Source organism: Hungatella sp. (assembly GCF_046966825.1).
Genome location: NZ_JBKVCZ010000005.1, coordinates 1 through 46596, shown reverse-complemented (window position 1 = coordinate 46596; position 46596 = coordinate 1). Strand labels below are relative to the sequence as shown.

Here is a 46596-nt window from a genome sequence, read left to right as displayed (position 1 = left end):
ATCGCTTCCATGGCTCACTGGACCGGATTTTTATTCGATATCTCAACATTCCTTGGAACACCGATTATCGCTCTGGCTGTAGGTACCGTATTTGGCGTCATTCAGATGGCACAGGCCGGTAAGATGGATAAATTCTACGGAGTAACCAATGATACCTTAAAGACAGTAGGACCGATCCTGTTTGTAACAGCGGCGGGCGGCGTGCTCGGAAAAGTGATTTCCTCTACCAGTATGGTTGATTATATCACCTCCAACGCGTCTGTACTGGAAAGCATCGGCATCTTCTTCCCATTCATCCTTGCGGCTATCTTAAAATCCGCACAGGGTTCCTCGACCGTGGCCATCACGACTACGGCTGGTATCCTTGCACCGCTCATGGGTGTTCTGGGACTCGCGTCACCGGTACGTGCGGCGCTGGCGGTTATGGCAATCGGTGCTGGCGCAATGACGGTTTCCCATGCGAATGACTCTTACTTCTGGGTAGTTACCAACTTCGGTGAGATGGAGCCGGAACAGGGTTATAAGACACAGACGTTATGTACACTCGTACTTGGCATCGCATCCATGGTTTGGATCTTCTTATTATCCGTAGTATTCAGATAATGGAGGCGGGTTGAAGTATTTTACTAATTACATGACAGGAGAGGTGACAATGAAATTTTTATTTGCATCGGACTCATTTAAAGGGACACTGTCTTCTGAACAGATTATTACGCTTCTGGACGCGGCTGCGAGGAAGGTGTTCCCGGACTGCGAGACCATGGGGATTCCTGTGGCCGACGGCGGGGAAGGTACGATCGACGCTGTCATATCCGTACTTCACGGATCGATCCACGAAGTAGACGTACACGGTCCTCTGATGGAAGAGGTGGTCAGCCGTTACGGCGAGACGGGGAACGGTGCGGCTGTCATCGAGATGGCGGCGGCATCCGGACTGCCGATGGTGCCTGTCGATAAAAGAGATCCAAGGGTTACAACGACTTACGGAACGGGTGAACTGATTAAAACTGCTCTTGACCGCGGATGCCGGGATATTACGATTGCGATCGGCGGCAGTGCGACCAACGACGGAGGCATGGGAGCCATGCGTGCGCTGGGAATTCGTTTCCTTGACGAGAACGGAGAGGAGCTTCCCGGATGCGGAAACGATCTGGCACGGGTGGCGGACATTGATATCAGCGGACTTCACAGTGCAGTAAAGGATGCGAAGTTTACCATTATGTGTGACGTAAACAATCCCCTGACGGGTCCTGACGGAGCGACCTATACGTTTGGAAAGCAAAAAGGCGGCTCTCCGGAGATATTAGATGAACTGGAGCAGGGAATGATTCACTACGCGGCCCTGATCCGGGAGAAAATGGGTACCGATGTGGACCAGATTCCGGGTTCCGGCGCTGCCGGCGGTCTGGGAGCGGCATTCTGTGTATTCCTTAAGGCGGAGATGAAGTCGGGAATCGAGACGGTGCTGGATCTGATTCATTTTGATGAACTTCTGGAAGGTGTGGATCTGGTCATAACCGGTGAGGGAAGAATCGACTGGCAGTCTGCCTTTGGAAAGGTTCCCAGCGGAATCGGCAATCGCTGCCGGAAGAAGGGAATCCCGGCGATCGCCATCGTCGGCGGTATGGGCGATAAGGCGGAGATGATATTCGATCACGGGATTGACAGCATTATCACCACCATCAACGGGGCCATGGGGATCGATGAGGCGCTGGAACGGGCGGAAGAGCTGTACGCCGGAGCGGCGGAGCGGGCATTCCGTATGGTAAAGGCGGGAATGAAGATTTCTGTTCGATAAAGCTTTTATAGATAAGTGTTATGACAGGATGAATTTTATGGCAGGGCTTTCGCAATCATTTGCGCAGTCCTGCCATTTTTTGTGTAAATAGAGGAAATGTAAGATGAATAAATGATATTAATTATCATTATTACTATTGTGGTGTATGGTAAACTCTGCTATACTGTAATCAGATGGAAATGGCTGGAAATATCACGGCCGGTACCATTGAGTAAATTATGCAAAGGCACCCTGTTTTCCGGTTCATGAGGCGGCGCAGTCATGCCGTGCCGGACAGCAGCATAAAATAAACCTGGTTAAAGGAGGAGTTCATCATGATAAATATTCAGAAGGCGGCCATTATCGGCTGTGGATTTGTAGGAACATCTATTGCGTTTTCCCTTGTACAGAAGGGGATTTTTTCGGAACTGATTCTGATTGATGCCAATGAAAAGAAGGCGGAAGGGGAGGCGATGGATTTAAGCCATGGTCTGCCGTTTACGAAGCCTATGGAAATCAAGGCCGGAGGCTATGAGGATATCGCGGATTGTGCCATGATCATTATCACAGCGGGAGCAAATCAGAAGCCTGGAGAGACACGGCTCGATCTGGTCCATAAAAATGTGGAGATTTACAAGAGTATTATACCGAAGATCGTGGAGAAGAATCAGGAGGCGACGCTGCTCATCGTGTCCAATCCGGTAGATATCATGACGTATGTGGCGCTTAAGCTTTCCGGTTATCCCAGTCACAAAGTCATCGGTTCCGGGACTGTTCTGGATACGGCCAGGCTGAAATACTTATTGAGCCGCCATCTCGACGTGGACAGCAGAAGCATTCATGCATTTATCATCGGGGAGCACGGCGACAGTGAGCTGGCTGTGTGGAGCGCGGCAAACGTATCGGGGATCCCGTTGAATCATTTTTGTGAACTGAGGGGATATTTCGATCATATGGAGTCCATGGACCGCATTTACCAGAGCGTCCGGGACAGCGCGTACGAGATTATAGAGAAAAAAGGTGCCACCTACTACGGTGTGGCCATGGCGGTCTGCAGAATCGCTGAGTCTGTGATCCGGAATGAACATTCCATCATGCCGATATCGGTTTACTTAGACGGGCTCTATGGACTTCACGATATCTGCTTAAGCATCCCGACGGTAGTCGGCCAGGAAGGCGCGGAAAAGGTGCTGGATATCCCCCTGGACTTAATGGAGATGGGAAAACTGGTGTATTCGGCCGAGGAGCTGAAGAAAATTATTGGAGAGCTGAAGCTGTAAAGCTGGCCTGTGATTAATTTTCAAACACGAGTCACAGTCCACGGGTGCGGCGCTTAACACCCTGGCAGTGAATTTCTATAAGGAGGGTTCTGAGGTTCCGTTCTTCCTGGTGATTGGCCTGATTACCTGCGCGGCAGGACTGATCGTCCTGATCTTTGGAAAGAAGATTGCTGCGGGAATGGGAATGCTGGAGAAAACGGAATAACTGACAGTTTAATTAAAAATAACAGAGGCGGCATCCCAGATTATATTCGGGTGCCACCTCTGTTTTTGGTGCCAGATGGAGGGGGGGCATTTTAGCATGGTGGTCTTTCCGACTTGTCTTTTACAAACACCTTTCGGTATTCACTGGGGGTAATCCCCTGGTTTAATTTAAAACGCCTTGTAAAGCTGGAGATATTGTAGTAGCCTACGGCTTCGGAAATCTCTTTCAGCGGAAGCGCGGTGGTACGTAAAAGTTCTTTTGCCCGTTCCATCCGCAGGTGAATGGTGTAATCCATAACATTCTGACCGGTCTGCTCTTTAAAGTATTTACTGAAGGCCGGAAGCGTCATCTCGAAGTGGCCGGCTGCCTCATAAGCGGAAAAATCGCAGCGGAGGCAGTTGGCCTCTAAGTATTTCATAACCTCATCCAGAACGACCCGTTTGGCCGCGGAGGCGGTGAGCCCACTCAAATGCTCACTCCAGGCCCGGAGCATCTGTATAATCTCCTGCGCGGTCTCCATACCCGACAGTTCGATCGGAGAGTTGGAGGCCGCATTTTTCTGACCGCGGCAGTGTTCATTTACGAGATGGATTAAGTCAAAACAGATACTTCTGGCCAGATAGAGAGGAAGCTGGCTCTGCTCCATAAAATGAATGATATTCTGAATGGCATCCCTGATGTTCTGCTCATTTTGGGAAAAAAGTGCATTTCTAAGACTCTCAAATTCCTTGTGAGGGTAAACAACCGTTGCGTGCGCCGGCCCCAGGACCTCCCGAAACTCAATGACGGTGCCGTTGCCCTTTACGAAACGGTAGTCCAGGGCGCTGACTGCCTCCATATAGGACTGGGCGATGCGCTCCGTACTGTTCACGCAGGTGCCGATTCCGACGGTGGTCATCAGCCCGTACTGCCTGGTTAAATATTTCTGCACATCCCCGAAAAATCTTGCCGAGACCGGCATATGATCCGGCTGGTTCATGAGCAGCACGATCTGGTTGGGATGGAAATTATGCAGGTAATAGTAAATATAAGGAACGGAAAACTGCTTCTTAATCTCCTGCGCCAGCCCGTCCAAACTGTCAAACTGCTTATGCAGCATCACGATACTGACGGTGAAGTGTTCATTTGGCAGGGAGAGGTCCAGCTCCGAACAATCCAGATTGAAGTCTTCTCTGGAAGCGTAGGCGCCGTTTAAGAGGCGGTATAAGCGTTCATTTTTAACGGCTGTGAGGCTGTTGGCCAGCTGAGTGGACAGTGAACTGTTCTGAGTAGATAAGTAATCCAGCGCTCCGGCAATGGTTTCCAGTTCGTTGTAGGAAGCAGCGTCCGGGGAGATCAGCTTTGCCCTGTCCCGCAGACGGCGGACGGGCGCGTAATTCACCTTCTGCAAAAAGAAGATGGTGAAGCTGGCGATAAGCAGAATAATCACGATAGCCAGCAGGAATTCCTTCATAATAGAAGAAACCTGGGAAAATGTGGTCTGCCTGTCCGGAATAAAAGCCAGATACGTCCACCCATTTTTCTCGGACCGGTGCGTGCGGACGACGTATTCTTCCCCATCTATACTGGTCGTGGACGACAGTTCTATGGAATCTCCCAGATAAGTGCTTAAAATGCCGCGCATCCGATCGTGTTCCCCTGAGGTGGTTACGACGGCCCCGTTCTGGTCCAGGATATAGGTCTGCGCCTGATAGCTCTGAAGCTTTTGGCTTAAAAGTGCCTCGATGGAGCTGTTGTTTACATAAAAGAGAGCTGTGCCCTCGTGTTTCTGATAATCGGTAAAGACCGGGTAGGAAAAAAGCACGACGTTTGCCTCGGCAGGGCCTAAGTCCAGGTTGAGAAGCTTCTGCCTGGGAAGACAGAAGGAGGCCTTGCTGTTCAGAAGCAGATCCTGGAATTCCCTGGAGCTCATGCCGGGAACGCGGAAAATGCGGCTGAAGTAATAATCCTTCCGGCAGGTCGTGGAACTGGTGGCCACGTATTCTTTCCCATCCAGAATCAGAACGATATCCTGGATAAAAGGGTTCGCAGAGGTTAAGGCCGACAGATAGGTGATGGTCGGGCTCAGGGCCAGTGGATTTTCCGCCTCGGAGGCATCGTGTATCGTTCCGGTCAGCGTCAGCTGCCCTACGATGTTTAACATGGACTCCAGCTCATTGTCGAGCTGAGTGCTGATCTGCAGCAGCTCTAAGTCTACGGTTTCGTAGATCTCATCATAAAATTTCTTCATAAATCGGGAGGAATAGAAGAAGGTCAGGATGACGAGAGGGATTAAGAGCACGGTCATATAGGAGATCAGATAGCGGATATAGTGCCTCCCGAATTTTCGCTTTTTCCCTGTTTTCAGCATAAGATCTCACCGCCCCCGTTTCTGATATTTAACAATATTTATTATATGGTAAATGCACAACACTTTCAAGCAAAGTACCGCGAAAGAAAATAAGGACAAGGAAAAGATAAATAAAAAATGGCCGAAAGCCCCATGGAATCTAGTGCAAATTCTGCAAAGAAGCAAAAAATGGCAAATGTAGAAAGCAAAAACAGTATGCGGTTATAACCGCTGGAAAAATGGCTGGAAGGCCTGCAAAAAATGTGAATTGAAACGAGGCGGGTACTGCCGCTATACTGGTGTCAGACAAAAAAATATGGAGGAGGTTTCAGGGAATGAGGGGGAGTACTGACACGAAACACGCGGTCGGGCCTGCACCCGGAAAGCCGGGGATTTACAGAGTGAAAAGGGCGCTGAGGCGCGACTGGCAGCTTCTGTTATTATGTGCAGTTCCTATTTTGTATTTTATTCTGTTCCATTATGTACCCATGTATGGAGTGCAGATCGCCTTTAAGGATTTTCGGGCGGTGGACGGAATCTGGGGGAGTCAGTGGTGCGGCTTCAAACATTTTGATCGCTTTTTTTCATCTTCCCAGTTTTGGCCATTAATTAAGAACACGCTGGGACTCAGCTTTCTACAGATTCTGCTGGGGTTCCCGATTCCGGTTCTTCTGGCAATTATGCTGAATCAGGTGAAGCACCAGAGGTTCCGGAAATTTGTGCAGTCGATCGTGTACTGCCCGCACTTTATATCGATCGTCGTCCTGACCGGTATGCTGTACATATTCTTATCACCGAGAAATGGTCTGATCAACCAGGTGATTCAGCTGTTCGGAGGTGAGCCCATCTTCTTTCTGGGAGATGCGAAGTATTTTAAGCTGACATTTGTACTCTCGGGTATCTGGCAGAACGCGGGGTGGAGCGCAATCATCTATATCGCGGCGCTGGCGGGAATCAGCCCCGACTTATATGAAGCGGCACAGGTGGATGGAGCCAATAAGTGGCAGAGGATCTGGCACATCGATATTCCGGGTATCCTGCCTACGGTTGTGATGATGCTGATTCTGGAGGTGGGAAAGGTGATGAATCTGGGATTCCAGAAGGCATATTTAATGCAGAATGCCCAGAATCTGGCAGCCAGTGAAATTATATCGACCTATATCTATAAAGTTGGTATGATAGATGCACAGTACAGCTATTCAGCGGCCATCAACCTGTTTAACAATCTGGTCAATATCATACTTCTGGTCACTGTCAATCACATTGCGAAGAAGACGACTGACAACAGTTTGTGGTAACGAGCCGCCAAGTGCTCATAACAAGGAGGACAAAATGGCACAGAAAAAAACGAAGCTGCACAGAAGCTTTGGGACGCAGGCGCCGGCCGACCGCCTGTTTGATATCTTTAATTATCTCGTACTCGGCCTGGTGGCAGTCTGTGTACTGTATCCACTATATTTTATCGTAATCGCGTCGGTTTCCGATCCGGTGGCGATCAACAATGGCCAGGTGGCATTTTGGCCCGTCGGGTTTAACACGACCGGCTATGAGAAAATATTTGAAAATACGAAGATCTGGCGATCCTACAGCAATACCATTTTTTATACCGTGGTGGGAACCACCATCAACGTGATTCTTACCATGATGCTGGCGTATCCGTTAAGCAGAAAGAACTTTTTTGCCAGGAAGCCGCTCACGCTGTTCGTCATGTTTACCATGTACTTTCAGGGGGGACTGATTCCTACTTACTTATGGATGAACGACCTTCATCTGTACAATACGCCGTGGGTTATGGTTCTGCTTCCGGCTATCAACGTGTTTAACCTGATTATCGCCATTAATTATATCAGCAACAGCATACCGGAGGAACTGTACGAGGCGGCTTCCATCGATGGCTGCAGTCATATCCGGTACTTTTTCAGCATTGTGCTTCCGCTGTCGAAGACGATTGTGGTGGTGCTCGTCCTCTATTACGGCGTCGCGCACTGGAATGAATTCATGAACGGCCTGATCTATTTAAGGGATGAGGGGCTGTATCCGCTGCAGCTGACACTGAGAAATATTCTGCTTCAGAATCAGGCTTCCGGCCTGGGCGATGTGGACAGCATCATTGAACAGCAGAAGGCTGCCGAGCTGATCAAGTACGGCGTCATTATCGTATCGACTCTGCCGGTTCTGGTGATCTATCCGTTCCTGCAGAAGCATTTCGCAAAGGGTGTTATGGTTGGCTCCGTCAAGGGCTGACCTGGAAGGAAAATTACATAAAACTATATTTTTTCAGGAGGGAAACAATGAAAAAGAGATTGATGAGTACACTGCTTACAGTTACGGTTATGGCATCGGCCCTGACGGCCTGTGTGCCAAAGGCTGTCAACGAGACGGCAGCGCCGGCAGCCACCAAAGCCGCGGAAGCCGGAGAGACGCAGGCTGCGTTTGAAGTAAATAAGGAAGGTCTGCCCATCGTCAACCAGCCGATTACGTATGAGATCGCGGCCAGCACACAGAAAAATAAAAATTTTAAGGAGCTGGAATTCTTTCAGAAGCTGGAGACGGATACGAATGTAATCGTCAACTGGAATATGTCCTCTGATGACGGATGGAATGAGAAAAAGAGCCTGCTGTTTGCAAGTAATACGCTGCCGGATGCATTTTACGGACAGGATATCTTAAAAGATGTGGATATCATCAAGTATGCGTCCCAGGGAATGCTGATCCCGTTAAATGATATGATAGACGAGTATGCGCCCAACTTAAAGGCGATTCTTGACGCGAACCCGCAGTACAGGAAGCAGATTACGGCGCCGGATGGCAATATCTACTCGCTGCCAACCATCAATGAGTTAAATCCGACCACGCATGACAAGCTGTTCATCAACAAGACCTGGCTCGATAATCTGGGACTTAAGGTGCCGGAGACCAGGGAAGAGCTGGAAACCGTTCTTCAGGCCTTCAAGGACGGAGATCCCAATGGAAACGGCAATACAAACGATGAAATCCCATTTTCGTTCCGTATGAGCTCCAGCGACCCTTACAACAGGCAGCAGGGAATCCAGTCTTTATTCGGAACCTTCGGACAGCTGGATGATATCTATCATTTCGTGATCAACGACGGAGATGTTGTATATACGCCGATGACAGAACCGTATAAAGAGGCCATTTCCTGGTTCCATTCCCTGTACGAAAAGGGGCTGGTGGACAAGGAAGCATTCACACATGACTTTAACGTCTATGTGGCCAAAATTCAGGATCCCAACAAGATTGTCGGCATGTTTTTAGGCTGGAGCGGCAATGCCACAGCGGCGGCCAACAAGGATGACTACGTAGCCATGGCGCCGCTTATCAATACCAACGGCGAGCGCATCTGGAGAACCGTGGATGCAAAGATCATCTCCAAGGGTTCCTTCGCAATTACCAGCAAAGCGGAGCATCCGGAAGTTCTGATGCGCTGGATCGATCAGTCCTACGATCCGGAAAGTTCTCTGGAGATCTGCCAGGGCCTGCTGGGCCACGTTCTGGAGAAGACCGGAGAAGGCCGTTACCACCAGATGCAGCTGCCGGAAGGCGTCACTCTCGATACGGCAATTCATGATTACAGCCCGGGAAATGACGGAACCTTCGCAGTGATGCAGCCGATCATTGACAAGCTGGACTTAAACGCTAACTTAACAGAGCGTAAGGAACTGGATGCTTTCTATGCTCCGTACAATGTACCGGCCGACGAGATGTATCCCAATGTGTTCTTCACTGGGGACGAGATTGAAGAAATCGGCGTGCTGCAGACAGATATTGACTCTTACGTAGCCCAGAAGTATGCAGGCTGGATCGTGGAAGGCGGCGTGGAGGACGAGTGGGATTCGTTCCAGAAGAAGCTTCAGGATATGAATGTGGAACGCTATATCCAGATTTATAAGGACGCTTATGCCCGCTACAGCGCAGAATAAGGAGCGCCTGTTACCCCATATTTTGCGGAAATGTAACTGTTCAGGACGGCTTATCTTCTTGACCGAAAAAACCGGTCAAGAAGCATCGTATGTCCATCCGATGTGAAAAATAGTGCAAAAACAGTCTTATAAGCGAGCTTAACGCCTGCTTTCGCACTATTTTTCCCGCCGTCCTGAACTGTTACGCGGAAATAATGAATCAGGAGAGCCGTATATCAGAGCTGTTGCCAAATATGCTCTGGTGCGGCTCTTTGTAAAAAGGAAAGGAGACGGAAATTGAAGCCACACGTTATTATAATTATGGCGGACCAGCTGCGGTATGATGTGCTGGGAAAGGGATTTACCCCTAATATTGACTCAATTGCAGCGGATGGGACTGCGTTTGGCCGGGCATACTGTGCCTGCCCTCTCTGCGTGCCTGCCAGAGGTTCGTTTTTTACCGGAACTTATCCCAACAGAAACGGTTCTCTGATCAACCCGTGGGAGCCGGCCGACGCCGTTTATGGAGATGTCAGGCCGGAAATTGGCAACTTATACACAATGATGGAGCGGGATTGGGACAGTATCCACAGTGGGAAGCAGCATTTGTTTACAACCGGAGGAAAATTGGAAGACCGTGTGGATTCCGGTACGCGCTGGTTTTCCACGGAGAAGAGTTATAAAGAATTTTTGAAGGAACACGGCGTTGCCATGCCGGGAGGCGGGAAATTCCGCACAAAGGTACCGGAAATGGTGGACGGAAAGGCTACGAGGGTGAGCAGCTATTCCAACGCGGAGACCGGGAGGTATGAACCGGGAGAGCAGTATTATTTTGATTCTTATTTTACGGAAATGGCGCTGGAAGGCCTGCGGCGGCGGGATACCACGAAGCCTCTTCTGTTAAACGCCATGTTTTTAGCACCTCATCCACCGCTTCAGATACCGGATCCATGGTACAGGGCGGTGGGCGCGGAGGACTTTGCGCTTCCGGATAATATCGGCGTGTACTATCCCAGGCAGTCCCCGCTTCAGATGTATAATCTGACGGGAATCGTGGGGACCCGCTACGGGCGGGAGCACTGGAAGGAGGCATGGAGAGTCTATTTGGGGCTGGTGCGAATGCTGGATCACTGCGTGGGGCGGGTTCTGGAGGAGCTGAAGCGGCAGGGAATCTATGATGACAGCCTGATTCTCTTTACCAGTGACCACGGAGAGATGCTGGGCTCCCACGGCCTGTTTCAGAAGATGTGTATGTACGAGGAATCGGCCCGCGTGCCGCTGTTTATGAAGTTCCCGAAGGGGTTCACACCTTCTGATAAATCGTATGGCCAGGTAGTGAGCCACATCGACGTACTGCCTACACTGTGTGATTACCTTCAGATGGATAGCGGAAATGAAATGGACGGCACATCGCTGATGCCGCTGCTTCGTGGAGAGAGCAGGGCGGAGGGCAGAAATTCTGCTTATATCCAGTATGACGGAAATGGCTCCCGGTCTAATTTTCAGCGCTGTATGATATGGGGGAGATGGAAGCTGATCGTGGATTTATTTAAGGATGAAACATTCTATGAGCTGTACGATCTGGAGGAGGATGTGCAGGAAACTTCCAATCTGATGTTTGACGGAAAACACGATGAGATAGCGGAAGAGATGGCGAACCGCTTAGCCGCGCACAGCCGGGAAACAGGGGATTTACTCACAATGGCTCCCTTTGATGCGGCCGGATTCCGGCGTAAATATGAGGCTTTTCCTGTGTTATAATAAAAACAGGAAGAACAGGAGAAGAGAATGAAAAAAGAAGAGTTACAGAACTATCCGAAGCTGGCTGCGGCGGAACTGGAGGAGGCCCTCGAAACAGCCGTGTCCCAGACCCGTTTTTCCATGTCCAGATTCGGGACCGGGTTCAAACATATTTTCAGTACCAATCACTTTTACACGGAAGCGCCAAATAACCAGTGGACCAACGGCTTCTGGACGGGACAGCTGTGGCTGGCATATGAGTGTTCCGGCGATCCCGAGATGAAACGGACGGCGCTTGCGCAGACCCAATCCTTTCGGTACCGCATCGATCATCAGATTGAGACGGATACCCATGATCTTGGATTTCTGTATACGCCATCCTGTGTGGCGGCCTGGAAGCTGACCGGCAGCGAGGAGGCGAAGGAAACCGCAATTAAGGCGGCCCGCAGGCTTCTGGAGCGTTTTCATGAGAAGGGGCAGTTCCTGCAGGCATGGGGAAGGACAGATGAGCCTGGAAATTACCGGCTGATTATCGACTGTCTTTTGAATCTGCCGCTGCTTTATTGGGCCGGCGAGGTAACCGGAGACAGAATTTACAGGGAAAAAGCGGAGGCCCATGTACATACGGCACTGAGCGTGCTGATCCGTCCTGACAGTTCCGCTTACCATACCTATTATTTTGACCCGGAGACAGGGGAACCGCTGAAGGGAGTCACACATCAGGGGTATTCCGCCGACTCCGCATGGGCCAGAGGACAGGCCTGGGGCGTGTACGGCATCGCATTGAGCTATCGCTATACGGGAAATCCGGAGTATCTCAGGCTGTTTGAGGAGGTAACCGGGTATTTCCTGGATCATCTTCCCCACAGTCTCGTTCCATACTGGGATTTTATCTTCCAGGATGGCAGTATGGAACCCCGGGATTCCTCTGCGGCGGCGGTCGCGGCCTGCGGTATGCTGGAGATGGCGAAATATCTGCCGGAGGAGAAGGCCTCGTACTATACTGGAATTGCCAGCCGGTTGATGAAAGCGCTTTATGACACCTGCGCGGCGAAATCTGATTCAGAGTCGGATGGACTTCTTCTGCACGGAGTATATGGGAGAAAGACGCCTTACAACGACTGTATTGACCATGGGATCGACGAGTGCAATCTCTGGGGGGATTATTATTATCTGGAAGGTCTGGTGAGATTAAAATATGACTGGAATCCATACTGGTAATGGGGGAAATGATATGGCAGAAGTATGCAGAGATCTCCTGAAGGAATGGTGCGAAGCCATGCATCGCCTTCAGATCAGGAATACGAATAACCCAAGGCTTGACGGCGGCCTTCTCTGCCCCGCGTGCGGGAAGATTCACGGGCGCTGCTTTGAGGCGATGTATCCCTTTTTATGTATGGCTGCGCTTGAGAGAGATGAAAAATGGGTGAAAGCCGCTGAGAGGCTTTTTATTTGGGCGGAAAATACGGTGTCACAGGAGGAGGGCTCCTTTTTAAATGATATTGACTCCGGTTGGAAGGGCACGACGGTTTTTAATGTGATCCAGCTGGCGGACTGCCTGTTGTTTCATGAAGCGCTGCTGTCAGACGAAACGAGAGCCGCCTGGAGACAGCGCCTGAAGCTGGCGGCAGAATTCCTGTACCGGTTTGATGAATTAAAGGATAATAATATCAATTATCCCATATCCAATGCGTTGGCCTTATATGAGTGCTGGCTGGTGCTGCACGAGGAACGCTATAAACGAAAAGCGGAAGAACTGGCTGAGCCGTCCGGGCTTCCATTTACCGAACATGATCTGCTGTATGGAGAGGGGGTGCCTCGTGAAAAGAGGAGTCCAAGAGGCTGCCGCCCCATCGATATCGGGTACAATGTTGAGGAGACGCTGCCGTCTCTTGCTCTGTACGGCCATCTGAGCGGAGACCGGAGAGCTCTGGAGGCTGCAGAAAGGGGACTGGCTGCGCATCTGCCGTTTTTACTAGAAAATGGTGCCTGGGACAACAGTTTTGGGACAAGAAATTATAAATGGAGCTACTGGGGGAGCCGCACTTCAGATGGCTGTGCGCTGGGATACCTGCTTCTGGCAGATGACAACCCGGATTTTGTATTGGCGGCTGTAAGAAATCTAAATCTGCTGAAGGAATGTACCGTGGATGGATTGCTGGCGGGAGGTCCGCATTATAGGCTGGCCGGTCAGGCGCCGTGCGTTCATCATACATTTACCCATGCAAAGGTATTGGCTGGAATTCTGGACAGAAATTTAGTGCGGAAGGGAGCAGACGACCGGACAGAGCGGCGCCTGCCAAGACAGCGGACCGAGGGAATCCGGTATTACCCGGAGACGGAAAGCTGGACTGCAACAAAGGGATCCATGACAGCCACGGTGACAGCCTGTGACTGGGAGTATTTACCCGGAGGCCATGTCGGGGGCGGAACACTGTCTCTTCTTCACCATGAGAGACTGGGAACTCTGCTGTGTGCCGGGATGAGCCGGTATACTTTAAAGGAACCAAACAATATGCAGGTTCCCTGCCGGGTCAGACAGGAGTGTCTGGCAGTGAGAATTGAAGCCGAAAAGGACGGTATTGTGTACAGCAGTCTCTATGATGACGATGTCCGGGTATCGGTAGAAGGCGGACTGGTTACTGCCAGCGGAAAGCTGAGAGACGAAAAACGCAGAACGTTGTCTGGCAGAGAACAGAGCTATTGTTTTACTTACCAGGTTTCAGGGGAAGAACTGCGCATTCGGGCGGAGTTTGATGACGGAACGCTGATCTGTCCATTAGTGAGCGGCGCCGATGAAGCGGTGTCAGTGGAGGAGAATGGAAAACGGGTAATAATATGTAAGAAGAACGGGCAGGTGCTGATGGAGTCAAACCGGGAGATGCGTTTACCGTACAGTACAGAGCGTATCTTTAATCTTATACCCGGGCTGCAGGCGCTTCGGGTACAGATCAATCCGCAGGCAGGCTGGGCTGAGGTAGGAATAAGAGTTGAGAGTGGGGAAGAGGATGGATTATGATTTTGTTTTACTTCATATGGTTGTAAATCGGAATTGATTTATAAATGAAAATATTATCGTTAATTATAGTGATATTTACGGTACTTACATATCTGGATAATCACCAGAATAGAAAATGAGCTATCCTCTTGGCAGAGAGGATAGCCCGGTAACTTAAAATTACTGTCTGCTTGATCGGCAATCATCGGTTTCTTGTTAGCCCTTGATTACTTCTAGTTACATTATACACGGGGTACTTGTATTTTTCAAGTACCCTAAAAAAATAAATTACACATTTTAACAAAATAAGCGAGAATTCCCCCACTGACATGAAGTCAAGCCTCGCATCTATAAGATGCAGTCGCACTCTGTGAAATTATCGAGCGTGGATTGAAACACCCCCATCCCCTCCCAGGAATACCACAGCCTCAAACGCCCGAAGCTTCATATGCACCTCGCAGGCCGGAGCGTCTTCATAATTTCCAATCAGCCGGACCCCGTTTTCCGGAAGGCACGCTTTGGGAAGGTCAATGACAGCCGGATCTGAGAAAAAGTTAAGAATCACCAGGAGCATCTGCCCCTGATAGCGCCGTGTATAGGCATAAATGGACGGATGTTCTTCGCATACCGGATTGTAGTCTCCATAGACAACAACTTTATGATTTCTGCGGATACGGATCAGATCCTGATAGTAATGATAGATACTTTCATTGTCACGGATGGCCGCTTCCGCGTTTATCTCTGTGTAGTTTGGATTGACGGGAATCCATGGGACCGCGTCGGTGAATCCGGCATTCGGGGAGGCATCCCACTGCATTGGTGTCCGGGCGTTGTCACGCCCTTTGGCGTAGATCGCTTCCATAACGTGTTCCGGATCCTCGTGAAATACCGTGACAGCCTCGGCATAATGGTTGAGCGTGTCGATGTCCTTGTACTGGCCGATGGAGCTGAACCGGATGTTGGTCATACCCAGCTCCTCGCCCTGGTAGATATAAGGAGTTCCCTGGAGCGTATGAAGGAAGGTAGCCAGCATCTTGGCGCTTTCCACGCGGTATTTTCTGTCGTCCCCAAAGCGGCTTACCATTCGTGCCTGATCATGGTTATTTAAGTACAGACTGTTCCAGCAGCCGTCCGCAAGGCTGGTCTGCCATTTCCCGAATACGGCCTTTAGTTCGGACAGCTTCCATTGACGGATCTGCCACTTGTCTTCACCGACCGCATCGAGATACATGTGCTCGAAGGTGAAGACCATGTTTAACTCATGGCGGTCTTCGTGAGTATAGAGGCGCGCCTGGTCCGTGGTGACCGAGACCATCTCGCCGACGGTGATGAAATCCCGCTGGCTCAGGATGCGCCGGTTCATCTCCTGAAGGTATTCGTGGACGTGCGGGCCGTTGGCAAAGTAAGGTGTGGCCAGATAGGGGCCATCCTCAGGCATATCAGGAAGCTCCGCGGCCTTGGAGATGTAGTTAATTACATCCATGCGGAAGCCGTCAATTCCTTTATCCGTCCAGAACTGCATGATGCGGTACACCTCTTCCCGCACAGACGGATTATCCCAGTTGAGATCAGGCTGTTTCTTTGTGTACAGATGCAGGAAATACTGATCACCCTCCGGTTCCCTTTCCCATGCAGAAAATCCGAAATGACTGCACCAGTTGTTAGGCGGCAGACCGCCCGGTTTCCCATCCCGGAAGAAGTAATAATCCCGGTAGGGGCTGTTTTTGTCCTTTAACGCAGCCTGGAACCAGGGATGCTCGTCAGAGGTATGGTTGACGACCAGATCCATCATCAGCTTTAATCCTCTCTCGTGCATCGCCTTAAGCAGCCGGTCAAATTCCTCCATGGTGCCAAATTCTTCCATGATTTCGCAGTAGTCACTGATGTCATATCCGTTATCATCATTGGGAGAACGGTAGATGGGGGAAAGCCAGATCACGTTCACGCCCAGCTCTTTCAAATAATCCAGTTTCCGGATAATTCCTCCCAGGTCTCCGATTCCATCTCCATTGGAATCCATAAAGCTTCTCGGATAAATCTGATAGACAACCGCCTCTTTCCACCAAGTTTCTTTCATTGAAATCCCCTCCTTTTAACGCTATTGTAGCATGAGATAACCGATCCCACAAACGTTTTCATTCACATTTGAAAAAGAAGTAAATATTCTATATAAAATATTTGACTTTTACGTGTAATATTGCAATAATAGAATCATATTTGTACCACAAACGTTTTGGAAAAGTGAGGTATTTTATGGAAAAAATAGAATTGGGGGAATGGAGCGTGTCGGTGTCCCGGTGGGATCGGGCGTGGCAGCCCCAGATGGAATCGCTGTTCTGCCAGGGAAACGGGTATCTGGGGGTACGTGGCGCGGTGGATGAGCCGGTTCCCGGGCAGAAACGCGATACGTTTATTGCAGGGACGTATGATTCCTGTTTTGGCGAGGTCTCTGAGCTTCCGAATCTTCCGGATGTGATGGGAAAGGAGATTACTATTGACGGGGAGCTGCTCCAGCTGAGCGGAAGAAATCATGAGGATTACTGTGCCGTGCTTCATCTGGATAATGGGCTGGCTGAGAGGCACTTTACATACAGAACGGAACAGGGGAAACAGGTGAAGGTAAAGATGGAGCGGTTTGTATCGTTAAAGAACCGCCATCTGCTGATGCAGAGACTGTCTCTGATTTTGGAGGAACCGGCAAAGCTGGAGATCAGGACCGGAATCAACGGACAGGTGAGTAACAGCGGGGCTCAGCATTTTACGGAAGGTACGAGGCACTGCGTTCCGGGAGAGCGGGAGGAACTGTCGTTTCAGGCGTGGGATTCAGGGGTGCGCTTTGCCGCTGTCTGCGCTCCGAGGCTGACTGCAGGATCATACCGCGCTTCCATTGACATGGACCGGCGCAGGATTGGAACGCTCTACCATATTTCCGCGGAAAAAGGGGAGGAGATCGTGCTTGAAAATGCGGCCGCTTTTTATACCTCCAGAGATGCAGAGTATTGGGACGGCGAAAGCCCTTTTGCAGATTCACCTTTCAAAGAGACAGCGTGTGGGAAACACAAGAGCCTTTCCATCGTGGATGATGCCAATGCACTGGCGGCCGAAGCCGCCAAAGCAGGATTCGAGCATTCGCTTAAAGAGAGCGGCGAGGCGTGGCAAAGGTACTGGGACTTACATGATATCCGGATTGACAGCGATGAGGTGTTTGATTCCTGTGCGGCCAGATTTGCCCTTTACCACCTGCGAATCATGACGCCAGTGCATGACGAGCGGATGAATATCGGTGCGAAGGGGCTGTCCGGGGAGGCCTATAAGTGCCATACGTTCTGGGATACGGAGATGTTCCTCTTTTCGGCCTGGCTGTACACAGAGCCGGAGGTGGCCAGACGGCTGCTGCGTTACCGCTATCTCACGCTGCCGAAGGCGAAGGAAAAGGCGGCGCAGTACGGATGTGAGGGGGCGCTGTTCCCATGGGAGAGCGCCTGGATTACAGACGGAGAGGTCACACCGTCAGAGGGAGCGCCCGACGTGGTGACGGGAAAGCCGATTCCCATCTATACCGGTACCCAGGAGATTCATGTCAATGCAGATATTGCGTACGCGGTCCATCGGTATTTTGAAGCCACGGACGATACCGCATTTATGGAAGAATGCGGCTATGAGATGATACTGGAGACGGCGCTGTACTGGGCTTCCCGCGCGGAGTGGAACGAAGAGAAGAAACAGTACGAGATACACGGCGTGATCGGACCCGATGAATACAGTGAACACGTATCCAACAATGCCTATACGAATTATATGGCTTCATGGAATATCAATGAGGCGCTCCGCATCCTGGAAAGGCTCCGGCAGGCAGGTAAGACGGATCTTCTGGAAGCACTGGAGGAGAGGACGGGCGCTGTCTCCAGAGAAGTATGGATGAAGGACCGGGCGGAGAAGCTGGTGCTTCCAAAGCCGGATGACAGGGGAATCATTCCGCAGGATGAGGCGTTTTTAAATCTGCCGGAACTGGACCTGACGCCGTTTAAAAAGGGTGGGAGGAAGATTCTGGAAAGCTTTAATGTAGAGCAGCTCTGCGGATATCAGGTCTTAAAGCAGGCAGATGTGGTAATGCTGCTGTCCTCGATGCCGGACCTGTTTCCGGAGGATATTATTCTTAAAAATTATCAATATTATGAAGCGCGTTGTGTTCACGATTCGTCCTTAAGCTTTAATGTGCACAGCATGACGGCGGCCCGCCTCGGTATGACAGAGGAGAGCTTCCGGCTGTTCCGGAAGGCCGCCGGAGTGGATTTAAACGGCGGGCTGTCCTCCGCAGAGGGAATTCATGCGGCGGCAATGGGCGGAATCTGGCAGTGTATCGTTCTGGGGTTCGCCGGATTATCGGTAAAGGATGGGCGTCTTGCGATGGAACCCCATCTGCCGGAATCCTGGCGAAGTGTTTCATTTTCATTCGTCTGGAAAGGCGAAAGGTTTGAGATCACAGTGGATCATGAGGAGGTGCGGTATGGTAAAACTGGTGGATGTAGCAAAGGCCTGCGGCCTGTCGGTGTCACAGACGAGCCGGGCGCTTAACGGCAGACAGGACGTCAGCGAGGAGACGAAACGGCGCGTGAGCCAGACGGCCGCGGCCATGGGATATGTGAAAAATCTGACGGCACAGACGTTATCTGCTAAGAAGCCGATGCAGCTGGCTGTTGTCGTGACAGGGGTCAGCGAGCAGACGGAGAACTCCTCCTTTTTCTTTGGATTATGCAGGGAGTGAATTCATTTGCCAATCAGAACGGTTATGAGACCGTGGTATATATGATGGAGAACAGCCCGGAATGCTTCGAGACGTACTGCAGGCAGCGGGGGGCGGGAGGAATGATCCTGATGAATGCGGATTACGATGAACCGGCGGTTAAGAAGCTGGCTGAAGGGGATTTCCCCTGTGTCTTCATCGATATTCCGTATACAGGGGAGAGAAAGGGATGCGTCATCGTCAACAATGCCTATTATTCAAGACTTGCCGTGGAACACATGGTGAAACGCGGCCGGAAACGCATTGCCATGATAACCGGAAGCGGCCATTCCATCGTGGAAAAGGAGCGGGAAGAGGGATATAGGCAGGCGCTTAGTCAGGCGGGGCTTACGGTCAGGCCGGAATGGATTGTGAAGGGCGATTTCCGCTACGATATGGCTCATGAACAGGCGATCCGGCTTATGGAGAAGGAGCCGAGGCTCGACGGATTCTTCTGCGCCAGCGATTTGATGGCCCTGGGAGTCATCAACGCACTGCGGGGGCAGCACATAAAGATTCCGAAACAGATTTCCGTATTTGGATTTGATGGACTCTTGAGCAGCGAATACGCCAGACCAAAGCTGTCAACCATCCGCCAGAACCAGAAATACAAGGGATTTCTGGCGGCCAGGATGCTGACAGATATTCTGGGGAATGAAGCGTATGAGCCGACCGTGATCGTGCCCTGCGAGGTATGCCTCCGGGAATCCGTATAGAGAGGTGGGGGGATGAACTGGTACAAACATATTCCGCTTCAAAGAAAGATTCTGGCAGCCTGTCTCGTCGTAATTCTGGTTCCATTAACAATACTGGTCAGTCTTGTGCTGAGAAGAAGCATGGAGGAGGAGATTGACAGAAGCATCGTGAACATGACGCAGGCAAATGAGATGATCGATGACCGGCTGGAGACCATTGTGAACCATTTGAAGACCACTTCAGCCATGTATCTGGTCTATCCGGACATTATCCAGTATGTGAAAAATGATTTCAACATGGACCGGACGGAATACATCACCACTCTGCGGGAGCTGAGAAAAAATGTGATGTCGGCGAAAATCAATCCCTACGTCTCCAGCATCACTTATTTGTCCAACAAAAATAACGCCTACAGCGGCGCCGGATATAATGAGAATTACATGAGCAGGATCGAAGGCTTTGCCGAGACCATGAAGGCGGAAAAGATTAAAAATATGCTGTCACCGGTCTACGAGACCGTGATCAACCAGCAGAGTGTCAGGACGATTACCTACGGGTTCTCCCTGGTGGATACCTATACGTTTGAACAGGTGGGGTACGCCTTTATCAACCTGGATTTAAAGCAGTTCGGGCAGAGCTTTATGGTCTTTACCGAGGATGGAAGCATGGATACCCTGGCGGTGCAGGGAGATTACGTAATCTATCAGGGACAGCGGGTGACGGATGCCATGGCTTCCCATGTGAGGCAGGCGCTTCTTGAGAGGAAGGAGAGCTTTGCCGCCAATAAAAATCAGGTGATGAATTTGAATTTTTCCGGGGAAGACTGGCGTATGGTGGCGACTTATAATGAAGCGCTGGACTTAACCATCGTCAGCATGGCTGCGGGGCGGGTGCTGAAGCTTCATATGATGCAGGGAATGGCCTCCTATGTGATCATTGTTGTGATTATGACCGCAGTATTCATCGGCGTCAGCATCCTGCTGAGTGTGAAGCTGACACGGCCGATCCGCGTACTGGAGGAAGGCATGCATCAGGTGGAAAATGGAAAACTGGTTCCCATCACACAGGAGCTGAACCGCCAGGACGATTTAGGCCGGCTGATTCTTGGGTTTAATAACATGACGGCCAGGCTGAAGGAGAGCATTTTAAGGGAGTATGAATCGAAGAATCTACAGAAAAAGGCGCAGATCATGATGCTGGAGAGCCAGATCAATCCCCATTTTCTGTATAATACGTTAAATGTCATCAATTCCATCGCCATCCTGGAGGACGTGCCGGAGATATCGGAGCTGGCGACCGGGCTGGGAGATATGTTCCGTTATAACATCAGCGGAGGAAGTCTGGTCACGGTGATGGATGAGATCACGCAGATCGAGCGGTATGCCAATATTCAGAAGCTGTGCATGGCGGGGCGGATCGAGACCGTATTTGATGTTCCCGAGGAGGTCAGAGGGAAGAAGATTCTCAAATTTTTGCTTCAGCCACTGGTTGAGAACTGTTTTGAACACGGATTTTCTCAGGATAAGAGAGATGGACGGATCGGGATCAGGGCTTCCTCGGAGGAAGGCGTCGTAACGCTGACCGTGGAGGACAACGGCGCCGGGATGTCGGAAGCTCGTCTTAAACAGCTGACGGAGAAATGCCGGGAGCAGGGATCGCTGTGTCTGGAAAAAGAGGAGACGGATTCCATCGGTCTATTGAATGTGAATTTCCGTCTGAAGAATTATTATGGAGAAGAGTACGGTTTGATCCTGGAGAGTGAGGAAGGCAGGGGAACAAAGATCACCATCAGGATCCCTGAGAGTGAGAAAAAGTCATAGGAAGCGGGGGAAGTCATGAAGTTTGCAGTTGCGGATGATGTTCTTTTGGCCAGAAAGGCTGTAGAAAAATTAATACTGGAATGGGACAGGGACAGCACCATATGCTGCTCCTGTGACAATGGCGATGAGGTTTTGAAGGTGCTGGAGGAGCAAAACATGGATGTGCTGGTGGCGGATATCCGGATGCCAGGACTGAACGGAATCGCCTTATCCGAGGTGGTGCGCCAGCGTTTTCCTTCGGTGGATGTGGTTTTGGTGAGCGGATACGCCACGTTTGATTACGCCAGAGCCGCCCTTCATAACGGGGTGCGGGATTATCTGTTGAAACCGCTCAAGAGAGAGGATCTGTTTCACACCCTGGATACTATAAAGAAGGCGCGCACAGAGGAGAAGCGGCAGGAGGATCTGCTCCGTGACGTACAGAAACGCGCAGGAAGTTTTCTCCTGCTCCGGTATTTATCGGGGGAGGAGCGTCCCGAGGACGTGCTGCCCGAGGAGATGACAGGACTGAAAAACGGGTGTTTCTTTGCGGCTCAGATCATGGTGAATGGAATGGGATTTGAGGAACTGTCCATACGGCTGCGGGATCTGTCTTTTGGCCGGGACCTGATTTTCGAGGATATTCTGCATTCCGGAGCGGGAATCATCGTCTCCTGCGGGGAAGAACGTGCCATGGCGGTGTTTGATAAGAAGCTCCGGGCATTAAATACGCTGGCGGAACAGGGAAAGAAGGAGGGCCGTCAGGCCGCAGTCGGAGTCAGCCTGCTTCTCACGGGACCGGATTCCATAAGGGAAGCATACTCCCAAGCGAGAAGGGCCTGCTGTCTGCGGCTCCAGGATCCGGAACGGGGATTATACGTTTTCGATCATGACAGGGGAAAGGAACTGCTCTCAAAGGAAGACTTACATTTAATTCGAAACCATTTGAATGCCAGGCGGGTGAAGGAGGCAAAAGAGTTTTGCCTCAAGAAACTGGTACAGCAGGAAAAGGCGACGGTCCTGCAGCTGGAGCAGGCATACCAGGCGCTTCTGGGTATCTGTTTTACCATGGATACGGAAACGATTTACCGGCCTCTCTGGGATTTTGAGGACATGGGCGGGCTTCTGGACTATATCTGCAGCATGGCGTGCTGCATCGAAGAGGCGGACCGGTCCATAAATGAAGGAGACATTATTGACGAAATCCAGGCATTCCTGGAAGAAAATTATTACTGTGAGATCTCTTTAAATGAGCTGGCAGCGACGAAGTATTTCATGAATCCCAACTATCTGAGCCGTCTCTTCAAGGCGCGGACCGGAATGGGATTTTCCAAGTACCTGCTTGGCCTGCGTATGAAAAAGGCGGAAGAACTCCTGGAAAGCGGGGATATGAATATCAATGAGGTGGCGCTTATGGTGGGATACACCAGCCCTTCCTATTTCATTCAGAATTTTAAGAAATATTTCGGCCGGACTCCGGGAACACAGAGAAACAGGCCTGAATCACGCTGATGTAAAAATACAATAAAAGACGTGTAATATAAATGTAAAATTAATGCATAATAACGGAAAAGTAACATAATTGATATCTGTTGATGTCAGTTTTGCAATATGATTGAAAAAAATAAACGCTATAATATGGGTATAAGATACAAGTGACTTATACCCATATTTTTCGCATTGTAAGGAGGATATCTATGAAAAAAGTATTGAGTGTAGCAATGGCGGCAGTAATGGTAGTGTCTATGGCCGGATGCGGTTCGTCCAACAAACCGGCAGAGACCACGGCGGCGCCGGCCACGTCCACGGAGAAGACGGAGGAGACGACGGCAGCCGAGACGAAGGAGGCCGCATCAACAGGAGAAGTGACAACCATTGAGTTCTTCCAGATGAAGGACGAGGGAACCGATTATTACACGGCGCTGATCAAGGAATTCGAGGCTCAGAACCCGGATATCAAGATCGAGTACACCAACGTTCCGGATGCGGAGACCGTCCTGATGACGAGAATGGCTTCCGACCAGGTTCCGGACGTATTTACCCATTTCCCGCTGGACGCTTCCTTCCGGGAGCAGGTAAAGGCCGGATATATGATGGATTTAACCGGAGAAAAGATGCTTGATAATGTGGCGGATGATATTCTGGATATCAGCCTCATCGACAGCAAATCGTATTCGATCCCGGTATCCTTAAATATGCTGGGCGTTTATTACAACAAAGATTTATTTGATAAAGCAGGTGTTGAGATTCCGGCAACCATTGAAGACTTATACAAGGTCTGCGATACGTTAAAAGCAGCCGATATCACACCGTTTACATTCCCGGATAAGGATGTATGGACGGTTCGCCAGTTCTGTGACCGTGCCAGCGTAACCATGCTGGAAGATCCGGTAGGACTGTTTGAAGATATTGCAGCAGGAGAGACTACAGCTGCCGACTCCAAGGAGCTCCGCCAGATGGGCGAGACCATTGTGAAGCTTCGCCAGTATGGCCAGGAAGATAACCTGGGAACCGGCCAGGAGCAGGCCATCGCAGATTTTGCAAACGGCAAGGCAGCCATGTTCTTCTCCGGAACCTTCGCATACCCGGAGATCGTAAAGAGCAACCCGGATCTTCAGTTTGCCATGTTCCGTTACCCATCCTTCAATGGAAGCAGCATTGACCGTCTGGGCGTCAACATCGATACGGCATTCAGTATTTCCGCAGCAACAAAGTATCCGGAAGCGGCAAAACGTTTCGTAGAGTACTGCACCAGCCCTGAAAATGCACAGCAGTTCTCCGATTACGATGGAACTCCGTCGGCAATCAAGGGTGTTAACTTTAATAAGACCGAGTTTGAATCCATGTTTAAGGATTATATCCAGACTGGTAAGACCATGAGCGTTCCGTCCAACAGCTGGCCGCCGTCATTCGGTGGAGAGTACGGAAATATCTGCCAGGAACTGATTGATACCAAGGATGTAGACCAGTGGCTTGACAACTTAAATCAGTTAATTATGGATACCTATAACAACTAAGCTTTTACGAGAGGGTGAGATTCTTGCCAGGACGCATTTTGGCCGGGTGGCACTAATTTCACCCTCTTTCTAATTAGAAGAGAATCGTTCAGAAAGGGTGATGGACCGTGAAAAACAAACCAAAACGGCCGAAGGCGGGACGCGCCGCTTATATGGCATTTACACTGCCGGCAATTATTCTATATACGGTCTTTTTCGTATTTTCCGTAATCTACGGAATTTACTACAGTTTTACGAACTGGAACGGATATGCAAAGGAGTATAAATTTGTCGGTGTCAACAACTATGCAAGGCTGTTTTCAGACCGTGTCTTCAAACGTGCGCTGGTCTTCACCGTAGAATACAGTGCAATTCTTGTGGTGGGAGTCATCACCATCGCGCTGATTCTGGCGGTTATCCTGTGTTCGAAGATTAAACAGCAGACTTTTTTCCGGGCCGCTTTCTTTTTCCCGGCAACGCTGAGCCTCGTTACCATAGGCCTTGTTTTCAATGAAATCTATTACCGGGTGATCCCGCTGATCGGAAAGAGTTTAAATATTGATTTCCTGAGTAAGAATATTCTGTCCAGTTCATCTACTGCCATGTGGGGAATCCTGATCGTCCATATCTGGAGGAGTGTGTCGATCCCCATGGTGCTGCTGATCGCCGGGATGCAGAATATCTCCGGAGACTTATACGAAGCGGCCGCCATCGATGGGGCCAATGGAGTGCAGCGTTTCTTCCGCATCACGCTTCCGCTTCTGATGCCGGTCTTAAGCGTCTGTATCATCCTGGTGACAAAAGAAGGACTGACGGTCTTCGACTATATTACAGTCATGACCAGCGGTGGACCCGCGGGTTCTACCCAGTCCATTGCGTTCTTAATCTATGAAAATGCCTTTATGAACCAGAAATTCAGCTATGCGATCACCCAGTCTGTCGTAATCTTTGTGCTGGTGTGTGTCGTGTCGTATTTCCAGTTCAGGACGACGAGGAAGGAGGACTGACCATGAATGTAAAAAAGGAAAAGCAGCTGCGGCCCTCCAGTTTCCTCAAATATTTGTTTTTGATCTTGGGCTGTCTGGTGATTGCCGCGCCCTTGTATGTGACAATTATTACTGCATTTAAGACGAGAGAGGAATCGACGGTCAATTTCTTCTCCTTTCCCAGCCAGTTTTATCTGGGGAATTTTCGGGAAATTATTGAAAAACAGAACTATTTCCGCTATTTAGGAAATACCGTTATTATTACGGTCTGTTCCCTGATCCTGATGGCGCTTGTCATTCCCTCGCTGTCTTACGCACTTTCCCGGAACATGAGACGGTCCAAATTCTACCGTTTCTCTTATATCTATCTGGTCATCGGCCTCTTCGTGCCCTTCCAGGTAGTTATGATTCCGTTAGTGAAGATCGCCAGTTCCTTTCATATGTCCAATATCTGGGGGCTGATTGTCTTAAATCTGGTGTTTGCGCTGCGCGACGGCGTGTTCCTCTTCGTGGCGTATATGGACAGTGTGCCCCGGGAGCTGGAGGAGAGTGCGTTTATCGACGGGGCCGGAGTGGTTCAGACGTATATCCAGATCGTATTCCCTCTGGTAAAACCCATGACCGCCACGATCATGATTCTGAACGGGCTTTCCGTTTGGAACGACTTTATGCTTCCGCTGCTCCTGTTAAACAAATCCAAGGACAGCTGGACGCTGCAGCTGTTCCAGTATAATTTTAAGACGACGTATTCCTTTGACTATAATCTGGCCTTCGCATCATTTCTGCTGTCCATGCTGCCGGTGATGGTGGTCTATGTATTTGCTCAGAAATACATTATTCAGGGCCTGACCACAGGCGCAGTCAAAGGCTGAGTGCGAAAGGAGATTAATATGGAAATTAAATATCTGGGCACGGCCGCCGCAGAAGGATGGCCGGCCGTGTTCTGTACCTGTGAGGCGTGTAAGAGGGCGAGGGCGCTGGGAGGAAAGAATATCAGGACCCGCTCCCAGGCCATTGTGGATAATACGGTTCTCATCGATCTTCCGCCCGATACGTATCTCCATGTCCTGCGGGAGGGAATAACGATTGACGCGGTCGAATCGGTGTTGATTACCCATTCTCATCAGGATCATTTTTATCCCATGGAGCTGCTGATGCGCGGCGAGCCATACGCGCACCAGCCCGGAGCACCGGTTCTCACGGTCTATGGAAATGATAAGGTGGAAGCGGCATACCGGGTGGCCATGGAGATGAACGACAGCCCTACGCTTCACGCACAGCTGGATTTTAAGCGGGTAAGGCCCCTCGAACCGGTAACACTGCCTTCCGGATACGTGGTGACGCCGCTGGCGGCCAACCATGCAAAGGATGAAAACTGCCTCGTATACCTGCTGGAAAAGGACGGAAAATGTCTCTTCTATGGCCATGATTCGGGAAGCTACCCGGAAGAGACATGGGATTATTTAAGAGGGAAAATGATCAGCCTTGTCAGCTTCGACTGTACCAATGTGGAGGCGCCCGACGGAAATTATCACATGGGGCTGCCTGACAACCGGAATGCAAAAGCACGCATGATTCGTGAGGGATGCGCCGGAGAGAACACGGTGTTTGTGATCAACCATTTCTCTCACAATGGAAAGCTGATGCACGAAGAGATCGTGGACTGTGTCCGCGAGGACGGATTCGTGGTGGCATATGATGGTATGACGGTGGGATTCTGATCATGGAAATGGGGGAACGTTTAAGGAGAAAGCAGAAGGAAGTATTTCTGTTCTGCTGGACCGGTTATTTCCTGACGTATTTCGGGCGGCTGAATCTATCCGTGGCCATGAACGCCATGGCGCTGGAATTTGCCAGCGGCGCCGCGGTGATCGGCCTGACCGGGAGCGTGTTTTTCTGGGTCTATGCGGTGGGGAAGCTGGTCAACGGTTATGCGGGGGATTATCTGGACAACAGGCATCAGGTATTTTTTGGGCTGATGGTGTCGGGCGCTGCGAATGTGGCTATCGGATTCGTCCACAACATATGGATCATCATCCTTTTATGGGCGGTGAACGGATTCGCGCAGAGCGCCATCTGGTGCAATATGATCAGTCTGATTGCCCACTGGTTTTACGAGGAACAGCACGCGGGAGCCGCGGTGTGGCTGTCCACCTCCATGGTGGGAGGAACGCTGGCCGGCTGGGGGATCTGTGGCTTTATTATCCGGGCGGCATCCTGGCAGTGGGTATTTTTAATACCTGGCTTCGCCCTGATTCTGTTTGCGCTGCTGTGGAAGACGTATGTAAAAAATACGGCAGTGGAAGCCGGATTTACGGATTTTCAGAGCGTTCGGGTGATGAAACCGTCCGCGGCATTTCTGGAACATACGGACTCCTCTTCGGGCATCGGAAACCGGCTTGGGAAGTTTATTCTGGCTTCCGGCCTGATCTGGATTATACTCGCCTGCCTGGCGCAGGGGGTGATCAAGGATGGAATTGGCCTGTGGGGACCGACCATGATACAGGATATCTATGGCGTGGACGCCGGTACGGCCTCGTTCCTGCTGTTGTTTATACCGGTGATGAATTTTATGGGCATCACCCTGGTGGGAATGATTCAGAGAAAACGGCTTCTGAAGGAAGAGACGCTGGTGGTGATTATGATGATCCTATCGGTATTTATCCTGGCCGGGCTTCGCGTCTTTATGGGAAAATCGCTGGCTGCCGGGGTACTTTTATTAGGCGGCGTCAGCGCCGTGATGTACGGTGTAAATACGATTCTGCTGGGAGTATTTCCGCTTCGCTTCGCAAGGGCCAACCGGGCCAGCTTCGTATCGGGGCTGCTGGATTTCTGCTCCTATGTGGCCGCCGGTCTGTCCTCCGTGTTTTCCGGGCTGGTTATCCAGCTGGGACTGGGGTGGAACAGCGTGTTTTTGGTGTGGCTGGCGCTAACGGTGATGGGCGTTGGGGCGTTGGGGGTGTTTGGGTGGAAGTACAAGGCGAAGACCGGAAGATAGAATGGAAACGGAATAAGAGGGGAATAAAAAGTCTGACTCACTCAGTTTATGACTTTTTATCCCCCTCTTTTACTGTACGATTATTCGATTCTGGCAGTACCACGAATCTCTTCGAAGGATGAGATTCCCATTTGTCCGGCCAGCACTTCTAAATCCTTCAACAGGCGATGCATAAAGTCTGGCCTGGAAAGATTGGCAGATCCAACCTGTACCGCATAGGCCCCTGCCATGATGTATTCGATCACATCCTCTGCACATGAAATACCGCCGATTCCAATGACGGGAATATCTACGGCTGCAGCCGCTCTGCGGCACATCAGGATTCCCACCGGTTTAAAGGCCGGGCCGGAGAATCCACCGGAGCCGCCTCCGCCGCAGCGATATGTTCCGGTCTGGATATCAATACAGGAACCGTTTAGGCTGCTGTAGCTGGTTATGGCATCGGCGCCTCCCTCCTGACAGGCTACCGATATTTCCTCTACAGGAATGTCGCCGCCTGGCACCTTGGCGATCAGCCATTTGCGCGGGGCTGCTGCACGGACGCGGGCTACAAGATCTTTTAATTCAACTGGATTTTTCCAGTAGGGAGTTCCGGGTCCGTAGGGACAATTCAAGTTGATTTCAATGCCCATAATCCGGTCCATCTGTTCGATAGAGGCGGCCAGTTCTTCCATCTGATATTTATCAATGGCTTTCATGTCAATAATAAGCGGTGTGGTCTCGCAGGGAAGATGTGGCAGTATCTCTTTTTCGAATTCAAAAATGCTCATGTTGTTTTTAGAGAGAGCACTGATAAATCCATTATTGGTCTTACATATTTTTTTTGCCATGGTAGGTGATCCGCTGTCTATGAACATGGAGTTTGGCATCATGGCACCCAGTTCATTCAAATCAAAGTACTTTGCGTGTTCGATTAAGTTTCCCAGCGTAGCCGCAGCGGGCATAAGCGGATTTTTTAAGCGGATATCTCCTATGGAAGATGGGATTGTTACATTTAAATTCATAATTTGTGGTCCCTCCTATTTAAAAGTCTGAAAACATTTCCGGTCTTTTTCAAAATCGATCATGTTAAATGGCAGATACGGTCCGTTGCAGCATACAGGGATGCCCATCTGGATATCCGGGCTGTGTAAGTAGCATGACTTACAGGCGCCGATCCCGCACCCAATCCGGGTACTGGCAAATACCATTGTACGCTCCTTTAAGGAATCATCGGCGCAGTTCATAATGGATTCGAGCATCGGTACGTTGAGAGCCATATATACGGCATCGGATCCGTCCGTCAGATATTTCAGCGCCTGGGCCCCGTCGGATACGAAGTGGGTAATGGAAGGAAGCAGTTCTTTGGGAACCGCGCTTTCGGAACCAATCAGAAACAAAGTTGGTGTTGTGCAGGCGTGGATGAGCGGAGCCAGTAAATGAATCGTAGCAGGTTCTGCCACAAACACGGCGTTTGTGCCGGGGGCACAGCCAATTCCGTTGGCTCCCCATATGGCGGTCTCAGCGCCGGTAGCGAGAGGAAAAAGTGAAGAGTTCTTTGCAACGATCACCTTTAGACCGCGGTCAGTTCCTTCGTAAATCATGTATGGATAAGACCAGTGGAAACCGTCTCCCTGATTCTGAATCATCACAAACTGCCCAGGCACATATGTAAAATCCGGGTATTCCAGTTCAAGTAGGTGAAGCGGGCGGCCGTCATCGGCCGTCATCACCTGCACGGATAAAACCGTGGAATCGAGTACGGGTATGTAATCGGCAGGCTTCCATACGCCGTCTTTTTCCATTTCCTCCTGAAGCGGACGGGCCAGGGATAAGTACCGGTCCCATTCGGGAGCCCTGTTGTCTCCCTCTGTATAGGGGAGGTCAATCAAACCGAGCAAATTCTGATGCTTTAAAACGCTCGTGGTAATAAGATCGGATAAGTTATTAAATCCTGCACCGCTAGTAGAAATATAGTCGGGACAATGATATTTTGACTGTCTGTAATACTGCTTTAGTTCCGGATCTGCAATCTCTTCCTGCGTGTCCGCAAATATCTCATCATAAAAGAGACGTACAATTTTACCTGCTTCAACCACAATCTGAAGTCTTCCGGTTACACCAAGCTCCAGTTCTTTCGCCAGACCGTAATATCTGGCCGGACTGGGAATCGTCATGCGGGCAGCTATCTTTTCAGCGAGAGGCAGCATGGAACGCTTAATGCTGTTGGAGGCGCCGGCTACCAGATCAAAGTCTCCGGTCAGACGGTTTGCGGCGACCATCTGTTTTTCTACACTTGTGATTCCATTGACCAGAACGACTCCCGTGACTGCGGTACGCTCTTTGGAAGCCTGGAAGAAACCGTAGTCAGACAGGCGCTTGTCCACATTTTGAAAATGTCTCATATAGTAAGTGGGGCTGCACTGCTCATTGAATTCTACCATGACGATGCGTCCGTCATCTACCACTACTTCGAGGACGCCTAAGTGTCCGAGATCGCCGTTAAAGCAGGAAGAGAATCTGGCTTCTTCCCTATAGTAGCAGCCCTTGATTAATCCTTTTGGCGGTTGTACGCTCCAGGAGAGGCGATCTAAAATAGATACTGTTTTTTCCCGTTGTTTCATTAAAAAATCCTCCTTTTTTTTCTTGAGTATTTCTCATTTGTATTGAGCATAATCCAGAAAAGATTGAAATTCTATAACTGAACTGACTTGAATTATAAGTATTCTGACATATAGGGCGATATTATGTTATAATGTCATAAAAGTAGAAAATCAAGTCAAAAAAGTTATAGAATAGTGGCCTTCCACCTGTTTATACTGAATATACAACGAAAGAAAGGAAGGGGAAATAATATGAAAAAAAGAACCCTGAAGAGAATCGCCAGCTTTACACTTAGCAGTATGATGATCGTGAGCCTGCTTTCCGGATGCGGCGGTGGGAAACAGGCAGAGAGCCAGCCGGCAGCAGGCGAGGCAACAACCGCGCAGACGAAGGGAGAGGAAAAGGAAGAACCATATGTGGTTACCATGCTGACTCAGGGGGAGCAGCAGGAGGACCTTCCGAGAATTATGGAGAAGGTAAATGAGATTCTGGTCAGAGATCTGAATATGAAGCTGAATCTTTTGGTAGCGCCGTATGGCAGTATAAATCAGCAGAGGCAGCTGATGCTGACCAGCGGGGAACCCCTGGATCTCGTTTACCTGGATGCCTCCTCGGCAATTGGTTTCATGAATAATGGCCAGATTATAGATTTGAGTGATCTTATTGATAAATATGGAACCAATATTAAGAAATACTGGGAGGATGAGGCGAAGTCTGCCAACATAGGTGGTTTTGTGTTTGGCGTCCCTAATTTAAATGAAGTAGGTAATATTCCGGCAATCGGAATGAGAAAAGACATGGTAGAAAAATATGACATTGATGTAGAGAGCATCAAATCGCTTGAGGATCTGGAGCCGGTTCTGGCTATGATTAAGGAGAAAGAGCCGACTATGACACCAGTTCACATCTGTGCGGACCAGCTGCCGATTTCACGCCAGCTCAGCGTGATTGATCCTCTGATTGACGGAATCGCCGTTCTGGATAACAGCGGGCAGGATACCACTACAATTATACCGGTTACCCAGAGCGAGGCCTATAAGGAGAAGTGCGAACTGTTCCATAAATGGTACCAGGCCGGATACATCAATCAGGATGCGGCAACTACTACGGTCCAGTTCGAATCTGCATTTAAGGCGGGCAGTACATTTTCCGCAATCATGGTCTGGCATCCCATGTCTCCCAAACAGTTTGGCGGCGTAGATATGGCTTATGCGTTTTTAGGGGAGCACAGAGCATTATCGGGAGCTACCAGCAATGCGGATTACGGAATCGCCACTAATTCTCAGAACCCGGATAAAGCCATGCAGCTTCTGGATTACTTATATGGAAGTGAAGAGGTTGCACAGCTGTTAAACTGGGGTGAAGAAGGGAAAGACTGGGTATACGTCGACAAAGAACAGAATGTGGTCAGCTGGCCGGAAGGTGTGGACTCTAATAATGCAACGTATCATGCACAGCTGTCCTGGGCCCTTCCCAATCAGTTTATGGCCAGCAGTTGGGAAGGCGTATATGATCCGGATGTATTTGAGCAGATGTTAAAGTTTAATAAAGAGGGGAAGAAATCGAAGGGCTTTGGCTTTGCCTATAATACAGAGCCTGTAGAGACAGAGCTTACGGCACTGAAAAATGTACAGGAGAAATACCGCATTTCCCTGGAAACCGGCGCTGTGGATCCAGATGAATATCTTCCTCAGTACGAAGAAGCCTTAAAGCAGGCGGGGCTGAACAAGCTGATTGAAGAGAAACAGAAGCAGTTTGATGAGTGGCTTGCAGCTCAATAGGAAAATACCATGGATGAAAAAGTGAGAAAAAGAAAGTTCCGGTGGAAAAAATGGATTCCTATATTTGTTATGATGTCACCAGGGCTGATCTATCTGTTTATCAATAATTATATCCCCATATTCGGGCTGGTAATTGCCTTTAAAAAGGTGGATTTCCGTGTGGGTATCATGAACAGCCCATGGGCAGGGCTTTCAAATTTTACATATTTATTCAAGACACCGGATGCCTTTATTATTACACGAAACACACTGCTGTACAATGTGGCATTCATAGCAATTAATACCGGCTTGAGCCTGACGTTTGCAATTTTTATTAACGATATGAAAAATAAGTATTGCAAGAAGATCTATCAGTCAGCGGTGCTGCTTCCTTATCTGATGTCCATTGTTATTATCGGTTATATCGTCTATGCACTGTTAAGCCCGGACAAGGGAATGATTAACAACAGTATATTAAAACCAATGGGAAAATCTCCTGTTTCCTGGTACATGGAGCCAAAGTACTGGCCTTTTATCCTGATTCTGGTAAACGCCTGGAAGGGAGTGGGATATAACTGCCTGGTATTTATTGCAGGACTGGCCGGAATCTCGCCGGGGTATTACGAAGCCGCACAGTTAGACGGGGCGACAAAATGGCAGCAGATAAAATTTATAACACTGCCATGTATGAAGACCACGATAATTACTCTGGTCCTGTTGAATATCGGAAGAATTTTTTACTCTGATTTTGGCCTGTTTTACCAGATTCCGATGAATTCGGGTGCCTTGTTTGACGTGACCAATACAATTGACACGTATGTATACAGGAGCCTGCTTCAACTTGGAAATATTGGCATGGCATCAGCCGCGGGCTTCTACCAGTCGCTGGTTGGGTTTACGCTGATTTTAATCTGCAACTTTATCGTTAGAAAAATTGACCGGGACAGCGCATTATTTTAAGGGGGAGGGGAAGATATGAGATCAAAAGACCAGAAAATATTTAATCTGATTTCCCATACCGTCATGATTCTCGTGACCGTTATGGCGGTACTTCCCTTTGTACTCGTGTTTCTCTCCTCCGTAACGGAAGAGAATACATTGGTGCTGAACGGATATTCCTTTTTTCCGGAGAAATTCAGTCTGTATGCTTATGAATACATTGTTATGAAGGGAAAAAAGATATTCAGGGCGTATGCGGTTACCTTGTTTGTCACTGTGGTTGGTACAAGTATCAATGTGATGATCTCGGCCATGCTGGCATATCCTCTTTCCCTAAAGGATCTGCCGGGAAAACGGATTTTTACCTTTTATGTGGTATTCACACTGCTGTTTAACGGCGGACTGGTACCGACGTATCTGATGTATACCTCAGCTTTTAACGTGAAAAATACTATTTTTGCCCTGATTGTTCCCAATCTTTTGATGCACACGATGAATGTACTTTTGATGAGGACGTATTACAGCACCAGTATTCCCACGGAACTGTTTGAGGCGTCGGAAATTGACGGGGCGAGTCAGTTCAAGATATTTGGCAGTATTATTCTGCCGCTGGGAAAACCAATAGCGGTAACCATGGCATTGTTTTCGGGTCTCAGCTATTGGAATGACTGGACCAACGGCCTTTACTACCTGACTGGTTATGACGGAGAAAAACTCTATAGTATTCAGAACTTCCTGAATAAAGTGGTGACAGATATCCAGTACCTAAACTCCAGCCAGGTTGGCTCTAATTCAGATATTCTGGCTAAACTACCAACGGTTTCTGTCCGGATGGCAATTGCATTTGTGGCCATGATTCCGATTTTGGTGTTGTTTCCATTTTTGCAGAAATACTTTTCCAAGGGTATTGCGATGGGAGCTGTCAAAGGTTAAGATGTTAGCAGATGATGCGTTGCATCAGGGGGAGGACTTTCTATGAGGACAGAAAAGAGGACCGGGAATTCAATATCCAGCCGTTTAAGGCGGCTGATGATGATTCTCGTGCCTCTTTCTGCCCTTTATATCGGTATCAGCGTGGCCAGTACCTATTACTTTAAAAAGCAGATTGTGAGCTATGCCGAGACATTTGTGGACTTCTATATTGATAAGATTGAGAATACAGTCACAAACATCAACCGGCGTATGAGCATGCTGATTCTGGGAGAAGGCGAGACGGAGATCGAGCTGGATTCCTATATCAACAGCATTAAGACAACTGATAACATCGCCTTTCGGAATTACTTTATTGGAAAACTGCGGGATGCTTTTCGCATGTATTCCATGGAGTATGGAAGCGAGTATCAGTTTTTTGCCTTTTTTCCGGAGGGAAAACAGTATGTCGGTGCCAATGCGAATGATAAACTGGGACAGGATGTCTGGGAGCAGTACCGGGATGATATCACACACAGGCTGGAGGGAGAGATGCTGATCCCCAACTCCGGGAGCCAGTACTGGCAGTTTGTTGAGGGAAGCGGCGGCTGCAATTATATTATTAAATTTTACAGCATCCGGGAAGTCTATGTTGGATGTTGGATCCGGCCGGCCGACCTTATCGCGCCGCTGGAAAATGCGGTAAAAGACGGAAAAACCACAGCTCTGCTCTTTGACCAGAATAACCGGCGCATTGCAGGGGAGCGTACAATGGAGCCGGATACGATCACGATCGAACGGCGGTTCAGCAATCTGCCGTTTTCTGTGCGTTTGACTGTTCATGATTACGGGCTGTTTCAAAAGACATTTCTGATGCAGATGGGGCTTGTCTTTCTGGCACTGGCCATGCTTTTCATTACACTGTGCAGTATTTATTTTTTGTATAATAAAGTGTTAAAACCTATCAAAAAGTTTTCCAATAATCTGGAGCGGTTAAGCCGGGGCAAGACAGGACTGGAGGAGATAAGCAGCAGTGAGTTGTCGGAACTGGAGCAGGCCAATGCAGAATTCCGGCAATTGCTGCAAAAGATCAGCATGCTGCAGGATGAGGTGTACGAAGGAGAAATAAAGAAACAGCTGATGTATATGGAGTACTTAAAGCTTCAGATTGAACCGCATTTTTATTTGAACTGTCTGAACTTTATCTACAATACAATCGATTTGGGCAAATACACCCAGGCCAGCAGGATGTCGGTCATGACAGCCGAATATATGAGGTATTTATTTAATAATGGCCGGGATTTTGTGTGTATCTGGGAAGAACTGGAGCATATCGGCCATTACTTAGAGATTCAGAAGCTAAGATTTGAGCACGCGTTTGATTACTATCTGGAGCAGGAGGAGGAGACGAGGGAGGCCAGAATACCGCCGCTGGTAATCCAGACGTTTGTAGAGAATTGTATAAAGTATGCTGTTGACTTAGATTCCGTTTTACAAATTACGGTTACCGTATTTTCAGAGGAAATGAACGGGATTCCCTATACAAATATTTGTATTACAGACACCGGGCCTGGATTTTCTTCGCAGATACTGGAGCAGCTGACGGACCAGAAAAAATATATGGAGGAGGAAACAGGGCATATCGGTATATCGAATACGATTAAACGTCTGTACTATACTTATGGTGACAGGGCCAGTATCAGTTTCTACAACGGACCGGTAAAGGGCGCTGTTGTCGATATTCATATTCCATATACCGTAAAAGCGGCTTTAAAAAAGGGGGATGAGCCGGATGAATCTGCTGATTGTGGATGATGATCTTCATGTAATTGAGGGGATCGAACGTAATTTAGACTGGGAGCGGCTGCATATCGACCAGGCTTTCCAAGCGCTGGGGGTTCCTGCGGCTAAGAAGGTGCTGTCTTCCAATCCGATCGATGTCATGATTTGTGACATTGAGATGCCTCAGGAGACGGGGCTTGACCTGTTGGAATGGATTCGGGAGGAGGGATTTCCGATTCAGGCGATCTTTCTCACCAGCTATGCCAAATTTGAATATGCACAGAGGGCGATTAAGCTTGAGAGCCTGGAATATATACTAAAACCCGTAGAGTATGGACAGCTGGAAAAGGCAGTAGTCCTGGCGGTAGAGCGGTCCTTAAAGAGCAGGCAGAATGAGGCGTTTAAAGAGAGCAGCCGGTACTGGGAACAGAACCGTCAGAATGTTGTGGAGTATTTCTGGACTGGTGTGCTGGCAAGGGACGCTTCATCAGATGAGGAAGAGTTAAACTGCAAAATAGAGGAATGTGGCCTCGATTACATACGTGGAAAGGTATTTCTTCCAATTGTAATACAGATGGTCCGTGATGTGGCGGAGTCATATGCAGGGTTGGCGGATGCGGTAGATGCTTTGTGTACGAAGTGTCTGGAAGATAATACAGAAGATGGTGTGGAGGCATATGAATTCCATACAAAAATATCAGATCATACGTATTTTCTTATGCTGAGAGCCAGAATGAACTCAGATCCGGATGTATTGAGGCGTGATGTAGAACGCTTTATGGATTTCTTTATGGAGGGAATGGGGAAGGCGGAACTGAATGTGCTCTGCGGAGTGGGTATGTGGAGTACTGCAAACCTTGTTTATGAAGATGTGAGCTGTATCTATACCATGATGTATGAATCGCCGCGAAATAAAAAGAAGGTTCTGTACCTTCAGGAGTACGAGCCCGTCAGCATGATGTATGAGGTACCGGACCTTAAAAATTGGTGGGATATGATGAAATATGGACAGACAGGAGAACTGAAGGAAGCGGTGGAACGTTACCTGGATATTCTGGCCGGTCAGCAGAAGCTTAGTTCCAGAAATTTGCAGCAGCTGGGACTGGATCTCACCCAGATGGTGTATTCCTGGCTGGGATCTATGAATATATACGCCCACATGCTGTTTGACAATGAGGAAAACAATAAGATCTACGGAAGAGCAGCACTCTCCTCCCATAATATGATACAGTATCTGGAGTATCTTCTGTCCAAGGCAATGGAATATAAAGATGTAGTAGAGCGCCCCCATACGATTGTAGATACGATCAGGGACTATATGGACCACCATTTTCAGGAAAACTTATCACGGGATGATTTGAGCCGTCTGGTCTTTTTAAATCCTGATTATTTGTCCCGCCTGTTTAAAAAGGAGATGGGGCTGTCCATCAGCAGTTATCTGATACAAAAACGGATTGATCTGGCGAAAGATCTGCTCTCTACGACCAGAACGCCGGTGAGTGTTATATCATCGCAGGCAGGCTACGATAATTTTGCTTATTTCACTAAGGTATTTAAAGAGAAGACTGGTATGTCACCCAATGAATATAGGAAGAACTGTCAAAGTGCTGACCGGAGGGATAAGAAATAAAAGAGAAAAGGGGAGAGCGGAGTGGGAGATCCGGAAATGAAAAAGCGAAGATGCGGGAAGTAAATTTCTATGCTTATGAGACATACTGCATGGTTCGGATCGAGGAACGACCGGAGGTCAACACACTTCTGGCCGGCTGCCGCGATCTTGCACTTCAAGTGGAGCAGACATTGAATATGTATGACGAAGAATCCGAGTTGTCGGTGATGTGCCGGGATTACAGACCGGGACAGCCGTATGAGGTAACCGCACTTCTGTATGATTTTCTGGATACCAGTTTAAGCATGGCGAAACGGAGTAATGGAGCCTTCGATCCCACGGTTGGAGCAGTGGTTAAGAGATGGGGAATCGGTTCAGGGGAGGTCCGCATTCCAGCAGAAAAGGAGCTTACCGACTTTATAAACAGGACCGGGTACCATCATATCAGGCTGCTTCCGGATAAACGAGCCGCAATTATAGATATCGAAGGAATTACCATAGATCCAGGGGCTGTTGGGAAGGGACTGGCAATCGACTATATCATACACTATTTAAAAGATTATCATGTGGAGCAGGCGTGCCTGGATTTCGGGGGGAATTTGTATGTTATGGGGGATACATACAGAATCGGTGTGCGCGGGCCGGAGGATCCGGAAAAAATGATGGCAATTGTCTCTGTAAAGGACCAGGCTGTTTCAACGTCTTCCTGGTATGAACATTATATGGAACGCGATGGCAGAGTATATGGCCACCTGATCGATCCGGCCTCCGGCAAACCGGTAGAATCTGAATTTACCAGTGTGACGGTAATCTGTGACAGGGCTGTTTATGCAGATATGCTTTCGACAGCACTGTATGTTTTGGGTGCAGAGAAGGGGGAGGCGGTATTACGTTCGCTGCGGGAAGAGAGTGGAATTTGCGTGGATTACCTGGCGGAGAGGGCTGTGGATGGCAAAATTGTGAGTTATTCTAATACATTAAAATAATATCATCGTCTTATGAAGGTGGTATTCGTACGTGTGAGCAGTCGAAGGCCATGACAGAAGCCGGAGCCGACAGAATTGGTGCAGGGAACGGCGTCATACTGATGGAAAAAAGAAAATTAAGGGGTGTCCTGGCCGTACGATTACGGCTTTCAGGACCCCCTTTCGCGTTTTTCTAAATCAGGGAATGCCTCTTCATGGTTTCCGACAGCTTTGCCTTGTCAGCGGCACTCATTCTGATGAGAGGCAGCCTGTAATTTTCCTCACACATTCCCATCAGGCTTAAGGCCGCCTTAACAGGCACCGGATTGACGTCCAGGAAAAGGGCATTCATCAAATCCAGCAGGTCTAACTGCAGTCTTAAGCTCTCCTTTTCCTGTCCATTCAAGAAAAGTCTGCACATTTCATGGGTTTCCCGCGGCATGATATTGGCCAGGACAGAGATCACGCCTTTGCCTCCCAGAGAAAGAACAGGAACCGTCTGATCGTCATTTCCCGAATAAATATCCAGGTCTTCCCCGCACAGAGAGGCGATCCGGGCGACGTGGGAGATATTGCCTCCCGCCTCCTTGACAGCCTGGATATTCGGATGCTGTGAAAGCACTTTGCAGGTCTCCGGTTCCATGGTCATGCCGGTACGGCTGGGCACATGATAGAGGATGACCGGAATGGAAACGCTGTCCGCCACGGCTGTAAAATGGGCGATCAGTCCCTTTTGCGAGGTCTTGTTGTAGTAAGGCGTCACCTCTAAAAGCCCATCCGCGCCAAGCTCCTGCGCCTTTTTCGATAATTCCACTGCATGAGCGGTATTGTTGCTTCCTGCGCCTGCAATCACAGGCACCCTTCCATGAACCCGCTTCACGGTAAATTCAATAAGCTTATATTTCTCTTCATCCTGAAGCGTGGAGGATTCGCCGGTAGTCCCGTTTACTACAATGGCGTCAGTTCCATTCTCCAGTTGAAATTCCAATAATTTTCCCATTGCTTCAAAATCGATAGCGCCATTTTCGGCCATTGGTGTCACAACTGCTGCTGCAGATCCTTCAAAAATCATCTTACCTTCCCTTTGATTCAATGCCTTGATGTAAAATATGACAAACTCTCCCGGTCTGTTCCTTGCACAAACCAGTTTTTTTCCTCATATAAAATCACTATGGAGAGTGAAGTTCATGAATAATTATTTGATTCTGGGCGGCGATTTAAGACAGATTTATCTGGGCCGCATGTTAAAGCAACAGGGGTTACCCACCGTTACATCCGCCGACTTAGGCAGGCTTAACCTTTCTCTGGAAGAAGCCATAAAAGCCAGCAGCGTCCTTCTGTGTCCCGTACCCTTTACAAAGGATGGCAAGACCATCTTTTCCACGGACCAGAAAGATTCCTTAAAGATCACGGACCTTTTAAGACACTTAACGCCTGACAATACCCTGTTCGGCGGAAATATACCTGACTTTGTAAAAGACCACGCCAAAGAGCATAAAATCCCATACTTTGACTTTCTGGAGATAGAGGAAATAACCTTAGAAAATACCATAGCCACAGCGGAAGGGGCGATTGCGGAAGCGATCCGTTTGAGCCCGGACTGCCTTCACCAAAGCCGGTGTCTCGTCACAGGCTTCGGCCGCTGCGGAAAAACGCTTGCCTGTAAATTACAGGGATTGTCCGCGGATGTCACAGTGGCCGACAGAGATCCGGTCCAGCTGGCCTTCGGGACTGCGCTTGGGCTTAAGACAAAGCCTCTGTCCGAAATCTCACAGGATATAGGCGAGTATCACTTTATATTCAATACCATACCCGCACCAGTCATCCGTGAAGCCGAAATCCGCCTTATGAGGCCTGATGTCACCATCATTGACATTGCCTCTGCCCCTGGCGGCGTGGATTTTACCGCATGTAAGAGCCGGGAAATAAACGCCAGACTATGTCCCGGGCTCCCCGGCGCCTATGCGCCGAAGGCGGCGGCTGAAATTCTGTTAAAGGCTGTCATGAAAAGCTTATAGTAAAGGAGTTTATATGAAATTAGAAGGAAAAAAAATCGGCCTGGCAATCACCGGGTCTTTCTGTACCTTTAGTAAGATGGAAGAGGCAGTCACCGCTCTGATGGCGGAAGGCGCCTCCATCTATCCCATTATCTCCACAAATGTGCAGACTACCGATTCACGTTTTGGAGATACCACGGAGTTTATCAGCCACATTTCCGACCTGACCGGCAATCCCCCCATTCTGAAGCTGGAGGATGCCGAACCGATTGGTCCGCAGGGCTACCTGGATATTCTTCTCATTGCACCGTGTACGGGGAACACCCTGGCAAAGCTGGCCAACGGCATAACCGACACCCCTGTCCTCATGGCTGCAAAAGCCCATTTGAGAAACTCCAAGCCCCTGGTTATCTCGATTTCCACCAACGACGCTTTGGGAATTAATTTTAAAAATATCGGCCAGCTTTTTAATATTAAAAACATTTATTTCGTGCCATTCGGCCAGGATAACGCGATTAAAAAGCCCAATTCCATGATTGCCAGGACGGATCAGATTGTCAGAACCCTGGAAGAAGCGCTGGAAGGAAAACAGATCCAGCCGGTCATTTTATAAAAGGATTTTCCGGAGGCAGCGGAGGTCCTGGACGTTGGAATGTCCAGGGCCTTTCCGGCTGTGCCGCCATTTTTTCTATGCAAAATAAATCGGACATGTTATAATGAACGGATGAAAACAGAGGCGGGTTATGTGTCAGGAGGTAACGGGGTATGCTGAAAATTGCTGTAGTGGACGATGAAAAAGTGTATATTGACCAGATTCAGGAATACATCAGGCAGTATAGTGCAGAGAAGAAACGGGAGATTCAGACAGAGACCTTCTGCGACGGAAGTGCACTGCTGGAGAATTACAGCCCGCGGTTTGACATAATCCTGCTGGATATCGAGATGGGGAAGCTGAACGGGATGGAGACGGCACGGGAGATACGGAAAAAGGATCAGGACGTGGTGCTTGTCTTTATTACCAATATGGCCCAGTATGCGATTAACGGTTACGATGTGGGAGCGCTGGATTACGTGCTGAAGCCGATTAACTATTACACCTTCTCCGTGCGTCTCGACCGCGCCGTCTCAAGGGTGAAAAAACGTCAGCCGGAGGAAATTCTCTTAAATCTTCCGGATGGGATCAAACGGCTCAAGGTGGACCGGATTCACTACGTGGAGGTGCAGAACCGTATGCTGCATTACCACACGGAGGACGGTATTTTCGTGGTGAGAGGAACGCTGCAGGGAGCGGAGGAGACGCTGAAGGAGAGCCATTTTGTGCGGTGCAACCACTGGTATCTGGTGAATCTGCAGTACGTTTCGGAGATACGCAAAAATATAGTCATCGTAGCAGGAGATGAACTGGAGATCAGCAGGAGGAATAAGACGGCGTTTCTTTCTGAGCTGACGGATTACATGGGGATGGGGACATGACAAAGATAAATATCACGATATGGACGTATGTGGAACTGGCTGTATCGCTCTGGGCGGCATGCGTGCTTTATATAATTCCGCTGAAACACCGCCCGAATTTCCGGATGAGACTGGGCCTGGCGACGGCGGGGACCTGCGCTGTGGCTGTGGCTGCAGTCTGGTGGAGGACGGCATTTCCGGCAGTGACCGTTCCGGCGGTGGTATCCATGTCGGGCGTTTTTCTGCTGAGCTGCCTGTTTATCTATATCTGCGCGGCCATGCCTCCAGGCGCGGCGGTGTACTGTGCGGCGTGGGCGATCATCAGCCAGCAGATTGCCCATGAGTCCGCATTCATTGTTCTGAGGAGTATGGGGATCGGAGGCCAGCTGTCGGCCATCGGCTACATGGTGGTGATTTACGCAGTGATCTATGGGATGGCCGGCATCACAATCGTCAGATATATGCCGGAAAACGGAGTCTATCAGGTGGGGCCTCGGCAGCTGTCCTCGGCGCTGTTTTTGCTGATTGTTTTTGAAATCCTGTTTGGCTTTTTGAGGTCAGGGGGCGGCATTCCATATCCTGATGTGCGGGTATGGAACATCCTGCTGATCCAGTGCTACTGCGTCCTGATTCTCTACCTTCAGAACACGCTGTTCAAGAAAAGCGCCATGAAACAGGAGCTGGACATCTTAAATCAGCTGTGGCATCAGCAGAAGGAGCAGTATGAGCTGTCCCAGGAGACCATAACCCTGATTAACCGCAAATGCCATGACTTGAAGCATCAGATTGCCGCCATGCGCGCCATCACCAGTCCGGAGGAACGGGACAAATATCTGCGCGAGGTGGAAGATTCCGTGCAGATCTATGACTCCATCGTGAAGACCGGCAATGAAGTGCTGGATACGGTTCTGACGGAGAAGAGCCTGTTCTGCACGGCCAGCAGCATCAAGATCAACTGCATTGCGGATGGCCGCCAGATGGATATCTTTGACCCGGTAGACCTATACACCGTGTTTGGCAATGCCATTGACAATGCGATTGAGAGCGTAAAGCAGCTGGAGAATCAGGAGATGCGGATGATAGACGTGCTGGTGTACGTCCGCAAACAGTTTTTGATCATTAATATCATGAACCCGCTCGGCAGGCGGCTGGAGTTTGACGGCGATCTGCCCGTCAGCACAAAGGCCCGGAACGGGTATCACGGATTCGGCTTGAAGAGTATCCGCTATACGGTAGAAAAATATAATGGTTTCATGAAAATTGACACGGAGGAAAATATCTTTTCGTTGAAGATATTGATTCCGATCGCAGGCAAAAAAGCTGCGGACAGGACTGAGAGGAGGTAGTATATTTCCTCTCAGTCCTGATTTTTTTTGCTGAAAACCACTTGGGTTCTAAAATCGACCACTTATACAAAAATGCTTACACTCCGAAAAAAAACTTGTTATAGTATGGAGGATTAGCACAAAGAAAAGAGAAATGGCATGAGAAAAACGAAGAATTTGAATGACAGGTGGCAGTTTACCGGTCCGGATGGAAGGACCGTGTCAGTGAATCTGCCGCATACCTGGAACAGCGTGGATGGACAGGATGGCGGTAATAATTACTGGCGCGGTTCATGCAGGTATGAACGGGAGCTGGACATGCCGGAGTTTCTGAAAGGTGAGGAACGGGTCTATCTGGAATTCCGGGGAGTGAACGCCAGTGCGAGGGTATGCTTCAACGATACCCTGGTGTGCACCCATGACGGCGGCTATTCCACATTCCGTGTGGATGTGACAGATCTGCTGCGGGAGACAAACCGGCTGGCTGTGGAAGCGGACAATGGCGTCAACGACCGTGTGTACCCGCAGAAAGCGGATTTCACATTTTACGGGGGCATATACCGTGACGTGAATCTGATGGTGGTGAACCGGAGACATTTTGCTCTGGCTGATCACGGCGGGGATGGAATCCGTATTACGCCGCAGGTGAAAGAACTGGACGGATATGTCAGAGTCCAGACCTTTACCGAGATGGAGGCAGGGGGAAATAAGTCCGATGCAGCGCTGCCGGACGATGATTGTGAAATCCGCATCGTTCTTCTGGATTCAGACGGCGCGGTAGCCGCCTCCGGAACCGGAGCGGACTGCACACTGGTCATCCCTTCCGTGCACTTATGGGATGGCTTGAAGGACCCGTATCTCTATACGGCGGTCGCGCGCCTGGAGTACCACGGGAAAACCGTGGATGAGATCCGCTGCCGGTTTGGTGTCCGCACCTTCCATGTGGACCCGGAAAAAGGATTTTTCTTAAACGGCCGCAGCTATCCCCTGCGCGGCGTATCCCGCCATCAGGACTGGAAGGGACTGGGCAATGCCATCACGAAGGAGCACCATCAAAAGGACATGGAGCTCATCCGTGAGATTGGGGCCAATACGGTCCGCCTCGCCCATTATCAGCACGATCAGTATTTCTACGATCTGTGCGACGAGTCCGGCCTGGTGGTCTGGGCGGAAATCCCTTATATTTCCGAACATATGGCCAATGGAAGAGCGAACACCATAAGCCAGATGAAGGAACTGATTGTCCAGAATTACAACCATCCCTGTATCGTCTGCTGGGGAGTCTCCAACGAGATTACCATCTCCACAAAGAATAAAAAGGATATGCTGGATAATCACCGGGAGCTTAACGAGCTCTGTCATGAGATGGACCCGACCAGGCTGACAACGCTGGCCTGCTACGCCATGTGCGGGCCGTTTAACCGGTCTGCGCATATCACCGACCTGGTATCGTGGAATCTGTATCTGGGATGGTACGTCCCGGGGCTGTTCCTGAATGATTGGTGGATGCGGTTTTTCCATTTCCGGTATCCGAAGCGCTGTCTGGGGTATTCGGAATACGGATGTGAGGCCATGCCGAACCTGCATTCCGGAAAGCCGCGCAGAGGGGATCACTCGGAGGAGTATCAGACCGTTTACCACGAGTACATGTTAAAATGCTTTGAACGCAACCCCTATCTGTGGGCGACTCATGTGTGGAACATGTTTGATTTCGCGGCGGATGCCAGAGATCAGGGCGGAGAGGCCGGTATGAACCACAAGGGGCTGGTCACATTTGACCGGAAAATCAAAAAGGACAGCTTCTATCTCTATAAGGCTTACTGGAGTGATGAGCCGTTTGTGCACATTGCGGGACGCCGCAGGGCGGACCGGGAGGAATCTGTCACTACTGTGAAGGTTTACACCAATCAGCCAAAGGCCGCGCTGTACGCGGATGGAAAGCTGATGGAGGAACAGACAGGAGACCGTGTTTTCAACTTCCGTGTGCCCTTAAACGGCACGGTAACGCTGGAGGTGAGAGCCGGTGAATGCAGGGATACCGCTGTCTTTCATAAAGTCGCGGTTCCAAACCCGGCATATAAGCTGGTCAGGAAAAAGTCCTCCAGCGCCAATTGGGTGTAAGAAAATATGCAGTTGAAAGGAAGGAAAAGTTATGTTTATGAAAAAAAGAGCGCTTTGGCGCGGCTTGACAACTCTGTTTACATTTATTTTTTCACTGACAATTATTATTGGGGTTGTGGCTGAAAGCTACAAGGCGACGATCGATACCGCTCTCGGTACTTTGAGTGAAAAATTCGTCTCCGAAAATACAGAGGATGACCCTTTATATGATAAGTTTCAGCCGTCGGCGGAGGTTCTCAATGAAGACGGAACCGGCAATTCCCACGCGCTGATTCAGAAAGCCATTGATTTGAACCGCCAGCAGGCTGCGGAGGGCGCCGTACTGCTTAAGAACAACAACGCAGATGGACAGGGACTTCCGCTGGCCGGCAATTCCCAGGTGACGTTATTTGGAATCCGTTCTCACGTATCGCTGTTGGGTTCCAGCTTCGGCGTCAAGGCACAGGGTCCTTATATCAGTCTGGAGCAGGCGCTTACTCAGAATAAGACTGATTTTAAGAATACCATAGCCTACACGCTGAACAATAACTTTGCCACCGGCGAGGTTACGAGAGGCGCAACGCTAGACTCCTGGAGCGGAGATGAATTTGAGTTCGAGGGCGCAGGCTTTACCGTTAATCCGGTAATGACAGCGGTATATGATAAAC

Annotated in this window: 36 protein-coding genes and 2 pseudogenes; 33 read left to right on the top strand and 5 right to left on the bottom strand. The window is 49.6% G+C overall.

Features of this window, described 5'->3' with window-relative positions; translation table 11 throughout:
- From ACLTD4_RS02950 to ACLTD4_RS02935, 4 genes are all read left to right on the top strand, one after another.
- On the top strand, positions 1–603 hold a 603-nt coding region (locus tag ACLTD4_RS02950; protein ID WP_412331107.1), incomplete at its 5' end, for a GntP family permease.
- A gap of 49 nt (positions 604–652) precedes the next feature.
- The gene (locus ACLTD4_RS02945; RefSeq protein ID WP_117622222.1) at positions 653–1798 is read left to right on the top strand and encodes a glycerate kinase; all 1146 of its coding nucleotides are present in this window, start codon (positions 653–655) and stop codon (positions 1796–1798) included.
- A 314-nt stretch (positions 1799–2112) separates the two neighbouring features.
- Positions 2113–3057, top strand: coding sequence for an L-lactate dehydrogenase (locus tag ACLTD4_RS02940; protein ID WP_055658475.1), 945 nt, complete (start codon positions 2113–2115; stop codon positions 3055–3057).
- A gap of 67 nt (positions 3058–3124) precedes the next feature.
- Entirely contained in the window at positions 3125–3262 is a 138-nt protein-coding gene (locus tag ACLTD4_RS02935) for a hypothetical protein (protein WP_242353813.1), read from the top strand.
- A gap of 91 nt (positions 3263–3353) precedes the next feature.
- Here the strand turns inward: ACLTD4_RS02935 and ACLTD4_RS02930 are convergent, their stop codons facing one another.
- Positions 3354–5612, bottom strand: a complete 2259-nt coding sequence (locus ACLTD4_RS02930) for a helix-turn-helix domain-containing protein (protein WP_117622223.1) — start codon at positions 5610–5612, stop codon at positions 3354–3356.
- 314 nt (positions 5613–5926) lie between these two features.
- Here ACLTD4_RS02930 and ACLTD4_RS02925 point away from each other — a divergent pair, with 314 nt between their 5' ends.
- The 6 genes from ACLTD4_RS02925 (at position 5927) to ACLTD4_RS02900 (ending at position 14270) form a co-directional block, all read left to right on the top strand.
- Complete coding sequence (locus tag ACLTD4_RS02925; RefSeq protein WP_002605538.1) at positions 5927–6889, top strand: ABC transporter permease; 963 nt, start codon at positions 5927–5929, stop codon at positions 6887–6889.
- A gap of 34 nt (positions 6890–6923) precedes the next feature.
- Entirely contained in the window at positions 6924–7835 is a 912-nt protein-coding gene (locus ACLTD4_RS02920) for a carbohydrate ABC transporter permease (protein WP_110323592.1), read from the top strand.
- Between the two features lie 47 nt (positions 7836–7882).
- A complete protein-coding gene (locus ACLTD4_RS02915) occupies positions 7883–9532 on the top strand; it encodes an extracellular solute-binding protein (RefSeq protein ID WP_117622224.1) in 1650 nt (549 codons plus the stop codon).
- A gap of 276 nt (positions 9533–9808) precedes the next feature.
- Positions 9809–11272, top strand: a complete 1464-nt coding sequence (locus tag ACLTD4_RS02910; RefSeq protein ID WP_117622225.1) for a sulfatase — start codon at positions 9809–9811, stop codon at positions 11270–11272.
- 27 nt (positions 11273–11299) lie between these two features.
- Complete coding sequence (locus tag ACLTD4_RS02905; RefSeq protein ID WP_117622226.1) at positions 11300–12472, top strand: glycoside hydrolase family 88 protein; 1173 nt, start codon at positions 11300–11302, stop codon at positions 12470–12472.
- 13 nt (positions 12473–12485) lie between these two features.
- Entirely contained in the window at positions 12486–14270 is a 1785-nt protein-coding gene (locus ACLTD4_RS02900; protein WP_117622227.1) for a hypothetical protein, read from the top strand.
- 355 nt (positions 14271–14625) lie between these two features.
- Here the strand turns inward: ACLTD4_RS02900 and ACLTD4_RS02895 are convergent, their stop codons facing one another.
- Positions 14626–16326 (bottom strand): glycoside hydrolase family 13 protein, encoded by a 1701-nt coding sequence (locus ACLTD4_RS02895; protein WP_117622228.1) that lies wholly within the window; start codon positions 16324–16326, stop codon positions 14626–14628.
- 176 nt (positions 16327–16502) lie between these two features.
- Between ACLTD4_RS02895 and ACLTD4_RS02890 the strand changes: the two genes are divergently transcribed.
- The 10 genes from ACLTD4_RS02890 to ACLTD4_RS02845 all read left to right on the top strand — a co-directional run bounded on the left by ACLTD4_RS02890 (position 16503) and on the right by ACLTD4_RS02845 (position 28507).
- Positions 16503–18824 (top strand): glycoside hydrolase family 65 protein, encoded by a 2322-nt coding sequence (locus ACLTD4_RS02890; protein ID WP_117622229.1) that lies wholly within the window; start codon positions 16503–16505, stop codon positions 18822–18824.
- On the top strand, positions 18757–19014 hold the full coding sequence (locus ACLTD4_RS02885) for a LacI family DNA-binding transcriptional regulator (RefSeq protein WP_412331106.1): 258 nt from the start codon (positions 18757–18759) through the stop codon (positions 19012–19014). The genes ACLTD4_RS02890 and ACLTD4_RS02885 overlap by 68 nt, the downstream gene beginning before the upstream one ends.
- The gene (locus ACLTD4_RS02880) at positions 19011–19748 is read left to right on the top strand and encodes a LacI family DNA-binding transcriptional regulator (RefSeq protein WP_412331105.1); all 738 of its coding nucleotides are present in this window, start codon (positions 19011–19013) and stop codon (positions 19746–19748) included. The genes ACLTD4_RS02885 and ACLTD4_RS02880 overlap by 4 nt, the downstream gene beginning before the upstream one ends.
- 12 nt (positions 19749–19760) lie before the next feature.
- A complete protein-coding gene (locus tag ACLTD4_RS02875) occupies positions 19761–21548 on the top strand; it encodes a sensor histidine kinase (RefSeq protein WP_055658490.1) in 1788 nt (595 codons plus the stop codon).
- A 15-nt stretch (positions 21549–21563) separates the two neighbouring features.
- The gene (locus tag ACLTD4_RS02870; protein WP_117622230.1) at positions 21564–23039 is read left to right on the top strand and encodes a helix-turn-helix domain-containing protein; all 1476 of its coding nucleotides are present in this window, start codon (positions 21564–21566) and stop codon (positions 23037–23039) included.
- Between the two features lie 185 nt (positions 23040–23224).
- A complete protein-coding gene (locus ACLTD4_RS02865; protein WP_117622231.1) occupies positions 23225–24544 on the top strand; it encodes an ABC transporter substrate-binding protein in 1320 nt (439 codons plus the stop codon).
- Between the two features lie 107 nt (positions 24545–24651).
- Positions 24652–25530 (top strand): carbohydrate ABC transporter permease, encoded by an 879-nt coding sequence (locus ACLTD4_RS02860; protein ID WP_025530677.1) that lies wholly within the window; start codon positions 24652–24654, stop codon positions 25528–25530.
- A 2-nt stretch (positions 25531–25532) separates the two neighbouring features.
- Entirely contained in the window at positions 25533–26381 is an 849-nt protein-coding gene (locus ACLTD4_RS02855) for a carbohydrate ABC transporter permease (protein WP_117622232.1), read from the top strand.
- Between the two features lie 18 nt (positions 26382–26399).
- A complete protein-coding gene (locus ACLTD4_RS02850) occupies positions 26400–27230 on the top strand; it encodes an MBL fold metallo-hydrolase (protein ID WP_412331104.1) in 831 nt (276 codons plus the stop codon).
- Positions 27231–27232: 2 nt separating this feature from the next.
- The gene (locus ACLTD4_RS02845; protein ID WP_117622234.1) at positions 27233–28507 is read left to right on the top strand and encodes an MFS transporter; all 1275 of its coding nucleotides are present in this window, start codon (positions 27233–27235) and stop codon (positions 28505–28507) included.
- 80 nt (positions 28508–28587) lie between these two features.
- Here the strand turns inward: ACLTD4_RS02845 and ACLTD4_RS02840 are convergent, their stop codons facing one another.
- A complete protein-coding gene (locus ACLTD4_RS02840) occupies positions 28588–29511 on the bottom strand; it encodes a nitronate monooxygenase (RefSeq protein WP_055658500.1) in 924 nt (307 codons plus the stop codon).
- 15 nt (positions 29512–29526) lie between these two features.
- Positions 29527–31110, bottom strand: a complete 1584-nt coding sequence (locus tag ACLTD4_RS02835) for a hypothetical protein (RefSeq protein ID WP_117622235.1) — start codon at positions 31108–31110, stop codon at positions 29527–29529.
- A gap of 231 nt (positions 31111–31341) precedes the next feature.
- On the opposite strand from ACLTD4_RS02835, the gene ACLTD4_RS02830 reads away from it, so the two are divergent.
- The 7 genes and pseudogenes from ACLTD4_RS02830 to ACLTD4_RS02800 all read left to right on the top strand — a co-directional run.
- Positions 31342–32871 carry an ABC transporter substrate-binding protein gene (locus tag ACLTD4_RS02830; protein ID WP_117622236.1) on the top strand — a complete coding sequence of 510 codons (1530 nt, stop codon included), beginning with the start codon at positions 31342–31344 and terminating at the stop codon, positions 32869–32871.
- A gap of 9 nt (positions 32872–32880) precedes the next feature.
- Positions 32881–33810 (top strand): ABC transporter permease, encoded by a 930-nt coding sequence (locus ACLTD4_RS02825; RefSeq protein WP_181988611.1) that lies wholly within the window; start codon positions 32881–32883, stop codon positions 33808–33810.
- A 15-nt stretch (positions 33811–33825) separates the two neighbouring features.
- Positions 33826–34722 carry a carbohydrate ABC transporter permease gene (locus ACLTD4_RS02820; RefSeq protein WP_055658506.1) on the top strand — a complete coding sequence of 299 codons (897 nt, stop codon included), beginning with the start codon at positions 33826–33828 and terminating at the stop codon, positions 34720–34722.
- Between the two features lie 42 nt (positions 34723–34764).
- The gene (locus tag ACLTD4_RS02815) at positions 34765–36513 is read left to right on the top strand and encodes a sensor histidine kinase (RefSeq protein ID WP_117622237.1); all 1749 of its coding nucleotides are present in this window, start codon (positions 34765–34767) and stop codon (positions 36511–36513) included.
- Positions 36491–38110: a helix-turn-helix domain-containing protein gene (locus ACLTD4_RS02810; RefSeq protein ID WP_055658510.1), complete on the top strand. Its 1620-nt coding sequence runs from the start codon at positions 36491–36493 to the stop codon at positions 38108–38110. Before ACLTD4_RS02815 ends, ACLTD4_RS02810 begins: the two co-directional genes overlap by 23 nt.
- Before the next feature lie 50 nt (positions 38111–38160).
- The gene (locus ACLTD4_RS02805; RefSeq protein WP_117622238.1) at positions 38161–39075 is read left to right on the top strand and encodes an FAD:protein FMN transferase; all 915 of its coding nucleotides are present in this window, start codon (positions 38161–38163) and stop codon (positions 39073–39075) included.
- Between the two features lie 17 nt (positions 39076–39092).
- Positions 39093–39179: pseudogene (locus ACLTD4_RS02800) on the top strand (2-deoxyribose-5-phosphate aldolase); the annotation flags it as partial.
- Between the two features lie 68 nt (positions 39180–39247).
- On the opposite strand, the gene dapA reads toward ACLTD4_RS02800, so the two are convergent.
- Complete coding sequence (gene dapA / locus ACLTD4_RS02795; RefSeq protein WP_117622239.1) at positions 39248–40126, bottom strand: 4-hydroxy-tetrahydrodipicolinate synthase; 879 nt, start codon at positions 40124–40126, stop codon at positions 39248–39250.
- A 115-nt stretch (positions 40127–40241) separates the two neighbouring features.
- Between dapA and dpsA the strand changes: the two genes are divergently transcribed.
- The 6 genes and pseudogenes from dpsA to ACLTD4_RS02765 form a co-directional block, all read left to right on the top strand.
- The gene (dpsA, locus tag ACLTD4_RS02790; RefSeq protein WP_025530682.1) at positions 40242–41072 is read left to right on the top strand and encodes a dipicolinate synthase subunit DpsA; all 831 of its coding nucleotides are present in this window, start codon (positions 40242–40244) and stop codon (positions 41070–41072) included.
- A gap of 13 nt (positions 41073–41085) precedes the next feature.
- A complete protein-coding gene (locus ACLTD4_RS02785) occupies positions 41086–41664 on the top strand; it encodes a dipicolinate synthase subunit B (RefSeq protein WP_002605564.1) in 579 nt (192 codons plus the stop codon).
- Between the two features lie 152 nt (positions 41665–41816).
- Positions 41817–42524 (top strand): LytR/AlgR family response regulator transcription factor, encoded by a 708-nt coding sequence (locus tag ACLTD4_RS02780; RefSeq protein ID WP_002605565.1) that lies wholly within the window; start codon positions 41817–41819, stop codon positions 42522–42524.
- Positions 42521–43849, top strand: coding sequence for an ATP-binding protein (locus tag ACLTD4_RS02775; RefSeq protein ID WP_117622240.1), 1329 nt, complete (start codon positions 42521–42523; stop codon positions 43847–43849). The genes ACLTD4_RS02780 and ACLTD4_RS02775 overlap by 4 nt, the downstream gene beginning before the upstream one ends.
- Positions 43850–43987: 138 nt before the next feature.
- A complete protein-coding gene (locus tag ACLTD4_RS02770) occupies positions 43988–45949 on the top strand; it encodes a glycoside hydrolase family 2 protein (protein ID WP_117622241.1) in 1962 nt (653 codons plus the stop codon).
- 31 nt (positions 45950–45980) lie between these two features.
- Positions 45981–46596 (top strand): annotated as a pseudogene (locus ACLTD4_RS02765) (beta-glucosidase); the annotation flags it as partial.

Bases quoted from the DNA above. Each gene is read 5' to 3' on its own strand.
- ACLTD4_RS02945 (WP_117622222.1), top strand. From the start codon at position 653: ATGAAATTTTTATTTGCATCGGACTCATTTAAAGGGACACTGTCTTCT.
- ACLTD4_RS02940 (WP_055658475.1), top strand. From the start codon at position 2,113: ATGATAAATATTCAGAAGGCGGCCATTATCGGCTGTGGATTTGTAGGA.
- ACLTD4_RS02930 (WP_117622223.1), bottom strand. From the start codon at position 5,612: ATGCTGAAAACAGGGAAAAAGCGAAAATTCGGGAGGCACTATATCCGC.
- ACLTD4_RS02925 (WP_002605538.1), top strand. From the start codon at position 5,927: ATGAGGGGGAGTACTGACACGAAACACGCGGTCGGGCCTGCACCCGGA.
- ACLTD4_RS02920 (WP_110323592.1), top strand. From the start codon at position 6,924: ATGGCACAGAAAAAAACGAAGCTGCACAGAAGCTTTGGGACGCAGGCG.
- ACLTD4_RS02915 (WP_117622224.1), top strand. From the start codon at position 7,883: ATGAAAAAGAGATTGATGAGTACACTGCTTACAGTTACGGTTATGGCA.
- ACLTD4_RS02905 (WP_117622226.1), top strand. From the start codon at position 11,300: ATGAAAAAAGAAGAGTTACAGAACTATCCGAAGCTGGCTGCGGCGGAA.
- ACLTD4_RS02900 (WP_117622227.1), top strand. From the start codon at position 12,486: ATGGCAGAAGTATGCAGAGATCTCCTGAAGGAATGGTGCGAAGCCATG.
- ACLTD4_RS02895 (WP_117622228.1), bottom strand. From the start codon at position 16,326: ATGAAAGAAACTTGGTGGAAAGAGGCGGTTGTCTATCAGATTTATCCG.
- ACLTD4_RS02890 (WP_117622229.1), top strand. From the start codon at position 16,503: ATGGAAAAAATAGAATTGGGGGAATGGAGCGTGTCGGTGTCCCGGTGG.
- ACLTD4_RS02885 (WP_412331106.1), top strand. From the start codon at position 18,757: ATGGTAAAACTGGTGGATGTAGCAAAGGCCTGCGGCCTGTCGGTGTCA.
- ACLTD4_RS02875 (WP_055658490.1), top strand. From the start codon at position 19,761: ATGAACTGGTACAAACATATTCCGCTTCAAAGAAAGATTCTGGCAGCC.
- ACLTD4_RS02870 (WP_117622230.1), top strand. From the start codon at position 21,564: ATGAAGTTTGCAGTTGCGGATGATGTTCTTTTGGCCAGAAAGGCTGTA.
- ACLTD4_RS02865 (WP_117622231.1), top strand. From the start codon at position 23,225: ATGAAAAAAGTATTGAGTGTAGCAATGGCGGCAGTAATGGTAGTGTCT.
- ACLTD4_RS02855 (WP_117622232.1), top strand. From the start codon at position 25,533: ATGAATGTAAAAAAGGAAAAGCAGCTGCGGCCCTCCAGTTTCCTCAAA.
- ACLTD4_RS02850 (WP_412331104.1), top strand. From the start codon at position 26,400: ATGGAAATTAAATATCTGGGCACGGCCGCCGCAGAAGGATGGCCGGCC.
- ACLTD4_RS02845 (WP_117622234.1), top strand. From the start codon at position 27,233: ATGGAAATGGGGGAACGTTTAAGGAGAAAGCAGAAGGAAGTATTTCTG.
- ACLTD4_RS02840 (WP_055658500.1), bottom strand. From the start codon at position 29,511: ATGAATTTAAATGTAACAATCCCATCTTCCATAGGAGATATCCGCTTA.
- ACLTD4_RS02835 (WP_117622235.1), bottom strand. From the start codon at position 31,110: ATGAAACAACGGGAAAAAACAGTATCTATTTTAGATCGCCTCTCCTGG.
- ACLTD4_RS02830 (WP_117622236.1), top strand. From the start codon at position 31,342: ATGAAAAAAAGAACCCTGAAGAGAATCGCCAGCTTTACACTTAGCAGT.
- ACLTD4_RS02825 (WP_181988611.1), top strand. From the start codon at position 32,881: ATGGATGAAAAAGTGAGAAAAAGAAAGTTCCGGTGGAAAAAATGGATT.
- ACLTD4_RS02820 (WP_055658506.1), top strand. From the start codon at position 33,826: ATGAGATCAAAAGACCAGAAAATATTTAATCTGATTTCCCATACCGTC.
- ACLTD4_RS02815 (WP_117622237.1), top strand. From the start codon at position 34,765: ATGAGGACAGAAAAGAGGACCGGGAATTCAATATCCAGCCGTTTAAGG.
- ACLTD4_RS02810 (WP_055658510.1), top strand. From the start codon at position 36,491: ATGAATCTGCTGATTGTGGATGATGATCTTCATGTAATTGAGGGGATC.
- ACLTD4_RS02805 (WP_117622238.1), top strand. From the start codon at position 38,161: ATGCGGGAAGTAAATTTCTATGCTTATGAGACATACTGCATGGTTCGG.
- dapA (WP_117622239.1), bottom strand. From the start codon at position 40,126: ATGATTTTTGAAGGATCTGCAGCAGCAGTTGTGACACCAATGGCCGAA.
- dpsA (WP_025530682.1), top strand. From the start codon at position 40,242: ATGAATAATTATTTGATTCTGGGCGGCGATTTAAGACAGATTTATCTG.
- ACLTD4_RS02785 (WP_002605564.1), top strand. From the start codon at position 41,086: ATGAAATTAGAAGGAAAAAAAATCGGCCTGGCAATCACCGGGTCTTTC.
- ACLTD4_RS02780 (WP_002605565.1), top strand. From the start codon at position 41,817: ATGCTGAAAATTGCTGTAGTGGACGATGAAAAAGTGTATATTGACCAG.
- ACLTD4_RS02775 (WP_117622240.1), top strand. From the start codon at position 42,521: ATGACAAAGATAAATATCACGATATGGACGTATGTGGAACTGGCTGTA.
- ACLTD4_RS02770 (WP_117622241.1), top strand. From the start codon at position 43,988: ATGAGAAAAACGAAGAATTTGAATGACAGGTGGCAGTTTACCGGTCCG.